Source organism: Streptomyces cinerochromogenes, from assembly GCF_014648635.1.
Taxonomy (GTDB): domain Bacteria; phylum Actinomycetota; class Actinomycetes; order Streptomycetales; family Streptomycetaceae; genus Streptomyces; species Streptomyces cinerochromogenes.
In genome coordinates this window covers 111,740-167,616 of the sequence record NZ_BMRM01000010.1, presented here as the reverse complement: position 1 = coordinate 167,616, position 55,877 = coordinate 111,740, and the positions used below count along the sequence as shown (strand labels likewise).

At 73.3% G+C, this 55,877-nt stretch carries 52 protein-coding genes and 1 pseudogene (2 of these 53 running past the window's edge); 21 read left to right on the top strand and 32 right to left on the bottom strand.

Annotated elements, in window-relative coordinates; genetic code table 11:
• On the bottom strand, positions 1–1,291 hold the 5' portion of the coding sequence (locus tag IEZ20_RS20815; protein WP_189300898.1) for an SCO1167/SCO6262 family helicase. It extends 1,577 nt beyond the left edge of the window; only the first 1,291 of its 2,868 coding nucleotides appear in the window; the start codon lies at positions 1,289–1,291; the stop codon falls past the left edge of the window.
• A gap of 815 nt (positions 1,292–2,106) precedes the next feature.
• On the opposite strand from IEZ20_RS20815, the gene IEZ20_RS20810 reads away from it, so the two are divergent.
• The gene (locus IEZ20_RS20810; RefSeq protein WP_189300896.1) at positions 2,107–2,289 is read left to right on the top strand and encodes a tail-anchor membrane protein; all 183 of its coding nucleotides are present in this window, start codon (positions 2,107–2,109) and stop codon (positions 2,287–2,289) included.
• Between the two features lie 127 nt (positions 2,290–2,416).
• On the opposite strand, the gene IEZ20_RS20805 is transcribed toward IEZ20_RS20810, so the two are convergent.
• Positions 2,417–3,268 (bottom strand): hypothetical protein, encoded by an 852-nt coding sequence (locus IEZ20_RS20805; protein WP_189300894.1) that lies wholly within the window; start codon positions 3,266–3,268, stop codon positions 2,417–2,419.
• Positions 3,269–3,410: 142 nt separating this feature from the next.
• The gene (locus IEZ20_RS20800; RefSeq protein ID WP_189300891.1) at positions 3,411–3,707 is read right to left on the bottom strand and encodes a hypothetical protein; all 297 of its coding nucleotides are present in this window, start codon (positions 3,705–3,707) and stop codon (positions 3,411–3,413) included.
• 98 nt (positions 3,708–3,805) lie between these two features.
• Between IEZ20_RS20800 and IEZ20_RS20795 the strand changes: the two genes are divergently transcribed.
• Positions 3,806–4,711, top strand: coding sequence for an oxygenase MpaB family protein (locus IEZ20_RS20795; protein ID WP_189301189.1), 906 nt, complete (start codon positions 3,806–3,808; stop codon positions 4,709–4,711).
• Here IEZ20_RS20795 and IEZ20_RS20790 read toward each other — a convergent pair.
• Positions 4,688–5,221 (bottom strand): PadR family transcriptional regulator, encoded by a 534-nt coding sequence (locus IEZ20_RS20790; RefSeq protein ID WP_189300888.1) that lies wholly within the window; start codon positions 5,219–5,221, stop codon positions 4,688–4,690. The two genes, IEZ20_RS20795 and IEZ20_RS20790, sit on opposite strands and share 24 nt — an antisense overlap.
• A 105-nt stretch (positions 5,222–5,326) precedes the next feature.
• Between IEZ20_RS20790 and IEZ20_RS20785 the strand changes: the two genes are divergently transcribed.
• The gene (locus IEZ20_RS20785) at positions 5,327–6,082 is read left to right on the top strand and encodes an alpha/beta fold hydrolase (RefSeq protein WP_189300886.1); all 756 of its coding nucleotides are present in this window, start codon (positions 5,327–5,329) and stop codon (positions 6,080–6,082) included.
• A 71-nt stretch (positions 6,083–6,153) separates the two neighbouring features.
• On the opposite strand, the gene IEZ20_RS20780 is transcribed toward IEZ20_RS20785, so the two are convergent.
• Positions 6,154–6,753 (bottom strand): class I SAM-dependent methyltransferase, encoded by a 600-nt coding sequence (locus IEZ20_RS20780; protein ID WP_189300884.1) that lies wholly within the window; start codon positions 6,751–6,753, stop codon positions 6,154–6,156.
• Positions 6,754–6,905: 152 nt separating this feature from the next.
• On the opposite strand from IEZ20_RS20780, the gene IEZ20_RS20775 reads away from it, so the two are divergent.
• The 5 genes from IEZ20_RS20775 (at position 6,906) to IEZ20_RS20755 (ending at position 11,978) form a co-directional block, all read left to right on the top strand.
• On the top strand, positions 6,906–7,679 hold the full coding sequence (locus IEZ20_RS20775) for an MHYT domain-containing protein (RefSeq protein WP_189300882.1): 774 nt from the start codon (positions 6,906–6,908) through the stop codon (positions 7,677–7,679).
• A gap of 48 nt (positions 7,680–7,727) precedes the next feature.
• Complete coding sequence (locus tag IEZ20_RS20770) at positions 7,728–10,352, top strand: sensor histidine kinase (RefSeq protein WP_189300879.1); 2,625 nt, start codon at positions 7,728–7,730, stop codon at positions 10,350–10,352.
• Positions 10,349–10,786, top strand: a complete 438-nt coding sequence (locus IEZ20_RS20765) for a roadblock/LC7 domain-containing protein (RefSeq protein WP_189300877.1) — start codon at positions 10,349–10,351, stop codon at positions 10,784–10,786. Before IEZ20_RS20770 ends, IEZ20_RS20765 begins: the two co-directional genes overlap by 4 nt.
• Before the next feature lie 17 nt (positions 10,787–10,803).
• Positions 10,804–11,217 carry a DUF742 domain-containing protein gene (locus IEZ20_RS20760; protein ID WP_189300875.1) on the top strand — a complete coding sequence of 138 codons (414 nt, stop codon included), beginning with the start codon at positions 10,804–10,806 and terminating at the stop codon, positions 11,215–11,217.
• A 158-nt stretch (positions 11,218–11,375) separates the two neighbouring features.
• The gene (locus IEZ20_RS20755) at positions 11,376–11,978 is read left to right on the top strand and encodes a GTP-binding protein (protein WP_189300873.1); all 603 of its coding nucleotides are present in this window, start codon (positions 11,376–11,378) and stop codon (positions 11,976–11,978) included.
• A gap of 9 nt (positions 11,979–11,987) precedes the next feature.
• Here IEZ20_RS20755 and IEZ20_RS20750 read toward each other — a convergent pair whose 3' ends face one another.
• A complete protein-coding gene (locus IEZ20_RS20750) occupies positions 11,988–12,416 on the bottom strand; it encodes a PPOX class F420-dependent oxidoreductase (RefSeq protein WP_189300871.1) in 429 nt (142 codons plus the stop codon).
• Between the two features lie 91 nt (positions 12,417–12,507).
• Between IEZ20_RS20750 and IEZ20_RS20745 the strand changes: the two genes are divergently transcribed.
• Together IEZ20_RS20745 and IEZ20_RS20740 are read left to right on the top strand one after the other, a co-directional pair.
• Positions 12,508–12,924: a roadblock/LC7 domain-containing protein gene (locus tag IEZ20_RS20745; protein ID WP_189300869.1), complete on the top strand. Its 417-nt coding sequence runs from the start codon at positions 12,508–12,510 to the stop codon at positions 12,922–12,924.
• A gap of 127 nt (positions 12,925–13,051) precedes the next feature.
• Entirely contained in the window at positions 13,052–14,137 is a 1,086-nt protein-coding gene (locus IEZ20_RS20740; protein WP_189300867.1) for a DUF6397 family protein, read from the top strand.
• Positions 14,138–14,174: 37 nt separating this feature from the next.
• Here the strand turns inward: IEZ20_RS20740 and IEZ20_RS20735 are convergent, their stop codons facing one another.
• A complete protein-coding gene (locus tag IEZ20_RS20735) occupies positions 14,175–15,041 on the bottom strand; it encodes an acyl-CoA thioesterase (protein WP_189300865.1) in 867 nt (288 codons plus the stop codon).
• A gap of 40 nt (positions 15,042–15,081) precedes the next feature.
• Positions 15,082–17,595, bottom strand: a complete 2,514-nt coding sequence (locus tag IEZ20_RS20730) for a DEAD/DEAH box helicase (RefSeq protein ID WP_189300862.1) — start codon at positions 17,593–17,595, stop codon at positions 15,082–15,084.
• A 145-nt stretch (positions 17,596–17,740) separates the two neighbouring features.
• On the opposite strand from IEZ20_RS20730, the gene IEZ20_RS20725 reads away from it, so the two are divergent.
• A complete protein-coding gene (locus IEZ20_RS20725) occupies positions 17,741–18,535 on the top strand; it encodes a metal-dependent hydrolase (protein ID WP_189300860.1) in 795 nt (264 codons plus the stop codon).
• 14 nt (positions 18,536–18,549) lie between these two features.
• Here the strand turns inward: IEZ20_RS20725 and IEZ20_RS20720 are convergent, their stop codons facing one another.
• From IEZ20_RS20720 to IEZ20_RS20705, 4 genes are all read right to left on the bottom strand, one after another.
• Complete coding sequence (locus IEZ20_RS20720; protein WP_189300858.1) at positions 18,550–18,813, bottom strand: type B 50S ribosomal protein L31; 264 nt, start codon at positions 18,811–18,813, stop codon at positions 18,550–18,552.
• 63 nt (positions 18,814–18,876) lie between these two features.
• Entirely contained in the window at positions 18,877–19,347 is a 471-nt protein-coding gene (locus IEZ20_RS20715) for a DUF5709 domain-containing protein (protein WP_189300856.1), read from the bottom strand.
• A gap of 384 nt (positions 19,348–19,731) precedes the next feature.
• Positions 19,732–21,513, bottom strand: a complete 1,782-nt coding sequence (locus IEZ20_RS20710; protein WP_189300854.1) for an ABC transporter ATP-binding protein — start codon at positions 21,511–21,513, stop codon at positions 19,732–19,734.
• Complete coding sequence (locus IEZ20_RS20705) at positions 21,510–23,315, bottom strand: ABC transporter ATP-binding protein (RefSeq protein WP_189300852.1); 1,806 nt, start codon at positions 23,313–23,315, stop codon at positions 21,510–21,512. The genes IEZ20_RS20710 and IEZ20_RS20705 overlap by 4 nt, the downstream gene beginning before the upstream one ends.
• A gap of 275 nt (positions 23,316–23,590) precedes the next feature.
• Here IEZ20_RS20705 and IEZ20_RS20700 point away from each other — a divergent pair, with 275 nt between their 5' ends.
• Positions 23,591–24,337, top strand: a complete 747-nt coding sequence (locus IEZ20_RS20700) for a L,D-transpeptidase family protein (RefSeq protein WP_229896164.1) — start codon at positions 23,591–23,593, stop codon at positions 24,335–24,337.
• A 337-nt stretch (positions 24,338–24,674) separates the two neighbouring features.
• Here IEZ20_RS20700 and IEZ20_RS20695 read toward each other — a convergent pair whose 3' ends face one another.
• Complete coding sequence (locus IEZ20_RS20695) at positions 24,675–26,567, bottom strand: peptidoglycan recognition protein family protein (protein ID WP_229896163.1); 1,893 nt, start codon at positions 26,565–26,567, stop codon at positions 24,675–24,677.
• 306 nt (positions 26,568–26,873) lie between these two features.
• Positions 26,874–28,403: a M1 family metallopeptidase gene (locus IEZ20_RS20690; RefSeq protein WP_229896162.1), complete on the bottom strand. Its 1,530-nt coding sequence runs from the start codon at positions 28,401–28,403 to the stop codon at positions 26,874–26,876.
• 147 nt (positions 28,404–28,550) lie between these two features.
• Here IEZ20_RS20690 and IEZ20_RS20685 point away from each other — a divergent pair, with 147 nt between their 5' ends.
• Entirely contained in the window at positions 28,551–30,161 is a 1,611-nt protein-coding gene (locus tag IEZ20_RS20685) for a peptide-N4-asparagine amidase (protein ID WP_308434674.1), read from the top strand.
• A 153-nt stretch (positions 30,162–30,314) separates the two neighbouring features.
• Here IEZ20_RS20685 and IEZ20_RS20680 read toward each other — a convergent pair whose 3' ends face one another.
• A complete protein-coding gene (locus IEZ20_RS20680) occupies positions 30,315–30,764 on the bottom strand; it encodes a MarR family winged helix-turn-helix transcriptional regulator (RefSeq protein ID WP_189300846.1) in 450 nt (149 codons plus the stop codon).
• A 115-nt stretch (positions 30,765–30,879) separates the two neighbouring features.
• Here IEZ20_RS20680 and IEZ20_RS20675 point away from each other — a divergent pair, with 115 nt between their 5' ends.
• Positions 30,880–32,682, top strand: a complete 1,803-nt coding sequence (locus IEZ20_RS20675; RefSeq protein ID WP_189300844.1) for an ABC transporter ATP-binding protein — start codon at positions 30,880–30,882, stop codon at positions 32,680–32,682.
• A gap of 43 nt (positions 32,683–32,725) precedes the next feature.
• Positions 32,726–33,622, top strand: coding sequence for an endolytic transglycosylase MltG (gene mltG / locus IEZ20_RS20670; protein ID WP_189300842.1), 897 nt, complete (start codon positions 32,726–32,728; stop codon positions 33,620–33,622).
• Positions 33,623–33,634: 12 nt separating this feature from the next.
• On the opposite strand, the gene IEZ20_RS20665 is transcribed toward mltG, so the two are convergent.
• From IEZ20_RS20665 to IEZ20_RS40735, 5 genes are all read right to left on the bottom strand, one after another.
• On the bottom strand, positions 33,635–34,711 hold the full coding sequence (locus tag IEZ20_RS20665; protein ID WP_189300840.1) for an NAD(P)-binding domain-containing protein: 1,077 nt from the start codon (positions 34,709–34,711) through the stop codon (positions 33,635–33,637).
• Between the two features lie 42 nt (positions 34,712–34,753).
• Positions 34,754–35,761 (bottom strand): ABC transporter substrate-binding protein, encoded by a 1,008-nt coding sequence (locus tag IEZ20_RS20660; protein ID WP_189300838.1) that lies wholly within the window; start codon positions 35,759–35,761, stop codon positions 34,754–34,756.
• Positions 35,762–35,791: 30 nt separating this feature from the next.
• The gene (locus IEZ20_RS20655; protein WP_189300836.1) at positions 35,792–36,529 is read right to left on the bottom strand and encodes an ABC transporter ATP-binding protein; all 738 of its coding nucleotides are present in this window, start codon (positions 36,527–36,529) and stop codon (positions 35,792–35,794) included.
• Positions 36,502–37,404, bottom strand: a complete 903-nt coding sequence (locus IEZ20_RS20650; protein WP_189300834.1) for an ABC transporter permease — start codon at positions 37,402–37,404, stop codon at positions 36,502–36,504. Before IEZ20_RS20650 ends, IEZ20_RS20655 begins: the two co-directional genes overlap by 28 nt.
• A 162-nt stretch (positions 37,405–37,566) precedes the next feature.
• Positions 37,567–37,650, bottom strand: a complete 84-nt coding sequence (locus tag IEZ20_RS40735) for a putative leader peptide (protein ID WP_311737185.1) — start codon at positions 37,648–37,650, stop codon at positions 37,567–37,569.
• Positions 37,651–37,772: 122 nt separating this feature from the next.
• On the opposite strand from IEZ20_RS40735, the gene IEZ20_RS20645 reads away from it, so the two are divergent.
• Positions 37,773–38,195 (top strand): secondary thiamine-phosphate synthase enzyme YjbQ, encoded by a 423-nt coding sequence (locus IEZ20_RS20645; protein ID WP_189300831.1) that lies wholly within the window; start codon positions 37,773–37,775, stop codon positions 38,193–38,195.
• An 87-nt stretch (positions 38,196–38,282) separates the two neighbouring features.
• Here IEZ20_RS20645 and IEZ20_RS20640 read toward each other — a convergent pair whose 3' ends face one another.
• On the bottom strand, positions 38,283–39,098 hold the full coding sequence (locus tag IEZ20_RS20640; RefSeq protein WP_229896161.1) for a helix-turn-helix transcriptional regulator: 816 nt from the start codon (positions 39,096–39,098) through the stop codon (positions 38,283–38,285).
• 420 nt (positions 39,099–39,518) lie between these two features.
• Positions 39,519–39,917: a DUF5997 family protein gene (locus tag IEZ20_RS20635; RefSeq protein WP_189300829.1), complete on the bottom strand. Its 399-nt coding sequence runs from the start codon at positions 39,915–39,917 to the stop codon at positions 39,519–39,521.
• Between the two features lie 84 nt (positions 39,918–40,001).
• Between IEZ20_RS20635 and IEZ20_RS20630 the strand changes: the two genes are divergently transcribed.
• Positions 40,002–40,796, top strand: coding sequence for a LysR family transcriptional regulator substrate-binding protein (locus tag IEZ20_RS20630; protein WP_189300827.1), 795 nt, complete (start codon positions 40,002–40,004; stop codon positions 40,794–40,796).
• A gap of 43 nt (positions 40,797–40,839) precedes the next feature.
• On the opposite strand, the gene IEZ20_RS20625 is transcribed toward IEZ20_RS20630, so the two are convergent.
• The 4 genes and pseudogenes from IEZ20_RS20625 to IEZ20_RS20610 form a co-directional block, all read right to left on the bottom strand.
• Positions 40,840–42,339, bottom strand: coding sequence for an MFS transporter (locus tag IEZ20_RS20625; protein ID WP_189300825.1), 1,500 nt, complete (start codon positions 42,337–42,339; stop codon positions 40,840–40,842).
• Between the two features lie 117 nt (positions 42,340–42,456).
• A pseudogene (locus tag IEZ20_RS20620) lies at positions 42,457–42,693 on the bottom strand (hypothetical protein); the annotation flags it as partial.
• Between the two features lie 53 nt (positions 42,694–42,746).
• Complete coding sequence (locus IEZ20_RS20615) at positions 42,747–43,436, bottom strand: HAD family hydrolase (RefSeq protein WP_189300823.1); 690 nt, start codon at positions 43,434–43,436, stop codon at positions 42,747–42,749.
• Between the two features lie 20 nt (positions 43,437–43,456).
• On the bottom strand, positions 43,457–43,933 hold the full coding sequence (locus tag IEZ20_RS20610; protein WP_189300821.1) for an Lrp/AsnC family transcriptional regulator: 477 nt from the start codon (positions 43,931–43,933) through the stop codon (positions 43,457–43,459).
• A gap of 238 nt (positions 43,934–44,171) precedes the next feature.
• On the opposite strand from IEZ20_RS20610, the gene IEZ20_RS20605 reads away from it, so the two are divergent.
• Complete coding sequence (locus IEZ20_RS20605; protein WP_189300819.1) at positions 44,172–45,662, top strand: FUSC family protein; 1,491 nt, start codon at positions 44,172–44,174, stop codon at positions 45,660–45,662.
• A gap of 164 nt (positions 45,663–45,826) precedes the next feature.
• Complete coding sequence (locus IEZ20_RS20600; protein ID WP_189300817.1) at positions 45,827–46,864, top strand: lactonase family protein; 1,038 nt, start codon at positions 45,827–45,829, stop codon at positions 46,862–46,864.
• A gap of 244 nt (positions 46,865–47,108) precedes the next feature.
• Here the strand turns inward: IEZ20_RS20600 and IEZ20_RS20595 are convergent, their stop codons facing one another.
• The 4 genes from IEZ20_RS20595 to IEZ20_RS20580 form a co-directional block, all read right to left on the bottom strand.
• The gene (locus IEZ20_RS20595) at positions 47,109–48,035 is read right to left on the bottom strand and encodes a sirohydrochlorin chelatase (protein ID WP_189300814.1); all 927 of its coding nucleotides are present in this window, start codon (positions 48,033–48,035) and stop codon (positions 47,109–47,111) included.
• A 332-nt stretch (positions 48,036–48,367) separates the two neighbouring features.
• Entirely contained in the window at positions 48,368–49,045 is a 678-nt protein-coding gene (locus IEZ20_RS20590) for a uracil-DNA glycosylase (RefSeq protein ID WP_189300812.1), read from the bottom strand.
• 87 nt (positions 49,046–49,132) lie between these two features.
• Positions 49,133–50,221 carry a WD40/YVTN/BNR-like repeat-containing protein gene (locus IEZ20_RS20585; protein WP_229896160.1) on the bottom strand — a complete coding sequence of 363 codons (1,089 nt, stop codon included), beginning with the start codon at positions 50,219–50,221 and terminating at the stop codon, positions 49,133–49,135.
• Between the two features lie 5 nt (positions 50,222–50,226).
• Positions 50,227–50,382, bottom strand: coding sequence for a hypothetical protein (locus IEZ20_RS20580; RefSeq protein WP_189300808.1), 156 nt, complete (start codon positions 50,380–50,382; stop codon positions 50,227–50,229).
• 174 nt (positions 50,383–50,556) lie between these two features.
• Here IEZ20_RS20580 and IEZ20_RS20575 point away from each other — a divergent pair, with 174 nt between their 5' ends.
• The gene (locus tag IEZ20_RS20575) at positions 50,557–51,144 is read left to right on the top strand and encodes an Rv1733c family protein (protein WP_444545259.1); all 588 of its coding nucleotides are present in this window, start codon (positions 50,557–50,559) and stop codon (positions 51,142–51,144) included.
• Positions 51,145–51,287: 143 nt separating this feature from the next.
• On the opposite strand, the gene IEZ20_RS20570 is transcribed toward IEZ20_RS20575, so the two are convergent.
• Both IEZ20_RS20570 and IEZ20_RS20565 read right to left on the bottom strand, forming a co-directional pair.
• Positions 51,288–53,372 carry a HEAT repeat domain-containing protein gene (locus IEZ20_RS20570; protein ID WP_189300804.1) on the bottom strand — a complete coding sequence of 695 codons (2,085 nt, stop codon included), beginning with the start codon at positions 53,370–53,372 and terminating at the stop codon, positions 51,288–51,290.
• Positions 53,373–53,517: 145 nt separating this feature from the next.
• Positions 53,518–55,194, bottom strand: a complete 1,677-nt coding sequence (locus IEZ20_RS20565; RefSeq protein WP_189300802.1) for a DNA alkylation response protein — start codon at positions 55,192–55,194, stop codon at positions 53,518–53,520.
• 70 nt (positions 55,195–55,264) lie between these two features.
• Between IEZ20_RS20565 and IEZ20_RS20560 the strand changes: the two genes are divergently transcribed.
• Positions 55,265–55,877 carry the 5' portion of a PaaX family transcriptional regulator C-terminal domain-containing protein gene (locus IEZ20_RS20560; protein ID WP_189300799.1) on the top strand. The gene runs 155 nt beyond the window's last position, so the window shows 613 of its 768 coding nt (coding positions 1–613); its start codon is at positions 55,265–55,267; its stop codon lies beyond the right edge, outside the window.

Here is a 55,877-nt window from a genome sequence, read left to right as displayed (position 1 = left end):
CCCGCTCCGACCGGGCGCGGTCCGCCTCCTGCGGATCGACCAGCACCCACCCGTCGCGCAGCCGCACCAGGGGACGCTTGGCCTCCGCGAGCCGGTCCAGCTCGTCCCTGGACAACTCCCGCCCGCCCAGGTCGAACCACCAGCGGAACGCGACCCCCGTGTCCGCGGAGAGGTACGACGGTGCGGATGCCGCACCGGGCGGGGCGGCGCCGTCGTCCGGTGGGCCGACGGCCACGTGCGCGGTGAGGCCGCGCGCCAGGTGCTTCGGCCAGTGCACGTCGACTCCCGCGGCGGCGAGCGCCCGCGCGCCCTGCCCCAGCAGGTCGGCTATGTCCTCGTCGGCCACGTCCATGGCGTCGGGCACGGCGGCGGAGAGCAGAGGTGCCAACGGCGGCCAGGCCCGGGCGGCGCGGCGCAGCGCCAGCAACGCGTCGGCACGCGCGCGCGGAGCGGACGCCAGGCTGCCGGCATCCGCACCGGTCCACAGGCCGGCGGCATCCATGACGTCCCCCGAACCGCTCTGGCCGTGCACCTGGAGCACAGCGCGGAAGCGGACCGGGGCGCCGTCCGGGGATACGACGTCGTCGTGACCGGGCGCCTCCACACGCAGCGACAGCCGCACCCCCGCGTCATGCCCGGCGGCGATGTCGTCGGCCCACGCCCGCAGCGCCGGCAGACGCTGCGGCTCGGGTGCCGCGTACGCGGGGCCGCCGGTCAGCAGAGGGGCGGCGGGGGAGCGCGGGAGCACGTCGGCGACCGCGTCGAGGAAGGCACACAGCAGCCGCTCCGGGTCGGGCAGCGAGAGCGGCCCGTCCCCCGGGAGCGGCACTGCGTGTGCCTCCGGAGGCATGGCGGCGGCGAGTTCCCTGACCAGTTCCGCGTCGCCGGCGGACAGCGGGCCCACGCGCCAGGTGTCGTGGTCGGCCGGGGACAGCCCCGGCAGGAGCAGACCGCGCGCCAGGAAGGCCAGGGCGAGTTCGTACGCGGTCCGCCAGAAGGCCGCGGCCCGGTGCTCTCCCGGCAGTGCACGCGCGCGGGTGAGCAGCGGAAGGGCACTGCGGACCGGAAGCAGCAGGACGGGCAGCGGGACGCGTTCGACGCCGCCGTCCGCTGCGGGCACCGCTAACTCCAGATCGGCCAGTGAACCCTCCGCGCATGCGGGCGGAGTCCCGCCGTCCGGTCTCCAGAAACCGATCCGGCCCGTCCGCGCGGGGTCGGACGGCAGGAAAACGACGGAGCAGCTGTCCAGTTCGGGTGGGTCGCAGGGTGGTGCCGTGGGGATGGTCTGCACTGCTCTGCCGCACTCCTCAAATTTGACTACTCGACCGGAGTCGCCGAGGGTACAGCACAATGCCCGCTGCCGCTGCCGCTGCCGCTGCCGCTGCCGCTGCCGCTGCCGCTGCCGCTGCCGCTGCCGCTGCCGCTGCCGCTGCCGCGTCCGAGCGCTGTGGCCCTGCTGACACGCGTGACCGCCGCCGGCCTCGCCCCTCGGTGGAGCAGCTGGGGCGGAGGTGCGGGCGAGGCGCAGCAAGAATGCGTCCAGTGCGCTTTGTGCGGCTGCTGGTCTAATCTTCGGCGTCGAGCACCACGAGGGCGTCCTGGTGACGTACGAGCGTGAGCTGCCCGGAGCCCCGATGCGGATCGACTCCGCGCACGCGGCCTATGAGCGCGAACTGCCCACCCGGTGTACGGGCCGCACGCCGAGGGGCACACCGCGGAACTCACCAGGCTCTTCGCCCGTGAACTCGGGTACCCGCCGGCGACCTCACCGTCTATCAGGCCGCGTACGCCCTCACGACCTACGACCTCTTCGGCCTGGACGACCGGGACGGGCACTTCCGGTGGTGCGCGGAACAGCTACGACGCAACGCCGTGTTCAGCGCCTGAAGCGGGTGTCCGTCACGGCCACTCGATGATGGCAGCGGCTTCGTACTGCGGCGAGTCCCCGCGCTGCCCGGCCGTCACTACGGTCGACAACGGCCTCCGGCCCTGTACGACCTAGGGGCAGACCTCAGGGATGTCTCAGGGTGGGGACGCGGAACCGCGGCCGACGCGAGGTCGTTCTCAGATCAGGGAGCGGCGGTGGCCGCGGAGGAGGCGACGCTCATGTCCATGAATAACAAGATCGCCGCAGGGGGTGCGGCGGTCGGACTGATCCTGCTGATATGGCTGACCGGGTGGGTGGCGTTCCTGCTCGTCGTGGGAGTCCCGCTGGTGGCGTACCTCGCACTGGACCCCTCACAGCGGCGCCGGCTGCGCAGGGTGGGACGCAAGCAGATCGGCCGCTGAGGCGCCGGTCCCAGGGCATGCGGGCCAGCCGTGCGGGGGGCATGGACCGTGCCCCGCCCTGGGGCGGGACACCGCGGGCGGTAGGGCCCTGGGAGCGGCGAGGAAGGCTCCGTCCGCTCGCTCCGGCTCACAGGGGCCGTACGGCCATCTTGTCGAGCGCGTCCAGCAGTCCCGGCAGCTCGGGGCCCCTGCCCACCGGCAGGACCTCGCCGGGCTCCTCGTCGAGCAGGACGAACGCGATGTCGTCGGTGCGGGCCACGATCGACCAGCCGGGACCGTCGGCGCGCAGGGTGCGGGCCTCGCCCGGGGCGAACGACGAGCGCACCCGGCCGAGCGGCGGCGGGGAGTCGACGTAGGCGCGCGCCTCCGCGAGCACCCGGCGGACACCCCTGTGGCCGCCGGACGAAGCGCGCTCCGCACCCTCCGGTGCGGACTCCGCGACCTGCGCGACCTCCGCCGGCTCACCCGGCGCGGGGAAGTCGGCGTCGTCGATCTGCTCCCGCCAGGCCGCCCACTGCAACGCGATCTCGTCGGCACCCAGCCGGCGCTGGGCGGGCCCCCACGTTCCGGTGTCCGGAGGGCTCAGCGCCGGCCGGTCCGCCGCCTCGGCAGGGGGGTCGTGCGGGGCGGGCACGCCCGGTGCCGCCACGGCGACGGCCAGGGGCCACCCCGGCAGGGCGGTCACGACCGCGCTCTCGTCCGGCGACAGCTCGTACTCCATGCCGCAGTCCCAGGAAGCGATCGCCACGGCGACCAGCGAGACGTCGTCGATGACGACCGTCCAGCGAGCACCGTCCCCGTCCTGGCCCAGCACCAGGCCGTACCCGTCGGCGCGCGGCGCGAGGTCCAGCGCCGCACACGCCTCCGGGTAGTCGTCGCCCAGCACGCTCGGAAACTGCGCCGGCGTCAGCAGCACCGCCGTCAGCACGTACAGCGCATCGTCCGCGGCGGCGACGGCCTCATCGTCCGTCCCGGCCATCCCTGCCTCCCCAGTGGTCGTCCATCGGCGCGCACCCTAGTGCGAGCGGAAGCAGCTTGTCACGACTCCGCGCACCACGCGGAGCTGCAGGTTTCCACCTGGACAGGGGCGAAACGGCCACATCTGGAGAGGGAAGTTCCGCTCATGCGGCGGGCAGTCCGAGAAGGGCACGGGCGACCTCGTCGGGCGACTCGTCCCGCTCCCGGGCCAGCGCCACCACCGCCCGGCAGGCCAGCTCGCTCACGCCGAAGGAGAGCGCCTCCGGCGACACCCAGGCCGCCGCTTCCTCGATCCGGTCCTGGTCGTCCTCCGCACGGGCCGCCACATAGACCGCGGCGGCCTCGAACAGGTTGTGCGCGCGCCGCTCCGGGGCACCCTCGGCCCGCGCGGGCGTGGCGGTGCGGAGCCTGCCTGCGTACCTGCGGATCGTGTCGAACACACGGATCACCCTTTCCCCGGACGAAGTCACCACTGATCGCCCATCTGCTGCTTCACAACGTAGAGTTGGAGATCCGGTATCAGAAGGGGGACGACGCGGTGAAGCGGTTCGAGCAGCTGGACCGGATCCGCCGGCTGGACCCGGTGGCGGACGCGCTGGAGATCTACCGGATCAGTGTGGCGTACGAGTTCCCCTGGGACTACACCCGCGCCCTGGAACTGGCCCTGTACCGCACCTACGCGGTGCCCAGCATCGGCCGGCTGCTCGCGCGGACGGCGGAGCTGACCGAGCGTACGCAGAAGCGGTACGACGACACCGTGCTGCTCCTCGACACCATCGTGGAACACGGCTTCGCCGCGGAGCAGGGACGCACCGCCGTCCGCCGCATCAACCAGATGCACCGCAGCTACGACATCAGCGACGACGACATGCGGTACGTGCTGAGCACGTTCGTGGTGATGCCCCGGCGCTGGATCGACGCCTACGGCTGGCGTCGGCTGTCCCGGCACGAGATCGTGGCCACCACCGAGTACTACCGCACCCTGGGCCGGCACATGGGCATCCCGGACATTCCCCGCACCTACGAGGAGTTCGAAGCCCTGCTCGACAGCTACGAGGAAGCCCACTTCGGCTGGGACGAGGAGGCTCGGCGGGTCTCCGACGCCACCCTGGACCTGATGGCGTCCTGGTATCCGCGTCCGCTCGCACCGGTGCTGCGCACGGCGACGCTCGCCCTGCTCGACGAGCCGTTGCTGCGCGCGTTCCGCTATCCGAGCCCGGGCGCCGCGACCTCCGCACTGGTGCGCCGCGCCGTACGGACGCGCGGCCGGCTCGTCCGGCTGCTGCCGCCGCGCCGCAGCCCGCACTTCGCCCGCCAGAACTGGGAGATCAAGGGCTATCCGAACGGCTACCGCGTGGCCGACCTGGGCACCCGCCCCGTCCCCGGGCTGCGCGGCTGCCCGGTGCGGCACCGGGACGGCTCAGCGGCCGGCCCTGTCGAGTGACGCGAGGGTGTCGCGCAGCCAGGCCAGTTCCGCCCGGCTCGTGGCACGGGCGATGGTGAGGACACCCCGCCGGAACGGATCGTCCAGTTCCTCGGCGGAGAGCGGCCGGTCACCGTCGTAGAAGAAGCTCGCCGGCTCCTGAAGGAAGGCCAGCCGGCGCCGCAGCACGGCCGCCTGTGCGGCGGGGTCCTCCAGGTGCCGCAGGAACGCCAGCAGTGTGAACCAGTGGTTCTCGTCGGTGATCTCGCGCTGCGCGGGCTCGGCCAGCCTGCGCTTCAGCTCGCGTCCGCCCTCCTCGGTCAGCCGCAGCACATGCCGTGGCGCGGCCACGGCACCGGGCTCGGTCGCCCGAGCCAGCAGACCGGCCTTCTCCAGGCGCTTGATCGCCGGATACAGCGTGCTCTCGGCGACAGGGCGCACATGCCCCGTGAGCGCCGCGATGTGGCGCCGCAGGACGTAACCGTGCAGCGGGGCGTCGTACAGGAAACCGAGGATGGCCAGTTCGAGCATGCCCGCATTCTTTCGCAGGGGTACCTCGTCACGCCAATACCGCCTTGACGGAATACCTCGATGGCGAGGTATTGTGCGGCGTCGCCGAACAGAGGGAGGGGCACGGTGCAGCAGGCCGCGTTCGACAGCAGGGGAAGTCACATCCGGTGGACCGAGGTGCCCGGGGCGGAGCCTGCCCGGGTGTACCTGCACGGACTGGGGTCGATGTCCGCCGTGTACCACGCGCACATCGCGGCCCGGCCCGAACTCGCGGGCCGCCGCAGCCTCTTCGTGGATCTGCCCGGACACGGCACGAGCGACCGGCCCCGGGACTTCGGCTACACGCTGGAGGACCACGCCGACGCGGTCGCGGCCGCGCTGGACGCGGCCGGAGTCGCCGGTGCCGAACTGATCGCGCACAGCATGGGCGGCGCGGTGGCGGTCGTCCTCGCCCACCGCCGGCCCGGCCTCGTCTCCCGGCTGGTGCTGACGGAGGCCAACCTGGACGCCTTTCCGCCGTCGACCGCCGCCAGCAGCGGAATCGCCGCCCATGGAGAGGACGAGTTCGTCGCGAAGGAGTACGCGCGCGTGCTGGAGGCGGTCGGCCCGCTGTGGGCGGCGACCATGCGTCTGGCCGACCCGCTCGCGCTGCACCGCAGCGCCGTCGGTCTGCGCAAGGGCTCGGACCCGGTGATGCGCACGCTCCTGGAGGGGCTGCCCGTCGACCGCGTCTTCCTCCAGGGCGAGCACAGCGGCGAACTCGCGGGCCGGGAGCGCCTTGAAGCCGCCGGGGTGCGCGTGGTGACGGTGCCCGGCGCCGGGCACAACGTCATGTTCGACAACCCCGGCGCCTTCGCGGCAGCCGTCGCCGGAACGCACTGACCGGGCCCCCTCGTCGGCCCTCGCGCACCGCGAGCGCAGGGAAGCGGGCGTCCTGGTCGCCGTAGGACGCGTCAGGCCTCGCGCACCGCGAGCGCGAGGAAGCGGGCGTCCTCGTCGACGTACGACGTCATGCGCCAGCCCGAACGGGCCAGCAGCGGGTCCAGGTTGGCCTCCGCCCGCAGGTCGTCGGGGGTGATACGGCGGCCCTGACGCGCTGCCAGCGCCGCGCGGCCGATGGGGTGGAAGAGCGCGAGCGTACCGCCCGGCCGTACCACGCGGGCCAGTTCCCGCAGGTTGTCCACCGGGCGCGGCAGGTGGGCGATCAGGCCGGCTGCGAACACGGCGTCCAGACACCCCGAGCGCAGCGGCAGCGCGGAGACGTCCGCGAGCAGCAGCCGGCCGTGGCGGTCCCTGCCCGCCCGTACGGCGGCCTGCAGCATGGCCGGGGTCAGATCGGCGCCGAGCACCACCCCGGAAGGCCCCACAGCGGCTCGCAGCGGTGGCAGGGCGCGCCCCGTGCCGCAGCCGGCGTCCAGCACGCGGTCCCCCTTCCGCAGCCGTAGGTCGGCCACGGCGGCCGCGTAAGCCGGGCCGTCGTCCGGGAACCGGGTGTCCCAGTCGGCGGCGCGGGCGGTGAAGAACTCCTGGACGTGTGTGTGGTCGTCGCTCATGCTCCGCATGATTCCTCACCGTCACGAGGGATGCCTCTGTGCGCATGTTCGAACGGGACGCGATCGTTCCGTCGCAACTGTGCGCCACATTCCGGCACTTTTCGAAATGCGCCCCCTTTGTGCGCCCGTGCCACCGCTAGCGTCCCGGGGCCATGGGACACCTGGACCACGCCGCCTTCGGCTGGCTGACCCCCGTGCTGTCATACGTGATGGCCTGCACAGGCGCCGCACTCGGACTGCGCTGCACCGTCCGCGCGCTCGCCACCACCGGCCGCTCGCGCCGCAACTGGCTCGTCACCGCCGCCTCCGCGATCGGGACGGGCATCTGGACCATGCACTTCGTGGCCATGCTCGGCTTCCGCGTCAGCGGCAGCGACATCCGCTACAACGTGCCGCTGACCATCCTCAGCCTCCTCGTCGCCATGGTCGTCGTCTGCGCCGGCGTCTTCGCCGTCGGCTACGGCCGCGACCGGCGCCGGGCGCTCTTCCTCGGTGGGCTCACCACCGGACTGGGCGTCGCCAGCATGCACTACCTCGGCATGGCGGCGGTCCGGCTGCACGGCGACGTCGGATACGACCCCGTTCTCGTCGGACTGTCGGTACTGATCGCCGTGGTCGCGGCGACCGCGGCCCTGTGGGCGGGACTCAACATCACGTCACCCCTCGCGGTCACCGTCGCCTCCCTCGTCATGGGAGCGGCCGTCAGCAGCATGCACTACACCGGGATGTTCGCGGTGAGCGTGCGTGTGGACCCTTCCGGCGACACCCTGCCCGGGGCCACGGCGATGCAGTTCATCTTCCCCCTCGCCGTCGGCCTCGGGTCCTACCTGTTCATCACCTCGGCCTTCGTCGCCCTCTCGCCCACCGCCGACGAGCGCGAGGCGTCCGCCTCCGCCCAGCGGCCCGTCGAGAGCATCGCCCGCTAGCGGGGCCCCGGCCGCCCACGCACCGACCCCGTCCCGAGCGAGGAGTCCATGCGCCCACCCCGTACCCCCGAGCGAGCCGCCGCCCCGGAGCACCGCCCCCGCGGCCGCCGCGCACACGCCGGACCACCCGCCGACGAGGGCACCGGCCACCCGCTCCGCACACCGCCCGCCGCGGCACGCGCGCGTGGAGGCCGCCGGCGCCTGCGACCGCGGACCGTGCGCGCCAAGGTGGTCAGCCTGCTGATGGTGCCCGTGGTCTCCCTCCTCGCCCTCTGGGCGTACGCCACCGTCAGCACCGCCCAGGACGTCGCCCGGCTGCGCCAGTCACAGCGGGTCGACGCCGAACTGCGCACCCCGGTGGCCACCGCCGTCACCGCGCTGCAGGCCGAGCGCACCGCGGCCGTGCGCTACGCCACCGGCCCGCGCACCGGGAACGACGGCGACCTCGAAGCCCTGGCGTCCCGCACCGACCGCGCCGTGGCCGCGCTCCGGCTGGGCCGCCACAGCACGGTCGCCGACAGCCAGGAACTGCCCGCCGGCGTCTCCGGCCGCCTCGACGCCTTCGTCACCGGTGCCGAACGCCTCCGCACCCTGCGGGCAGCCGTGCGCGACCACAGGGCAGGCTGGGACGACACGTTCACGCGCTACACGAAGACCATCGCCGCGGCCTTCGCCGTGGACGGCGCCCTCACCGGCGTGCAGCAGGCGGACGTCGGCTCCGACGCGCGCGTGCTGCTCGAGTTCTCCCGCGCCGCCGAGGCCCTGGCCCAGGAGGACGCGCTGCTGGGCAGCGCCCGCAGCGCAGGAGCCCTGCAGGGGCAGCGGCTACGGCTCTTCGGCGCCGCCGTGGCCGCGCGCCGTGCCCTCACCGACACCGCCGTCGCCGATCTGCCCGCCGCTCAGCGCGCCGCCTGGCAGGACCTGGCGCGCGGCGGGGACTCCGCCGACCTGGGTGCCGCCGAGGACAGGCTGCTCGCCGCCGGACCGGGTGCCCGACCGGCCACCGTGGCACCGGAGGCCGTCTGGAACACCGCGCACGCGCGCGTACAGGACGGCATGCGGACCATCGCCGCGGCCACCGGCCGTGCCGTCGCCGGCCGTGCCGACCCGGTCGCTCGCGGCCTGCTCAGCCCGGCGGGCGCCGCCGTTCTCCTCGGGCTCGCCGCCGTCGCCGCCTCCCTCGTCATCTCCGTCCGCATCGGGCGGGCCCTGGTGGTCGAACTCGTGAGCCTGCGCAACGACGCGCTGGAGATCGCCCGCCGCAAACTCCCGGAAGCGATGCGGAGACTGCGCGCGGGCGAGGAGATCGACATCGAGGCCGAGGCGCCCGCCGGACCACCCGCCGAGGACGAGACCGCTCAGGTCGGGGAAGCCCTGACCACCGTGCACCGGGCGGCGCTCAGCGCGGCCGTGGAGCGTGCCGAGCTGGCCAGCGGCATCTCCGGGGTCTTCGTGAACCTGGCCCGCCGCAGCCAGGTCCTGGTCCATCGCCAGCTCAGCCTCCTGGACAGCATGGAGCGGCGCTCCGACGACCCGGACGAGCTGAGCGATCTGTTCCGCCTGGACCACCTCACCACCCGGATGCGCCGCCATGCCGAGAGCCTGATCATCCTCTCCGGTGCCGCACCCGGCCGGGCCTGGCGCATGCCGGTGTCACTGACGAACGTCGTACGCGCCGCCGTCTCGGAAGTCGAGGACTACGCACGCGTGGAGGTGCGCCAGTTCCCCGAGGCCCACGTCATCGGTGTGGCCGTCGCCGACCTCACCCACCTGCTCGCCGAACTCGTGGAGAACGCCGCACAGTTCTCGCCGCCCCACACGCGTGTGCGGGTCACCGGCGAACCGGTCGGCAACGGCTACGCCCTGGAGATCGAGGACCGGGGACTCGGCATGGGCGCCGATACCCTCGCCGAGGCCAACCGGCGCATCGAACAGTCCGAGGCACTCGACCTCTTCGACAGCGACCGGCTCGGACTCTTCGTGGTCAGCAGGCTCGCCTCCCGGCACGACATCAAGGTGCACCTGCGGACGTCCCCCTACGGCGGCACCACCGCCGTGGTCCTGGTGCCGACCGCCCTGCTGCACAGCGGCTCGGGAGAACGTTGCTCCCGCGAGGACGCCCAAGCCCGGCACGACCGGCAACACGCCCACGCGCGCATGCCCGGCACACCCGCGCCCCAGGAGGCCGCCGTCCCCGCACGGCCGGACCGGCCGGCCCTGGCGGCCAGCGCACCCGGCGCGCACGGCTCCACCCAGACCCCCGGCCCGCGCGGCACCGGCACGGCAGCGGGCCCCCGGAGCACCCGGCCGGCTTCCGTCCCGGACGACACGGTTTCGGCGGACGGCCGCCACGCCTCCGCCCACGAACCCCCGCCGCCCGGCGTCACCGCCTTGCGCCTGCACCGCCCGCCCGACGACTCCGACTCCTCCGACGACCTTCCGCGCCGGGTGCGTCAGGCGAGCCTCGCCCCCCAACTGCGCCAGCAGCGTCCCCAGGAGCCGGCTCCGCAGGCGGTCGGGCGCGGCGACGACCGGCGCACCCCCGAACTCGTCCGGGACCGCATGGCGGCATACCGCGACGGCTGGGCGCGCGGCGGTGGCAGACAGCCCGGCCGCGGGTCCGCCCTCGAACCCGAAACGGGCAGGCACAGCACCGAAGGAGACCCGGCATGATCCAGGACCCGAACCGGAGGGCCGGCCAGCGATCCGGCGAACTGGACTGGCTGCTCGACGACCTGGTCACGCGCGTGCGTGAGGTACGGCACGCCGTCGTGCTGTCCAACGACGGGCTGGCGGTCGGTGCCTCGACCGGCCTCGCACGGGAGGACGCCGAGCATCTCGCCGCCGTGGCCTCCGGCTTCAACAGCCTCGCCAAGGGTGCCGGACGGCACTTCGGAGCGGGCGGAGTCCGCCAGACCATGGTCGAGATGGACGACGCGTTCCTCTTCGTGGCCGCCGCCGGTGACGGCTCGTGCCTCGCCCTGCTCACCGCGGTCACGGCCGACATCGGGCTGGTCGCGTATGAGATGGCCCGGCTGGTCAAACGCGTCGGTGAGCACCTCTACACGCCGCCGCGCGTCGCTGCGCAGCCACCCGCCGCCGGATGAGCCGGAAGGCCGTACCGATGACCGAGAACCCGCCCGGCGGCCTCCGCGAGCCGGGCAGCCAGTGGTACGACGGCGAGGCCGGGCCCCTGGTCCGCCCGTACGCCATGACCGGCGGCCGCACCCAGGCGGGGCCCCTGGGCGTGCGCTTCGATCTGATCGCGCTCGTCACCCTGGACCCCGCCGCGCCGGCGCTGGACGACGACACCACGCTCGGCCCCGAACACCGCACCCTGATCGACCTGTGCCGCCCGGAGACCCAGTCCGTCGCCGAACTCGCCGCGGACGCGGATCTACCGGTCGGCGTGGTCAGGGTGCTCCTCGGAGACCTCCTGGAACTCGGCTGCGTGACCATCAGCCGCCCCGTACCCCCGGCGCACCTGCCGGACGAACGGATACTGCGCGAGGTCATCGAGGGATTGCGGGCGCTGTAGATGAACGTTCAGAAACCGCCATCCCATGTGCGCAAACCGGTCGCGTCCGACGCACTTCGGTCCGACCGCCCCGGCGCGCCTGCCTGTTGTCATGCTGCTGGTTTCCCCCCGGAGCACGCGGACGCCGGCCGCAACCGGCCCTCCCGAGAGAAGTGATCATGGTCTCCGAGCACTCCGACGCCGCCGGCGACGCCTCCGCCTTGGCGCTGAAGATACTGGTCGCCGGTGGCTTCGGCGTCGGCAAGACGACCCTGGTGGGCGCCGTCAGCGAGATCCGGCCACTGCGCACCGAGGAACTCCTGAGCGAAGCGGGCCAGTTGGTGGACGACACCGACGGCGTGGACCAGAAGGTCACCACCACCGTGGCCATGGACTTCGGCCGCATCACGATCCGCTCCGGCCTGTCGCTCTACCTCTTCGGCACCCCCGGACAGGACCGCTTCTGGTTCCTGTGGGACGAACTCGCCCAGGGAGCCCTCGGCGCCGTGGTCCTCGCGGACACCCGACGGCTGGAGGACTGCTTCCCCGCCGTCGACTACTTCGAGCACCGGCGCATCCCGTTCGTGGTGGCCGTCAACTGCTTCGCGGGAGCCCGCGGGTACGGCGCCCCCGACGTCTCCCGGGCACTCGACCTCGACCGCGGCACCCCCGTGGTGCTGTGCGACGCGCGCGACCGCGACTCCGGCAAGGAAGTGCTGATCCAACTGGTCGAGTACGCCGGAAGGATGCACACGGCCCGGCTCCTGGACTCGGTCGGCTGAGCCCGCCGCTCAGGCCGCGACGTCCCGCATGGCCTGCACGTGGTCGACGGTGACGCGGACGAGGAGTTCCCCCGGTACGCCGTTGCGGGCGCCGTACTCCTCGGCGCGGTCCTCGCCCATGTACCGGGCGGCGATGCGGGTCGCCCACAGCCGCACCTCGGCCAGGTCCTCCGACAGCCGGGCGCGACCGTTCAGCACGGTGAAGCGGAACGGCGGACGGTCGTCGTCCACGCACAGCGCGACCCGCCCGTCCCGGGCCAGATTGCGCCCCTTCACGGTCTCCTTGCCGGTGGTGAACACCAGGTCGTCCCCGTCCAGCAGGAACCAGATCGGCGCCACGTGCGGGCTCCCGTCGGTGCGGACGGTGCACAGCTTGCCGGTGCGGGTGCCCTCCGAGACGAACGCCCGCCACTCCTCATCGGTCATCTTCTCTGCCATGGGCCCATCCTGCTTGCCCGCACAGCGGTCGTGGGGAAGGCTGGCGGGGAGTTCCTCCAGCCAGGGGGAGACACCACACGGGGAGACGGAGATGGCGCAGAACCAGGGTCTCGGCTGGCTCCTGGACGAACTGACCGAGCGGGTGGACCACGTACGCCACGCACTGGTCCTGTCGAACGACGGGCTGGTCACCGCCGCGAGCACGGGCCTACGCCGGGAGGACGCCGAGCATCTGGCCGCCGTGGCGTCCGGACTGCACAGCCTGGCCAAGGGCTCGGGACGCCACTTCGGCGCCGGCCGCGTGCGCCAGACGATGGTCGAGTACGACGACGCCGTGCTCTTCGTGACCGCGGCCGGCACCGGCAGCTGTCTGTGCGTGCTCAGCGGGGCGCAGGCCGACATCGGCCGGATCGCCTACGAGATGACCCTGCTCGTCAACCGGGTCGGCGAGCACCTCGGCGTCGACGTCAGGCAACCCGAGCGAAGTCGCTTGTCAGACGACATCTGACCTGCGTCTTTGCCTTCTCCTGTCGAGTTATCCACAGGCCTGCCACGACTGAGGACGGAGCGGCTACGGTGTGTGCACGGCGAGCGCACAAGGCGTGAGCCACGCCACTCCACGGGGGAGTACGACCATGTCGGCAAGCACCTTCGACCCATCCCGCCCCAGCACCTGCACGCCGAGCCGTGCCGCTCGCGAACTGGGACTCAGGCGCAGCGAGTTCGACCTCGCCGTCCACCTCGGCCGCATCCGGACCGTGCCCGACGAAGGCGGGGGAGGAGGCCGGCGCGTGGAGCGCGCGGAGATCGACCGCCTCCGCGCCCAGGACGGCTTCGCCGAATCCCTGCGCGAGCGGGTGCAGGTCGTCGGAACGGCCGAGGGCGCCGCCCTGATGGGCATCCCGGCCGGCCGGTTCAGCCGGCTCGCCCGCCTGGGCCTGCTCGTGCCCGTCATGTTCCACCTCAACCGCTACCGTGCGGTGGTCTGGCTCTATCTGGCGGAGGAGCTGCGCCAGTTCGCGGCCGCGGCGGAGAACGCGCACCTGCTGAAGGGGCGTACGCCCGAGACCCTGCGGAGCCAGCTGGAGGCGGGAGTGGATCTGCGGGCCCGCAACTGGCGCGGCCGCCATCTCGGATTCCTGCTGCGGCAGGCCGAGGACCCGTGGGCCCGCGCGGGCGCCGTGGCCGCCCTCCTCGCGCCCGTCGAGGTCGCCGACATCGTCGACGACCCCTACGAACGCGCCCACCTGAACCGGTTCCGGCCCGCGCCACCCGGACACGGCGTACCCGGTTCCCCCGCCGCACACCTTGCCGAGCAGATCATGACGGCACAGGACGCCGACGAGATCGGCTGGCTGCGCAGCGACCTGGCGCGCTCGGTGAAGGAGGCCCGCGAGGTGTCGCCCGCCCCGCGTCCGCCCGCCCACCGCGTACCACCGGCGATCCGCACGCCCGCACGACCCATCCCGCCGATGGCACGGACGGTCACCGGACTGCTGGAAGAACCGCCGGTCAGCCGGCCGTCTGGGCGGCATCCCGGGCTGGCTGTGCGGCCTTCGGAGACGCGCCTGCGGCCCCCCGAGTTCGTGACGCGACCGGTGGTGCGACCCGTCCCCCGGCAGCACGTTCCGGCACAGCCCGCCCCGCCGCGCTCGTCCCGCGGTCTGCGGGCCTGGCTGCGGCGGAGAGGCCCACGCTCGGCAGGGCCGGTGGAGGTCTGAGCCCCCCACTACCGGCCGCGGTCGCCGGCCGCGGGCACTACAGGGCCCGGAACAGGCCTTCCTGGACGACCGAGACGAGCAGCCGCCCCTGCAGGTCGTAGATGCGCCCGCGGGCCAGCCCGCGACCGCCGGTGGCGATCGGCGACTCCTGGTCGTACAGGAACCACTCATCCGCGCGGAACGGCCGGTGGAACCACATGGCGTGGTCCAGGGAGGCCATGTCGAAGTTCCGCGGTCCCCACAGCGGCTCCACCGGGATGCGCACCGCGTCCAGGAGGGTCATGTCACTGGCGTAGGTCAGCGCGCAGGTGTGGACCAGCGGGTCGTCACCGAGCGGCCCGACCGCGCGCATCCACACGGCGCTGCGCGGATCGGCCCCCTCGATCTCCTCGGCGTTCCAGCGCAGCCGGTCGACGTACCGGATGTCGAACGGCTGGCGGCGCGCCATCCGCTCCAACTGCTCCGGAAGCGCCCCCAGGTGTTTGCGGATCTCCTCGGTGACCGTCGGCAGCGCCTCGGGGTCCGGCACCTCGCGGGCCGGCGGCAACTGGTGCTCGAACGGTCCTTCCTCAGGCTTGTGAAAGGAGGCGGTCAGATTGAAGATCGTGCGGCCCTGCTGGACCGCCGTGACCCGGCGCGTCGTGAAGGAGCGTCCGTCACGGACCCGTTCCACCTGGTACACGATCGGCACGCCCGGCCGGCCCGGGCGCAGGAAGTACGCGTGCAGCGAGTGCACAGGGCGCTCGCCGTCCGTGGTGCGGCCGGCCGCGACCAGCGCCTGGCCGGCCACCTGGCCGCCGAAAACCCGCTGCAGGGACTCCTGCGGGCTGCGGCCACGGAAGATGTTGACCTCGATCTGCTCCAGGTCGAGCAGGTCGACCAGTCTCTCGGCCGGATTCGTCATCGGCGGGGTTCTCCTTGGCTCACCACTGGTCGCGAACGGCTCACAGCTGGCCCACATCGGTCACGCGGACGACGGCGCGGCCCTCGGCGTCGGAGGCCGCGAGGTCGATCTCCGCGCTGATGCCCCAGTCATGGTCGCCGTTCGGGTCGTCGAAGATCTGGCGGACCCGCCACAGGCCGTTCTCCGGCTCCTGATGGATGACCAGCAGCTTGGGGCCGCGGGCGTCGGGGCCGGTGCCGAGGTCGTCGTACTCGTCCCAGTACTTGTCCATGGCCTCGCCCCAGGCCTCGGCGTCCCAGCCGGACTCGGCGTCCAGCTCGCCCAGCTCCTCGACCTGGTCCAGGGCGGCCAGCTCCACGCGGCGGAACATGGCGTTGCGGACCAGGACGCGGAAGGCGCGGGCGTTGGTGGTGACCGGCTTGACCTCGTCGGCCTTCTCCTGGGCCTCCTCGGCGGTCATCTCCTCCGGGTTGGCGAGCTGCTCCCACTCGTCCAGCAGGCTGGAGTCCACCTGGCGCACCATCTCGCCCAGCCACTCGATCAGGTCCTGCAGGTCCTCGGACTTCAGGTCGTCCGGGATGGTGTGGTCCAGGGTCTTGTACGCGCTGGCGAGGTAGCGCAGCACGATGCCCTCGGTGCGGGCCAGCTCGTAGAAGGACACCAGCTCCGTGAAGGACAGTGCCCGCTCGTACATGTCCCGGATCACCGACTTCGGCGACAGCGGGTGGTCGCCGACCCACGGGTGGCTCTTGCGGTAGGTGTTGTACGCGTGGAAGAGCAGCTCTTCCAGTGGCTTCGGGTACGTGATGTCCTGGAGGCGCTCCATGCGCTCCTCGTACTCGACGCCGTCCGCCTTCATCGCGGCGACGGCCTCGCCGCGTGCCTTGTTCTGCTGGGCGACGAGGATCTGCCGCGGGTCGTCCAGGGTGGACTCGACCACGGAGACCATGTCGAGGGCGTAGGACGGCGACTCGGGGTCGAGGAGTTCGAACGCGGCGAGGGCGAACGTGGACAGCGGCTGGTTCAGCGCGAAGTCCTGCTGGAGGTCGACCGTGAGCCGGACGATGCGGCCCTCGGCGTCCGGCTTGTCGAGCTTCTCCACGATCCCGCCGTCCAGGAGGGAGCGGTAGATCGCGATCGCCCGGCGGATGTGCCTCAGCTGCTGCCTGCGCGGCTCGTGGTTGTCCTCCAGGAGGTGGCGCATCGCCTCGAACGCGTTGCCCGGGCGGGCGATCACCGACAGCAGCATCGTGTGCGTCACCCGGAACCGCGAGGTCAGCGGCTCCGGCTCCGACTCGATCAGCTTCTGGAAGGTGTTCTCCGTCCAGCCGACAAAGCCCTCCGGCGCCTTCTTGCGGACCACCTTGCGCCGCTTCTTGGGATCGTCGCCCGCCTTCGCCAGCGCCTTCTCGTTCTCGATGACGTGCTCCGGCGCCTGCGCGACCACGAGCCCCGCGGTGTCGAAACCGGCCCGGCCGGCCCGGCCCGCGATCTGGTGGAACTCCCGGGCCCGCAGGGTGCGCACCCGGCTGCCGTCGTACTTGGTGAGCGCCGTGAACAGCACCGTGCGAATGGGCACGTTGACACCCACGCCGAGCGTGTCCGTGCCGCAGATGACCTTCAGCAGACCGGCCTGGGCGAGCTTCTCCACCAGGCGCCGGTACTTGGGCAGCATGCCGGCGTGGTGCACGCCGATGCCGTGCCGGACGTAGCGGGAGAGGTTCCGGCCGAACTTGGTGGTGAAACGGAAGTTGCCGATCAGCTCGGCGATCTGGTCCTTCTCCTCACGCGTGCACATGTTGATGCTCATCAGCGCCTGCGCCCGTTCCACGGCCTGCGCCTGCGTGAAGTGCACGATGTACACCGGGGCCTGCTTGGTTGCCAGCAGGTCGGTGAGGGTCTCGGTGAGCGGGGTCAGCTTGTACTCGTAGGAGAGGGGTACCGGGCGGGTGGCCGAGCGGACCACCGAGGTGGGGCGGCCGGTGCGACGGGTGAGGTCCTTCTCGAAGAAGGACACATCGCCCAGAGTGGCAGACATCAGGATGAACTGCGCCTGCGGCAGCTCCAGCAACGGGATCTGCCAGGCCCACCCGCGGTCGCCCTCGGCGTAGAAGTGGAACTCGTCCATGACGACCTGGCCGACGTCGGCGTGCTTGCCGTCGCGCAGCGCGATGGAGGCCAGCACCTCGGCGGTGCAGCAGATCACGGGCGCGTCGGCGTTGACCGAGGCGTCACCGGTGAGCATGCCGACGTTCTCCGTGCCGAAGAGCTTGCACAGCTCGAAGAACTTCTCCGACACCAGGGCCTTGATCGGCGCCGTGTAGAAGGTGACCTCGTCCCGTGCCAGCGCGGCGAAGTGCGCGCCCGCGGCGATCATGCTCTTGCCGGAGCCGGTGGGCGTCGAGACGATCACGTTCGCCCCCGAGACCACCTCGATCAGCGCCTCCTCCTGATGCGGATAGAGGGTGAGGCCGCGCTCCTGTGCCCAGGACTCGAAGGCCTCGTACAGGGCGTCGGGGTCGGCGGTCGGCGGCAGCTGATCGATGAGGGTCACGCCCCCATCTTGCCTGGCCTTCGGCCCGAGAGGGGAATCGGCTACGGGTACGAAGATCACGACCGCTACGCTGTGTCGCCGACGCGGCGTCAGCGCACCAGGACAACTGGACAGCGGCACACGAGGAATGGGGCGGGAAGCGGCCATGATGGGACCAGCACACTCACTGTCGGGGGCCGCGGCCTGGCTCGGCGTCGGAGCCGCCGCCGCGGCGGCCGGGCACCCGATGCCCTGGCCGGTCCTCCTCTCCGGTGCGCTGATCTGCGCCGGCGCCGCGCTCGCCCCGGACCTCGACCACAAGGCCGCCACCATCTCCCGGGCCTTCGGGCCGGTCTCCCGCTGGATCTGCGAGATCGTGGACAAGCTGTCGTACGCCGTCTACAAGGCGACCAGGAAGCAGGGCGACCCGCGCCGCTCCGGCGGGCACCGCACGCTGACGCACACCTGGGTGTGGGCGGTCCTGATCGGCGCCGGCTGCTCCGCCGCGGCGATCACCGGGGGCCGCTGGGCGGTGCTGGCGATCCTGTTCGTGCACATGGTGCTCGCGATCGAAGGTCTGCTGTGGCGGGCTGCGCGGGGCTCCAGCAGCGATGTGCTGGTCTGGTTGCTGGCGGCGACCAGCGCCTGGATCCTCGCCGGGGTGCTGGACAAGCCGGGCCACGGTTCGGACTGGCTGTTCACCGCGCCGGGCCAGGAGTACCTGTGGTTGGGGCTGCCCATCGTGCTGGGCGCGCTGGTGCACGACATCGGGGACGCGCTGACCGTGTCCGGCTGCCCGATCCTGTGGCCGATCCCGGTGGGCCGCAAACGCTGGTACCCGCTGGGGCCGCCGAAGGCGATGCGGTTCCGGGCGGGCAGCTGGGTCGAGCTGAAGGTACTGATGCCGGTGTTCATGCTGCTCGGGGGAGTGGGCTGCGCCGCGGCGCTCAACGTGATCTGATCAACACCTCGGAATCAGGTGGCCTCGCCCGCGTCCCCGGCGCCGTACCGGCGCTCGAAGCGGGCGATGCGGCCCTCGGTGTCGACCGTGCGGGCCTTGCCCGTGTAGAAGGGGTGGCTCTCCGAGGAGATCTCCACGTCGATCACCGGGTAGGTCTCGCCGTCGTCCCACTCGATGGTCTGCTCGCTCCGTGCGGTGGACCGGGTCAGGAAGGCGTAGCCGGCGGCGCGGTCACGGAAGACCACGGAGTGGTAGTCGGGGTGCTTGTCCTGCTGCATCGCGGCTCCTTGTACGGGGTGGTCGGGACGAGGCACGGCGGGCGCGGGTCCGCTCGGCCCGGTTCAGCCGGGGAGGGTGTCCTCGTCGACGATGTGCATCGCTGCCTCCTCTGCGGAGGCGGCGGCACCGTCGATACCGACGTCGGTGGCGACGAGGGCGGCCTCCTCGTCCTCGTGCGCGCCCTCGTCGGGGGCCACCAGCCGGCCGGAGCGGAAGTGGCCGACCTCGTTGTCGAGGGGTTCCCCGTCGGTGCCCTCGCAGTCGCCGATGCCGTCACCGTCGGGTGCGTCGAGATCCGGCAGCTCCTCGGCGAGCCGCTGGTCGAGGGTCTCGCCCGCCTGGCGTTCGGCCGCCGTCACGCCGTTGTGTTCGACCGCCCAGGGCCGCTCGGGAGGGGACCAGCCACGGTCGAGGGGGTCGGCGACGCCGTCGAAGTCCAGAGTGTCCTCGACGTCGAGCACCCCCGAGTCCTCCCGGATCTCCGAGGGATCGGGCTGGTAGACGTCGTCCCCCCAACCGTCGGCGCTGTCCACGACTACCTCCAGGTGGTGAGGACGGCCGGGTACCGCCCCAGCGGGCGGCGGGCCGTCGGCACCCAGGGCACCGGGGAACTCGCCGGGAATCGCCGACTCCCGGCCGCACCCCGAGCTGGTGCCGTTCTCCAGCCTTCCACCCCAGCTCGCCACCGCGCAACGCCACGGGTCCCGGCCGGCCGGCGGGCCGCCGCCCCCGGCTGGGACCCAGGCAGCGCAGTCCTCCCGGCCCGGGCAGCGCGAGCCCCCGGCTACCGTGCCACGGAACCGCCCCCGCCCGGCGCCGGCCCGCGGCCCTCCGCAGCACCGGCACCGGACCCATGGCCGGCGCGGGCCCTTCACCGCGCCGCCGTAGTCACCCTCCCCGGCTCCCCCGAGGTGCCCTCACCCGTGCCAGGACCGCCACAGTGCCGCGTACGCGCCCTCCGCCGCGACCAGCTCCTCATGGCTGCCCAGCTCGCTGATCTGCCCGTTCTCCACGACGGCGATCACATCGGCGTCGTGGGCGGTGTGCAGGCGGTGGGCGATGGCGACCACGGTCCGGCCGTCGAGGACACGTGCCAGGGAGCGTTCCAGGTGGCGGGCCGCGCGCGGGTCCAGCAGCGAGGTCGCCTCGTCCAGGACCAGCGTGTGCGGATCGGCCAGCACCAGCCGGGCCAGCGCGATCTGCTGTGCCTGCGCCGGGGTCAGCGCCACACCGCCGGAGCCCACCTCCGTGTCCAGGCCGTCGTCCAGTGCCCGCGCCCACCCGTCCGCGTCGACCGCGCCCAGAGCGGCCCACAGCTCGGCGTCCGTGGCGGCGGCGCGGGCGAGCCGGAGGTTGTCGCGCAGGGAGCCGACGAAGACGTGGTGCTCCTGGTTGACGAGGGCGACGTGCGCGCGGACGCGCTCCGCGGGCATCCGGGACAGCTCCGCCCCGCCCAGGGTGACCCGGCCGTCCCGGGGCGCGTAGATCCCGGCGAGCAGCCGGCCCAGGGTGGACTTGCCCGCACCGGACGGACCGACCAGGGCCAGCCGGGTGCCCGGCGCGACCTCCAGGGAGACCTTGCGCAGCACGTCGACGCCCTCGCGGTAGCCGAAGTGCACCCGGTCGGCGTGCACGTCCCGCCCGTCGGGGGCGAGCGAGTCGTCCCCGGCGTCCGGCTCGATGTCCCGCACACCGACCAGGCGGCCCAGCGACACCTGGGCGACCTGCACCTCGTCGTACCAGCGCAGGATCAGGTTCACCGGATCGACCAGCATCTGCGCGATGAGCGCACCGGTGGTCAGCTGGCCCACTCCGAGCCAGCCGTGGAGGACGAGGACCCCGCCGACCATCAGGACCGAACCCAGCACGAGGAGGTGGACGGCGCTGATGACGGGGAAGAGCACGGAGCGGAGCCAGAGGGTGTACCGCTCCCACGCGACCCACTGCGCGATCCGTCGTTCCGACAGGGCCACGCGGCGGGCGCCGAGGCGGTGCGCCTCGATGGTGTGGCCCGCGTCCACGGTCTCGGCGAGCGCGGCGGCGACGGCGGCGTAGCCGGCGGCCTCGGAGCGGTAGCCGGACGGTGCCCGCTTGAAGTACCAGCGGCAGCCGATGACCAGGACCGGTACGGCGAGCAGCACGGCGGCGGCCAGCGGCGGTGCCGTCACGACCAGTCCGCCGAGCAGCAGCACGGCCCACACCACACCGATGGCCAGCTGCGGCACGGCCTCGCGCATGGCGTTGGCCAGGCGGTCGATGTCGGTGGTGATGCGGGAGAGCAGGTCGCCGGTGCCCGCCCGCTCCAGCACGCCCGGCGGCAGTCCGACGGACCGCACCAGGAAGTCCTCGCGCAGGTCGGCCAGCATCCGCTCGCCGAGCGTCGCGCCGCGCAGCCGCACCTGCCGCACGAAGACGGCCTGCACGGCCAGCGCGAGCACGAACAACCCGGCGGTCAGGCCCAGGTGGAGCTCCCGGGCCTCGTCCGTCACCCGTTCGACCAGGCCGCCGAGCAGGTACGGGCCCACCATGGAGGCGACCACGGCCACCGTGTTGACGGTGATGAGCAGCAGGAAGGCCCGCCGGTGCCGCCGGAACAACTCGGTGACGTAGGCGCGTACGGTCGCGGTGGCGCCGACGGGCAGGGTGGTGGCGGTCGTCGGGGCCGCCGGGTCGTAGGCCGGCGGCGCAACGCCGATCATGCGCTCTCCTCGATCTCTTCCAGCCCCTGGAGCGCGTCCAGCAGCATGTCCTCGTCGGCCGCGGTCAGTTCCTCGTCGGTCTCCCGGGTCACCACGGCCCGGTACCGCGGCTCGCTGCCGACCAGTTCGCGGTGCACGCCGACCGCCACGACCTCGCCCTCGTGCACCAGCGCCACCTGGTCCGCGCGGTCGAGCAGCAGCGGAGAGGAGGTGAACACCACGGTCGTCCGCCCCGACCGCAGCCGGCGCAACCCCACCGCGATCCGGGCCTCGGTGTGCGAGTCGACGGCGGAGGTCGGCTCGTCCAGGACCAGCACCTCCGGATCGGTGATCAAGGACCTGGCCAGGGCGAGCCGCTGGCGCTGGCCGCCGGACAGGGACCGCCCGCGCTCGGTGATGCGGGCATCCATCGGGTCGGCGGCGTCCAGCGAACCCTGCACGAGCGCGTCCAGAACGTCCTCGCACTGTGCCGCCGCCAGCGCGTCCGCGGGCCGCACGGCTCCGGAGGCGGGCACGTCGAGCAGTTCGCGCAGTGTGCCGGAGAGCAGCACCGGGTCCTTGTCCTGGACGAGGACGGCGGTGCGGGCACTGTCGAGGGGGAGTTCGTCCAGCGGAACCCCGCCGAGCAGCACCGACCGGTCCGGCTCGGCGGGGTGGCCGCCCAGCCGCTCGGCGAGCCTGCCCGCCGCGTCCGGGTCGCCGCACACCACGGCGGTGAGCCGGCCGGCAGGGGCGAGCAGACCGGTCGCGGGGTCGTACAGGTCGCCGGCCGGGACGTCGGCCCCGCGGGTGCCGTCGGTGGCCGTGGACCGCTCCAGCGACAGCACCCGTGCGGCGCGCTTGGCCGAGGGGCGGGAGAAGGAGTACGCCATGGCGATCTCCTCGAAGTGCCGCAGCGGGTAGTTGAGGACCATGACCGCGCTGTAGACGGTGACGAGTTCACCGACCGTGATCCGGCCCTGGCGGGCCAGGCCGATGCCGTGCCAGACGACGGCGATCAGCAGCAGTCCGGGCAGCAGCACCTGAACGGCGGAGATCAGCGACCACATCCGGGCGCTGCGCACGGCGGCGTGCCGCACCTCCTGCGAGGCCTGGCGGTAGCGGTCCAGGAAAAGCTCCTCGCCCCCGATGCCGCGCAGCACCCGCAGTCCGGCGACGGTGTCGGAGGCCAGCTCGGTGGCCCGGCCCGCCTTCTCGCGCTGCACGTCGGCGCGGCGCGTCGCCCGGGGCAGCAGCGGCAGGACCGCGAGGGCCACGACGGGCAGGCCCACGGCGACGATCACGCCGAGCGCGGGCTGGTACACGAGCAGCCCGACGCAGACGACCACCACGGTCAGCGCGGCGGCCGTGAAACGGGAGACGGCCTCGACGAACCAGCCGATCTTCTCCACGTCACCGGTGGAGACGGCCACCACCTCACCGGCCGCCACCCGCCGGGTCAGTGCGGAGCCCAGGTGGGCGGCCTTACGGGCCAGCAGTTGCTGGACGCGGGCGGCCGCGGTGATCCAGTTGGTGATGGCGGACCGGTGCAGGAAGGTGTCGCCGAGCGCGGTACCCGTTCCGCAGACCAGCATCAGACCGCCCGTCAGGGCGAGCCGGCCGCCGGAGCGGTCGACGGCCGCCTGCACGGCGAGACCGACACAGAAGGGCAGTGCGGTGACGGACACGAAGTGCAGCAGGCCCCAGGCGAGCGACTTCAGCTGTCCGCCCAGCTGGTTGCGCCAGAGCCACCACAGGAATCGGGGACCCGAACGTACGTCGGGTACGCCCGGATCGGGATACGGAAGGTCTTGAATCTGCATGACGTCCCAGTGGCTCGTGTCAAGGGGAGGGAGAAGGACCGGGAAGCCGCGGTGAGCGGCAGCAAGCCGTGAAAGGTTCGCGTCGCAGAGTGGTGAATTTCAAACGGTTTTCCTTGACGGCCCGCGAAATCCGCCGACTTCCGGCCAAGGCCCCGCTCACCCGGCTCGTCCCGCTCTCCGCCCTGCCCGTCAAGGCGGGGCAAGTGCGTCACTCGACAAGGTGATTGCCCGAACATTCACCCAATCAGCCGGTTTGGTGGTGGCAGCATGGAGGTGTGCAGATCGACAGTGTGCGGCGCCGGACGGTCGCCGGGGTGGCGGCCCTCGGTGCCCTCCTCGCGACGCTCTCCGCCTGCGGCACCCCCGCCCCCGCTCCCGCTCACGGTGCGCGCGGTGCCGAGCGGAGCACCACCGTGCCGTCCGCTCCCACGGCCGACCCGACCCGCATCCCGGGCGTCGGCGACCGCCTGTACCGACGGATACCAGCCGGCTCCCGCCAGGTCGTGGCCGTGTACGGCGAGGGCCGGGACTCGGCGGACTCCCTGGTCGTGCTGTACGCCCGACAGGGCGCGCACTGGCGCCGGATGGCGAGTTGGCCCGCCCACAACGGGCGCCGCGGCTGGACCGCGCACCACCACGAGGGCGACGCGCGCAGCCCGGTCGGCGTGTTCACCCTCACCGACGCCGGCGGTGTGCTCGCCGACCCGGGCACCCGGCTGCCCTACGACCAGAACGAGGGGGCCTACGCACCGCCGGCCGAGTGGGACGAGGCACACCAGCACGACTTCGACTACGTCATCGCCATCGACTACAACCGCGTCAAGGGCACCCCGCCACGCGACGCCACCCGCCCCTGGGGCACGGAGAAGGGCGGTGGCATCTGGTTGCACCTGGACCACGGCAGCGGCACCTCGGCCTGCGTCAGCGTCTCCCGCAAGGCCATGGAGTTCCTGCTGCGCACGCTGGACCCGGCGCGCGACCCTGTCGTGGTGATGGGGGACAGAACGAGCCTGAGGGCTTAGCGAGGACGCCGGGCCGCCCCCGCCCGCTGCCCCGCACCCGGCCACCGCGAGCTCTCCCCCCGGCCACCCCGGCCCGCGCGAGGCCGCCGCCAGGCCGGTCCGGCATCGTGTCCCGGAATTCCGCGGAAGTCCCGGCCCTGCTCCCGGCCCCGCTCCCGGCCCCCGCGAGCTCTTCGCTCGGCTGGTCCGGCTTGAAGCCCGGCCCCGCGAGGCCCCCCGGGCCACCCGGTCTGGGGCCCCCGGTCCCCGCGAGGTCACTGCCGGACCGTCCCCGCAGGGTGTCCCGGCGTTCCGCGGAAGTCCCCGTTCCGCCCGGTGGGCGAGTGTTCCGTGGCGGTCACGGCTCGGTCTGGAGTCCCGGCGCCCCCGCGGTGGCGGACGAGCCGACCACGTCCACGTCGCTGGCCCGGACGTACGCGAGCCGGTGGCCGAACTGGATCTCGTAGTACCGCTCCCGGCCCCACACCACCGGGTTGGGCGTGTCGCTGAAGGACTTGGCGGTGTAGGAGCTGCTGACGCCGGCCTGCGTCACGTACCGCTGGCCCGCCAGGAAGCTGTAGGGCAGCGGCGACTCGGTCGGCTCGTCCACGTCGTCCGGGTAGGCCTCCTCCTCCGGAAGGGCACGCCCGTACACCGGGATCTCGTCCAGACCCTGCTTCGGCGTGACCATGCGTCCGGCCGCACCGACGGCGGTCGGCTTGTTCCGGGGGTTCTTGAACCAGGCCTTCCGCCCCTGGAACCAGATCGCCGTCCAGTCGCCGCTGCGGTCGGCGACGGCGAAGGTCTGCCCGGTGGAGACGCGCGAGCCCAGGTCGTTGACGTCCTGGGTGGAGTCGTCGCCGTCCGGCTTGCGGCCCGGGTCCTGGATCAGCGGGGCCTTCTCGTCCGGTTCGGTGTACAGCCGGACGGCGCTGGAGCCGTGCGGCCGACACGGTGAACCACTGCCGCTGCAGCCCGTGAACGGCGGTTTGTGCGTGGCGTAGTCCGGCAGGATGGTCACCATGTCGCTGTCGGGTCCCGCCGTCGCGCGCAGCGGCGCGCCGAGGAGGTCGAAATAGTGCCGCCAGTCCCAGAAGGGGCCGGGATCGTCGTGCATGTCGGGGATGGTGTCGGCGGTCGGGGCCGGCACGTTGTCGTGGCCGAAGATGTGCTGCCGGTCGAGCGGAATGGAGTACTTCTTCGCCAGGTACTTCACCAGGCGCGCCGAGGCCTGGTACATCCGTTCCGTGTACCAGGTCCCCGGGTGGGTGAGGAACCCCTCGTGCTCGATGCCGATCGAGCGGGCGTTCACGAACTGGCTGCCGGAGTGCCAGGCCTCGTCCTTGGTCTTGATGTGCTGGGTGACGTGGCCGTCGCTGGAGCGGATCGAGTAGTGCCACGAGGACTCCGTAGGATCCTGCACCGTCTGGAACATGCTCTGCAGTTCCGCCTCGGTGTCGTGGATGACGATGTACTCGATCGGCTGGTCCCTGGGCCGGTCGGCGAGGTCGTGGTTGCCGTAGGAGCTGTCGTCGATCTCCTCGTACGGCGCGCCGAGCCAGTCACAGGCCAGTTCCGCGGGGCACTCCGCCTGTTTCGACCGTTGCGGGTTCTGCTGGCCGGCGGTGCGGGGGTGCGGTCGCAGCCGGGGGTTGGCGGGCAGGGAGACGTCCTGTCCCTCGGCGGTGGTGCGGTGCGCTCCCCGGCGGATCAGGGCGAAGACGTCGTCGGCGTACGAGGCGGCTGACGTGACGTCACGGGTGCCGGGGAAGCGCGCCACCGCCTCCCACCAGTCCGCCGGATCGGCGCTGAGGGGCTTGCCGAGCCGGCGTTGGGTCTCGGCCAGGATCGCCGCTCCGCCGCGTACGTTGGCGACGGCGTCCGTGCGCAGGCGGCCGGCCGGGGCCGCGATCAGGTGGGCCGCGTGCTGCAGGTCCGCCGGTTGTACGGCGCGGCGGGCCGGGGTGCCCGTGGCGGCGGGGCCTCCCGCCGTGCCCGTGAGCGGCTGGTCGTGGGCGCCGAGCGGAGGCTGTGGGGCGGACGGCGGGGTCGCGGTCTTGACGCGGTCGGTGTCCACCAGGTGCATCGGCCCGAAGCCGCCCGACACGCTGGGCGCGCCGGGGTGGGTGTCCCAGCGTGACTGCATGTAGGAGACGCTCATGAGCACACTGCGCGGCACGTGGAACTCGCGTGCGGCGTCCGTGAAGGCGTCCTGCAGACGCCGGTCCGCCGCCTCGTCGGCGCCGGACATCGGGAGGATCAGCAGGGGCGGCAGGAGAGCCGCCCCCGCGATCACACAAGCCGTGCGGCGGCACCTCCGGATGGCACCGGGACCATGTGCAGAAACATTTCTTCTCATCGCAGAGGCTCTCCCAACCACGCTCGATCGCAACCAGGGCAAAGGAGTTGCCCGTAGTGCCACCCCTTGTACGTTTCCGTGCCCCGAGCGCCGTGTCGTGGCGAGCGTCACCGGGGTGGACCAGCGGTCCGGCAGAGGCCACCCGGTCGGCGGCAGTGGCTCGGCTGCCCGGGGCAACCACGCGTGACCGGGTGCGGCTCAGTCCTCCACCGGGTCCACCTGCCAGTCGGGGTGGCCCGGCATGGGCGGGGTGTGCGGGCCGTGGAGCCACGGTTGCAGAAACGGCGTCAGGTCCTCGCCGGCGACCCGGGACGCCAGCGCGACGAAGTCCCGGGTGCCGGCCGTGCGCCCCCGGTACTCGGTCACCCAGGCGCGCTCGATCCGCTCGAAGGCCTCCTCGCCGACCTTCTCCCGCAGCGCGAAGAGCACCAGCGCCGAACCGTCGTACCGCATGACCTTGAAGAGCGTCTCCGCGGTGGGTTCGGCGGGTGCTCCCTCGTCGTGCCGCCACTGGTCGTGCTGCTCGTACGCGTCCCGCATCGCGGACTCCATGCTCACGCCGCCGTGCTCGGAGGAGTACAGCCGTTCGTAGAAGCGGGCGTGACCCTCGCTCAGCCACAGGTCGGACCAGCGGCGGATGGCCACGCTGTCACCCGTCCAATGGTGCGTCAGCTCGTGGACGAGATTGCGTTCGGCGTCGACCCGGTCGCCCAGCAGGTCGTCGCGCGGTACGACGGACAGCGACTGGGTCTCCAGGGCCACCGGCAGGTCGGTGTCGCCGACCAGCACCCCGTAACGGGGGAAGGGGTACGGACCGAGCCGCCGTTCCAGCCAGGCCAGGTGCTCCGGGGTCAGGGAGCGGTACTCCTCGGTGCCGGTGACCAGGCCGTCCGCCACCACGTCCCGGACGGGCAGCCCGCGCGGGCCCCTGCTGTCGACGAACGTGAACCTCCCGATCGCCAGCTGGACCAGCTGTGCTGCGATCGGCTGCTCGGAGTCGTACGTCCACCGGGTGCGGCCGTCGGGCCGCCGGACGGTGGAGACGAGCCGCCCGTTGGCCACCGCGCTGAGCCCCGGCGGGGTGGTGATGTGGAAGGTGACCGGTGCGCGCAGGCTCGGGTGGTCGTCGGCGGGGAAGATCATCTTGGCCCCGTCGGGCTGTGCGCAGACCATGGTGCCGTCGGCGGTGGGGACCCAGCCGTAGTCCTGGATCGCGTCGTCGCGGTGCCGGCCCTGTGCCGGGTCGGCGGTGTAGGCGATGCGGACGGTGAAGGCGCTGCCGCGGGGGATCGGCCGTGCGGGAGTGACGACGAGTTCGTCCCCCTCGCGCCGGGCGGCGGCCGGCGCGCCGTCCACGGTGACACGGTGCAGCGTGTTGCCCGCGAAGTCGAGGTCGAAGCGGGACAGGGCCTGTGTGGCGGTGGCGCTGAGGGTGGCGGAGGCCTCGAAGGGCGTCCGCGGCGCCCGCCAGTCGAAGTCCAGTGTGTAACGGCGGACGGTGTAGCCGCCGTTGCCGGCGAGCGGCATCAGCGGGTCGCCGATGCCGGGTGCGCCGGGGGCCGGCGCCGGGCCCGACGAGGCGGAGGGACCGGGTGCCGGCGGGCCGCCGGTCCCGTGCGGCAGCAGGCCGGCGACGAGGGCGGCACCGGTGACCGCGCCCGTGCCGGCGACGGCCAGGGCGAGGGTGCGGGCCGTGCGGCGGGAGAGTGACCCCTTTGCGATCTCCATGTGCGCACTATGCCAGTAAGGTCTGTTTATAACACTAAATGTTCCTTCCGTGGGTGAGTGCCGGGCGGCGGGCGGCGGCCGTACGCATCGCGCCGATCTGTCGAGGCGTCATTGCGGGGTGGCCCGTCTCCCCGTAGAACACCGGCCATGAGAAGACGGATGGTCATGTCCATGCTTGCGGGAGCGACCCTCCTGGCGAGCGCGCTCTTCGGTACGGGTACCTCCGCGGCCGAAGGTGCCGAGGTACCCGTCGAGTTCGGCACCGACTGGCACGACCCGGTGACCGCGGCCCCGCCCGTCGACCGGCCGGACACCAGGTCCTGCCGGGTCACCCTCGCCGACGTGCAGTTCCGCGACTTCACGCCCTACCGGGGCGCGTACGCACCGCCCGAGAACTGCGGCGAGCGCTGGAGCAAGGTCGTCCTGCGCCTCGACGGCAAGGTGAAGGGCCGTCAGTACGACCGGCTCGGCTATCTGCACGTCGGCGGGGTGGAGATCCTGCGCACCTCCACGCCGGAGCCCTCACCCGACGGCATCGAGTGGCACGTCGAGAAGGACGTCACCCGCTACAGCGACACCTTCCGCCACGCCCAGGACGTCGAGATGCTGATCGGCAACGTGGTGGACGACACGTACACCGGTGTCATCGACGTCCACGTCACCCTCACCTTCTACGCGGGCCGTCCCGCGACCCCCGCGCCCGACCGGGTGCTCACGCTCGCCGACTCGCCCGCCGGTACGACGCTGACCACCCCGCGCAACAGCGAACGGATCGTCGCCGAGGTGTACGCGACCGGGTCGGGCGGCGGCTGCGAGGAGTTCTGGTACCTGACCGTGGCGGACCCGGCGCCGTACTCCTGCAAGGCCGACCGCGGCCCCTACCGCGAAGTGCAGATCAGCGTCGACGGCCGGCTCGCCGGCATCGCCGCGCCGTTCCCGAACGTGTGGACGGGCGGCTGGTCGAACCCCTTCCTGTGGTACGTCGTCCCGGCCCCGCGCGCCTTCGACGTCCGGCCCGTCGAGTACGACCTCACCCCCTTCGCGGGCCTCCTCAACGACGGGCGCCCGCACCGCGTGGAGGTGTCCGTCGCCGGGGTCCCCGCGGGGCAGTCGGGCTGGAGCGCCCCGGTGAACGTCCTGGTCTGGCGGGACCCGCACCGCGCCCACGTCCCCGGCGCGCTCACCGGGGACAAGGCGACCGATCTCGCCAACTCCTCCACCTTCACGCCCGGCGCGGAGAACCGGGTGCGGACCGAGGCGGGGCACCGGCTCGCCGTCTCCGGCTACCTCGACACCTCGCACGGGCGCGTGACCACCACCGTCACCCGCACGCTCGCCAACACCTCCGACCACCGCTGGACCGACGGCGAGAACACGGACGGACTCGACGCGCGCTGGACCGACGACGAGACGGTCAGGACCGCCGGCCACGGCCCCGCGCGGACGACGCGGACGCACCGGACGTACACCGTGAACGGCACCGTCACCCTCGGCTCCGACAACCGGCTGCGCACCGTGCTGACGCTCGGCGACCGGGCGCAGTCGGTGACCCGCGAGGGCGGCCGGCGCACCGTGTGGTCGCGGCTGGACGACACCTACAGCGGCGACGCCGCGTACACGGCCGATGTCCCGCGCGACCAGCGGCACGCGGTCGGCACCTCGACCGAGCGCTACCGCCTCCTCGGCCCGGACGGCTGCTACGACCGTTCTCTGACCACGGTTCAGGGAATGCTGACGGAGGACCGCCGCCGCTGCTGAGCGGGACGGAACGGGGCGCGCCACCTGCGGTGTGGTGGACAGGGGATGGACAGGGGTGGGGCGAGGGCGTCCTCGCAAGGGGACGACGGCGCTGCGAGCGGTGCCGGGACGCGTCTTCGTCGGCCGGCGGCGCCGGGGACGCGTCCCCGTCGGTCAGCAGCGCTGGGCCGTGTCCCCGTCGATCAGTGTGTCCAGGAGGACGCCGAGCACCTCGCGTTCCTTCTCCGTCAGGGGCGCCAGTATCTCCTCGGCCGCGGAGCGGCGGGCGCCGCGCAGTTCGCGCAGGGCCGCGCGTCCCTCGTCCGTCAGCTCGATCCGGGTCACGCGCCGGTTCGCCGGATCGGCCACCCGCCGCACCTTTCCGTTCGCCTCCAACCCGTCGACCAGCGTCGTCACCGCCCGGGGCACGACCTCCAGGCGCTCGGCCAGGTCGGCCATGCGCGGGGGCGAGGCGTAGTGCGCGAGGGTGCGCAGCAGCCGGGACTGGGCCGGGGTGACGCCCAGGTCGCGCTCTTCCAGATGACGCTTCTGGATGCGGTGCACCCGGCGGGTGAGCCGTAGCAACTGCTCGGCGAGCAGGCCGTCGGGATCGGGGGTGGTCATGCGGGAACAATATCAGGATGCCGTTCATTGTGAGTATAGGTAACAATGAGCTGTGATCCGTTCCGTCATCGCCGGCCGCCCCCCTGGCCCGCGCTCGTCCCTCCCGTAGGAGCCCATGCACCCCGACCGTGAACCCTCCTGGACCCCACCTGCCGACGCCGGCGAGCAGCCCCGGCAGGTGCGCCGCATCCTGCGGCTCTTCCGTCCCTACCGCGGCCGTCTGGCCGTCGTCGGCCTGCTCGTCGGCGCCTCGTCGCTGGTCTCGGTGGCCACGCCGTTCCTGCTCAAGGAGACGCTCGACGTCGCGATCCCGCAGGGTCGCACCGGTCTGCTGAGCATGCTCGCGCTCGGCATGATCCTCAGCGCCGTCCTGTCGAGCGTCTTCGGCGTGCTGCAGACCCTGATCTCGACCACGGTCGGCCAGCGGGTCATGCACGACCTGCGCACGGCGGTCTACGGCCGGCTGCAGCGCATGTCCCTGGCCTTCTTCACCCGCACCCGCACCGGCGAGGTCCAGTCCCGCATCGCCAACGACATCGGCGGCATGCAGGCCACCGTCACCTCCACCGCCACCTCGCTGGTCTCCAACGCCACCAGCGTGGTCGCCACCGTCGTCGCGATGATCGCCCTGGACTGGCGGCTGACGATCGTCTCGCTGCTCCTGCTGCCCGTGTTCGTCTGGATCAGCCGCCGCGTCGGCAACGAACGCAAGAAGATCACCACCCAGCGGCAGAAACAGATGGCCGCGATGGCGGCCACGGTCACCGAGTCGCTCTCGGTCAGCGGCATCCTCCTCGGCCGCACCATGGGCCGTGCCGACTCGCTGACCGCGTCCTTCGCCCAGGAGTCCGAGCGCCTGGTGGACCTGGAGGTCAGATCGAACATGGCCGGGCGCTGGCGCATGGCCGTGATCACGATCGTCATGGCCGCGATGCCCGCCGTCATCTACTGGACGGCCGGCCTCGCCCTCCGGTTCGGCGGCCCGCAGGTCTCCCTCGGCACCATCGTCGCCTTCGTCTCGCTCCAGCAGGGCCTGTTCCGCCCGGCCGTGAGCCTGCTCGCGACCGGTGTCCAGATCCAGACCTCGCTGGCGCTCTTCCAGCGCATCTTCGAATACCTGGACCTGCCCGTTGACATCACCGAGCGTGAGCGGCCGGTCCGCCTCGACCGGATCAAGGGCGAAGTCCGCTTCGAGGACGTCGAGTTCCGCTACGACGACAAGGGCGGCCCCGTCCTCGACGGCGTCGACCTCACCGTGCCCGCCGGCGGCAGCCTCGCCGTCGTCGGCCCGACCGGCGCCGGAAAGTCCACGCTCGGCTATCTGGTGCCCCGGCTGTACGACGTCACCGGCGGCCGGGTCACGCTGGACGGAGTCGACGTGCGCGACCTCGACTTCGACACCCTCGCGCGCGCGGTCGGCGTCGTCTCCCAGGAGACGTACCTCTTCCACGCCTCGGTCGCCGACAACCTGCGCTTCGCCAAGCCGGACGCCACCGACGACGAACTGCACGCGGCGGCCAAGGCCGCGCAGATCCACGACCACATAGCCGCCCTGCCCGACGGCTACGACACGGTCGTGGGCGAGCGCGGCCACCGCTTCTCCGGAGGCGAGAAGCAGCGGCTGGCGATAGCCCGCACCATCCTGCGGGACCCGCCCGTCCTCATCCTGGACGAGGCGACCAGTGCCCTGGACACCCGCACGGAAGCCGCCGTCCAGGCGGCCATCGACGCGCTGTCGGCCGACCGTACGACGATCACCATCGCCCACCGCCTGTCCACCGTCCGCGGTGCCGACCAGATCGTGGTGCTGGACTCCGGACGGGTCGCTGAACGCGGCACGCACGAGGAACTCCTGGAGCGGGACGGCCGGTACGCGGCCCTGGTGCGCCGGGACGCGCAACTGCAACCGACAAACTGAACATATGCCGGGTTTATGACGATACGCGTATTACCGTGCCCGCATGCAGACGAACACTCCGTCACGGAGCAGAATCCGACTGACGCGCCGGGGCAGGCTTGCCGTCCTCGTGGCCGGCGCCGTCGTGGCCGGCACCGCCGTGGCGGTGCCGCTGCTGACGCTGGGGGACAGCCGCGAGCAGGCGAAGCCCGCCCTGCTGGTCATCCCGGAGGGCTGGCGGGCGAACCAGATCTACGACGCCATCGACAAGGCCCTCGCACTGCCACCGGGCAGCACCCGCAAGTCCCTCGACAAGGCCGGTCTGAAACTGCCGAATGAGGCCGGGGGCAACCCGGAGGGCTATCTCTTCCCGGCGACGTATCCCGTCCGTAAAGGAGCGACCCCCCAGTCCCTGCTGCAGCTCATGGTCGACACCGCGGACAGGAAGTTCAACGGCGCGCCCGTCGCGGCCGGTGCCCAGCGCAACGCGATGAACGTCTACCAGGCCGTCACCATCGCCAGCATCGTCCAGGCCGAGGCCTCGACGAAGGCGGACATGGGGAAGGTCGCCCGGGTCATCCACAACCGGTTGAACAGCGGAATGCCGCTGCAGATGGACTCGACGCTCCACTACGCGCTGAACCGCACCACCGTCGACACCAGCCAGAACGACACCCAGACGGAGAGCCCGTACAACTCCTACCAGCGCATGGGCCTGCCACCGACGCCGATCGACAGCCCCGGCGAGGACGCGATGCGCGCCGCGCTCAACCCGACACCGGGCGACTGGCTGTACTTCGTCACGGTCGCGCCCGGGGACACCCGTTTCACCGCCAGCTACAACGAGCACCTGCGGAACGTGGCCGAGTTCAACGCCCTGCACCAGGGTGCGTCGGCCGCCCAGCCGAGCGGTGGCCCGCTGGGCTCGTCCCCGGCCTCCCCGGAGCCGTCGGGCAACTGAGCCGGCGGGACGTCACGCGGCGGCCCGCTCCCCGTCGAGCAGCCGCCTGATGTCCCGGACGGCCGCGCGCCCGGCCCGGTTGGCCCCGACGGTGCTGGCCGAAGGGCCGTAGCCGACCAGGTGGATCCGCGGATCGGCGACCGCGCGGGTGCCCTCCACCCGGATGCCGCCGCCCGGCTCGCGCAGCCGCAGCGGGGCGAGGTGGTCGAGCGCGGCCCGGAACCCGGTCGCCCACAGGATCACGTCGGCGGCCACGCGCCGGCCGTCCTCCCACTCCACGCCGTCCGGGACGATCCGGTCGAACATCGGCCGCCGGTCCAGGACCCCGTCCGCGAGACCCTGACGGACGGCGTCGTTCAGGGGCAGCCCGGTGACCGAGACCACACTGCGCGGCGGCAGCCCCTGGCGCACCCGCTCCTCCACCCGTGCGACGGCCGCACGGCCCGCCTCCTGGTCGAACGGTCCCTCGCGGAAGACCGGGGGCCGCCGGGTGACCCAGGTGGTCGCGGCGGCGTAGGGGGCCAGCTCCAGCAGGTGCTGGGTGCCCGAGGCGCCACCGCCCACGACCACGACCCGCTGCCCGGCGAACTCCTCGGGGCCGGCGTACTGCGCGGTGTGCAACTGGCGCCCGCGGAAGGTCTCCCAGCCCGGGTACCGCGGCCAGAACGGCCGGTCCCAGGTGCCGGTCGCGTTGATCAGCGCCCGTGCCGACCAGGTGCCGTCGGACGTCTCCACGAGCAGCCGCCCCGCGGCGCCCTCCCGTACCGCGCGCACGTCCACCGGGCGGCGTACCCGCAGGTCGAAGGCGCGCTCGTACCGGTCGAAGTACTCCCGGACGACCTCGGACGAGGGGCGGGCCGGGTCGGCGCCGGTCAGCTCCATGCCGGGCAGCGCGTGCATCCCGTGCACCCTGCCGAACGTCAGTGAGGGCCACCGGAACTGCCAGGCGCCGCCCGGCCCGGGGGAGTGGTCGAGGACCACGGTGTCGCGGTCCGGCTCGAAGCCGGTGCGCCGCAGGTGGTAGGCGGCGGCCAGACCTGCCTGACCGGCACCGATGACGACGACCTCGACCTCACGGACTTCGTTCACGTCTCAACCAACAAGGAGTCGTGTGCGGATCTTCCCGGCCGCTCACTCCTTGGCGGGGGTCGTCGAGGGCGGCAGGCCGCCGTTGTAGCGCCGGTCCACGAAGTCCGCGAAGTCCACCTTTCCCGGGATGAGGTCCAGCTCGCTGAACGTGTCGGCGATCTGCTGCTCCGAGGCCACCAGCGCGCTGTCGACGGCGACCGGGACACGGCTGGCGTTCGTGCGCTTCACGGAGGCCAGAGCCACCTCGTACGGCAGCCCGGTGTCCTTCGCCCACACCTTCGCCCACTCCTCCTGGTGGTCGTGGACCCAGGAGGTGGCCCGTCGCAGCCGCGCCAGGTAGTCCTTGACGGCGGCGGCCTTCTTCGGGTCCTTCAGCGCGGCGGGTGCGGCGACCTGGAAGGTGAGGCCGTTGGTGATGCCGTCGCCCGTGGTGAGCACCCGGCCCTGCCGGGCCTGGAGGATCTGCGAGGTGTACGGGTCCCAGACCGCCCACGCGTCGACCTTGCCGGAGGTGAACGCGGCGAGCGCGTCGGCCGGCTGCAGGTACCTGACCTTGACGTCGGACAGGGTCAGCCCGGCCGCCTTGAGCGAGGCGACCAGCTGGTAGTGCGCGGAGGAACCCTGTGCCACCGCCACGGACCTGCCCTTGAGCTGCTGAGGCCTGGTCAGCTTGGAGCCGTTCGGCACGAGGACGGTGTCGCCCCTGGAGGTACCGTGCCAGGCGGCCACCACGGTGATCTTCGAGCCGGCGCCGGCCGCGAAGACGGGCGGGGTGTTGCCGACCCCGCCGATGTCGACGGCGCGCGCGTTGACGGCCTCCAGCAGCGGCGGGCCGGAGGTGAAGGTCGACCACCTGATCTTGTAGTGCAGGTCCTTCAGCTCTCCGGCGGCGCGCAGGATGGCCTCCGAACCGCCCTTCTGGTCACCGACGTCGAGGGTGACCGAGCCCGTGCCGTCGGTGCCGGTGCGGGCGGAGGAACTCCCGCCGCAGGCGGTGAGCAGGAGGGCGAAGGGCAGGAGCAGCGCGGCGGGGACGAGGCGTCGTCGCATAAGGTTCCGTTCGGTTTCGAAGGCGGGTGTTCAGGCGGCTGCGGCGGCGGTGTCGACGCCGAGCCGTTCGAGCAGCCGGGCGCGCAGGGCGGCGAACCGGGGGTCGGTGATCTCGCGCGGCCGGTCCAGGCCGACGGGCTGTTCGTGGGCGATCCGGCCGCCGTCCATCACCAGGACGCGGTCGGCGAGCAGCACCGCTTCCTCGACGTCGTGCGTGACCAGCAGCACCGCGCAGCCCCGCCGCTGCCACAGCTCCCCGACCAGGCGCTGGGCCCTGATCCGGGTCAGGGCGTCGAGCGCGCCGAACGGCTCGTCCAGCAGCAGCAGATCGGGCTCGCGGACCAGCGCCCGGGCGAGGGCGGCGCGCTGGGCCTCGCCGCCGGAGAGGGTCCTCGGCCAGACGTCGACGCGGTGCCCGAGACCCACCTCCTCCAACGCCCGCTCCGCGCGGGCCCGTTCCGGCCTGCCCGGCAGCCCCAGCAGCACATTGCGCCACACCTTCTTCCACGGCATGAGCCGGGGTGCCTGGAAGGCGACGGCCCGGCGGCGCGGGACCAGGGCCGTGCCCTCGATGTCCCGGTCCAGTCCCGCGAGGATGCGCAGCAGGGTCGACTTGCCGCAGCCGCTGCGCCCGAGCAGGGCCACGAACTCGCCGGGCGCGATGTCGAGCCGGAGGTCGTCGATGACCGCCCGGCCGTCGAAGGAGCGGGTCAGCCCCTCGACACGGACCGCGGGGCCGGTCACCGGCCGGTGAACGTCGGTCGCCATTGCAGCAACAGCCTTTCGAGGGAGCGGACGATGAAATCGGCGAGCAGGCCGAGGAAGGCGTACACGATCAGGCAGACCACGATCACGTCGGTCCGCAGGAAGTCCCGCGCCTGCACCATCAGGAAGCCGATACCGGCGTCGGCGTTGACCTGCTCGGCGAAGACCAGCGCGAGCCAGGCGATGCCGAGCGAGTACCGCAGCCCGGTCAACGCCCCGGGCAGCGCGCCCGGCAGCACCACATGCCGGACCAGCCCCCACCGGGACAGCCCCAACGACTCACCGGCCTCGACGAGTTGCGCGTCCACGCCGCGGATGCCGGCGTAGACGTTGAGGTAGAGCGGGAAGGTCACTCCGAGGGTGATGATCGCGATCTTCGGGGCCTCGCCGATCCCGAACCAGATGATGAACAGCGGGATGAGTCCCACGAACGGGACGGTCCGCAGCATCTGCACCGGCGCGTCCACCAGGTCCTCGCCGACCCGGAACAGCCCCGAGAGAAGGGCGAGCCCGGTGCCGGTCAGCGTGCCGAAGAGCAGTCCGAGAGCGACGCGCCGGAGCGAGGTCCCCATGGCCGACGGCAGCGAGCCGTCGGCGATCAGATCCCAGCCGACCTGCGCGATCCGGCCCGGCGAGGCGAGGACGTCGGCCGCCAGCACGCCGGTGCCGCTGAGGAGTTGCCACAGGGCCAGGAGCAGGAGCGGGCCGGTGGTCCGGCGCAGCCAGCGGGGGATGCGGACGCGGCGGGCGGAGGCGGAGGCGGGGGTGAGGCGCTGGAGGCCGGGGGGTGTGGGCTCGGGTGAGGTGCGTGGAGCTTGCTCGGATATGCCGGAAACATCCGGTGCAGGGGGATTGGGTGGGGCATGGCTGATGCTCATGACTGCTCCCGCTATGTCATGCCTGGTTCAACGAACGGCACAGGAGAGGGCAAGAGGGGACGTACGGGTGGGCCGGAAGAACCCGCGAAGGGAAACCGGAAGAGCCCGCGAAGAGGAACCGGCGGGACCCGTGGAGGGAGGAACAGAAGGGGGAGAAGGGCGTCAGCAGCCGCGGCGACACGCGGCGGAGGTCACCCGCAGCAGGTCGATGTGACCGCGCGTGGTGAGCAGGGCTGAACGCAACATGCGGCCGAACCTAGCGAGATGGAAGCGCGCTGGTCAACGGTGTCTCGTTGGATGGACCACCGGTATCGGACAACGCGGACGCCACGGGGTGTGGAAACCGGCGTATGGGTCAGGATGGGGGCATGTCCGATGCCTTCACCACACGCATGCTGCACGTCTCCACCGGTACCCGGGAACGCGTCGTCGACCTCACCACCGACTGCGAGGACTTCCTGCGGGAGGCGGCGGCCGGCCGCGACGGTCTGCTCAACATCTTCGTCCCGCACGCCACCGCCGGCATCGCCGTCATCGAGACGGGCGCCGGCAGCGACGACGACCTCCTCGCGGCGCTGCACACGCTGCTCCCCGCCGACGACCGCTGGCAGCACCGGCACGGCAGCCCCGGGCACGGCCGCGACCACGTCCTGCCCGCCATCGTCCCGCCGCACGCGACCCTCCCGGTGATCGGCGGACGCCTGGAGCTGGGCACCTGGCAGTCGGTGTGCCTGGTGGACACCAACAAGGACAATCCCGACCGCCGGGTGCGGCTGAGCTTCCTGGGCTGATCCGCGCGGGCCGGGACGGCCGCCGAAGGGTTCACGCAGTGCGGTCCACGCCGTCTCGACCGGACCCGGCTACGGCCATCGAAGGGTTCACGCAGAACCGGCCCACGCCGCCTCGACCGGACCCGGGGTCGGCACCAGGCCGAGGCGCTGGGCGCGCAGCACCGTACCGACGCGGTCGCGGGTGCCCAGCTTGCGGTAGATGTTCTCGACGTGCTTGTGCACCGTGCGGACCGAGATGCCGAGGCGGCGGCCGATCGCGTCGGCGGTGAGCGCGTCGGTGAGCAGCAGCAGGACGGCGGTCTCGCGCGGGGTCAGCGCGCAGTCCGCCGCCCGCTGGTCCGCGGCCCCGGCCGGACCGAGCGCCCGCCGCCACTCCTCCAGCAGGCGGCGCTGCCGCTCGACCGCGGCCAGCAGCGGCTGGGCGCGCTCGGCCGTCACCACCTGGTCGTCGGTGAAGTCCGCACCGGCGCGGTACACCAGACATCCGGTGATCGGTTCGGCGCTCCCCGGAAGCGGCACGCCCAGCGCGTGGTCGACGTCCAGCACCTCGCGGAGCAGGCGGGCCGTCGGGCTGCCCGGCCAGGTACGGCCCACCGCCCGGAGCGCGGTGACCGGCGTGCGATCGGTCCCGGGCCCGTAGTGACCGGCGAAGGGATACCCCGCGCGCAGCAGGCCCAGGTCGGCGTCCCCGAGGTGGCCCAGCTCCGCGGCGGCCGCGTCGGGCACCGTGCCCAGTGTGCCCCGGCTCTCGCTCCAGTCGTCCAGCTTGTGGATGACCGCCTCACCGCCGCACACCTCGGCCAGCGTGCCGGCCAGCAGCGGCCACAGCCGCTCGGGCTCCCGTTCGTGCAGCGCCGCCACGGCGACGGCCGTCATGCGCTCGTAGGCCTTGTCCAGCCGCACGAGTTCCTCCGGTTGCCTCGCGTACCCGTCCTCCCCCGTCGGCGTACGTACTTGTACGCATACCCCCGCGGTCCCCCGCTGCCGCACACTTCAACCGGCGACACCGGCCTGCCGGGACGCACCGCGCCCGACGGGCCGCCGGCACGGGGGAACGGCGGCCCGCCGGGCGTCGCCGGACACGCCTCCGCCCGGATCACCGCTGGGGCGTCTCCATGGACGCACTGGATCCGCTCCCGCTCCACGGACGTCCGCTGGACCCTTTCCACGGATCATCGAGTGGACCCTCTCCATGGTTCACCACTCGGCCATCTCCACGGATCCCCGCTCGGCCTCGCCGCGGACCACCGCTCGGCGGAGCCGCCGGAGAAGCGACGACGCCCCCCGGGCGGAGCCGGAGGGCGTGGGGAGAGCGCCGAAGGATCAGCCGCGCTCGGCGCCGCTCTCCTTCTCCTTCTTCAGGTTCTTCAGCCGCACGGCCTCCTTGCGGACCTCGGCCTGGGTGGCGCGCTCCTTCTCCAGCCACTCGGGCTGTTCCTGCTTGAGCGCCTCGATCTGCTCGGTGGTCAGCGCCTCGGTGACCCCCGCCCGGGCGAGGCCGGCGATGGACACGCCCAGCTTGGCGGCCACCACCGGACGCGGGTGGGGACCGTTGGCCCGCAGCTCGCGCAGCCACTCCGGCGGGTTGGACTGCAGCTCGTTCAGCTCGGCGCGCGAAACCACACCCTCCTGGAAGGAGGCGGGAGTGGCGGGGAGGTACACACCCAGCTTCTTCGCCGCGGTCGCGGGCTTCATCGTCTGGGTGCTCTGCTGCGACTTCATGACGTCAAGGGTATCGGCCGTGTGCCGCGGGACCGACCACGGCCGGTGGCGGAGGGCCCCGGCGGCGGCCGGTAACCTGGCCTGGTGACAGGCTCGGAGGATTCACCGTCGTTCCGGCTCGCGTACGTTCCCGGGGTGACGCCCGCCAAGTGGGTGAAGACCTGGAACGAGCGCCTGCCCGGCATCCCGCTCACCCTCGTCCAGGTCCCAGCCGCCGAGGCGCCCGAGGTGCTGCGCGCGGGGGAGGCCGACGCGGGCCTCGTGCGGCTGCCGGTCGACCGTACGGTCTTCAGCGCGATCCCGCTGTACACCGAGACCACCGTGGTGGTCGTCCCCAAGGACCACCTGATCACGGCGGCGGAGGAGGTCACGCTGGCCGACCTCGCCGACGAGGTGCTCTTCCACCCCCTGGACGACGTCTTCGACTGGGAGGCCCCGCCGGGCGAACCGGCCTTCGAGCGGCCCGCCACCACCGCGGACGCCGTCGAGCTGGTGGCGGCGAACGTCGGCCTGCTGATCGTCCCGCAGTCCCTGGCCCGCCTGCACCACCGCCGGGACCTCACCTACCGCCCGGTCGTCGACGCGCCCCAGTCGAGCGTCGCCCTGTCCTGGCCGGAGGAGGCCACCACCGATCTGGTGGAGGACTTCATCGGCATCGTCCGCGGACGCACGGTCAACAGCACCCGGGGGCGTACCGCGGCGCCCGCACCGGCCAAGCCGTCGCAGACCAAGACGCAGGGCACGTCGCAGGGCAAGCCGGCGGCGAAGTCGCAGGGCAAGGCGTCCGGGAAACCGGCCGGCCGCACGGCACGCGCCCGCACGGGCGGCGGCAAGTCCGCCAAGCCCGCCCAGCGGGGAAAACCGCGCCGGAGGTCGTGAGCCCGCCCGGCGGGGGCACGTCGGCGGACCCGCGCCCGGACCCTCAGGCTCCCGGCCGCACCGCCTCCTCGGCGCCGCCCTCTCCCGCACCGCGCCCGACCGCCTCGGCGGCCCTCTCGGGCTCCGGACGCACCTGCCGCTCCCGCAGGTCGGCGAAGGCCAGGACGAGCGCGACCACGATGATGCCCACCGCGGAGAGCAGCCCGAGCTGCATCGCCGTGTCGGTGCGGCCGTGGTTGGCGAGGTGGGCGAAGTACACCGAGCCCACCACCGCGATACCGGCCGCCGAGCCGACCCGCTGGCCGGTCTGCAGCACGCCCCCGGCCGCGCCCGCGCGGTGGACCGGTACCCGGGTGAGGGTGAGGGTGGTGTTCGGGGAGACCGTCAGGCCGGACCCGATACCGCCGACGAGCAGCGGCAGCGCCGACGCCCACCCCACGTTCGGTCCGGGGACCAGCTCCACCGCCGCCATCACCCCGAGCAGCCCCAGCGCCACCCCCGCGAGCCCGATGACGACCAGCTTGCGGCCGCAGCGCACCACCAGCCGGCCCCCGAGGGCGGCCCCGACCGCCGAGGCCGCCGCGAAGGGCAGGACGGTGAGTCCCGAGGCCAGCGCGCTGTAGCCGACGCCGTTCTGCAGGTACAGGGCGTAGAGGAAGAAGACCGTGGTGAAGCCCGCGAAGTAGGTGAGGCTGATCAGCGCGCCGAGCGTGAAGGAGCGCAGGGAGAACAGGCCCAGGTCCACCAGCGGAGCGCGCCCCAGCAGCCCCATCCGTTTCTCCCACGCCCAGAACGCGCCCAGCAGCGCCAGGGCCACCGGCACCAGCGCCCACTTCTCCCGTCCGGGCCACTGCTGCTCCTGCACCAGGGGCAGCATGAGTGCGAACACGCCCGAGCCGAGGAGCAGCACCCCGAACAGGTCGAACTCCTCGCGCCTGCCCGCCGCCGGGTACCGGGGCAGCAGCCGGATCCCCGCGACGAGCGCGGCCACGCCGATCGGCAGATTGACGAAGAACACCCAGCGCCAGCCGTCGTCGGTGCCGACGGCGTCGATCAGCAGGCCGCCCGCGAGGGGGCCCGTCGCCGTCGACACCCCGATGACCGTGCCGAGCACACCGAACGCCTTGGCCCGCTCGGCCCCCTGGAACATCTGCTGGATCAGTCCTGACGTCTGCGGCGCGACCATGCCCGCCGCCGTCCCCTGGATCAGCCGGAACACCACCAGCCAGCCGGGACCGGAGGCGAGCCCGCACGCCAGCGAGGCCACCGTGAACAGGACGAGCCCGATCAGGAAGGCCTGGCGCCGGCCGCGCATGTCGCCCAGCCGGCCCGCCGGGACCAGCGCGAGTCCGAAGGTGAGGGCGTACCCGGAGACCACCCATGACTGGACCGCCTCCGAGGCCCCCAGCCCGCGCTCCAGCGAGGGCAGCGCGACGTTCACGATCGAGGTGTCGAGGAGCGAGATGAATCCCGCCGCCAGACAGACCCCGAGCGCCTTCCACCGCCGCGCGTCGGGCGCGGGTGGGGCCTGGACTGTGCTCATGGGGTCACGCTATGCAGTCACGGCTCCCCCCGCCACGCGAGCCACCGGGCGTCACCCGCCGGAACGGTGCGGCACCGTCACCCGCCGGACCGCGCCTCCACGCCGCGGGGGCGCCGCTCACTCGGCGTAGGACGCCCGCCGTGCCGTACGCACCACCGCGTCACCCGCCGCACGCCCGAGCCGCCCCTCGGCCACCCAGGCGTCCACGATCTTCCCCACCCGGGTGACCAGCGCCCCCTTGCTCCGGAAGGGTGCACCCGCCCACACCGCGTCGAGCAGTGTCGTCCCGTCCGGGCGGGCCGGGTTGGCGACGCCGGAGTCCAGGCCGCCGAACACCACCCGGGGTTCGCTGCGGCCGCCGCGGCGCCGCCGGGGGCGGGGCCATGTGCTCCTGGTAAGGGAGTTGCTCAGCGGGACGCGTCCCGCAGCCACGCGTACGCCGACCGCGCCGTGAACTCCGCCTGCCCGCCCCGCAGCAGCAGCGACGCGGTGGTGAACTCGGGGGCGTCGGCCTGGCCGGGCACGTACGGCACCGCCACGCACCGCATGCCGGCCGCGTGGGCGGCGGCCGCGCCGGGGGCCGCGTCCTCCAGGACCACGCAGTCGGCCGGGTCCGCGCCGAGCCGGCGGGCCGCCTCCAGGAAGACGTCCGGGGCGGGCTTGCCGCGGGGCACCTCGTCGGCCGAGACCACCGTGCCGAGGTGGGCGGCCAGACCGGTACCCGTCAGAATCGCCTCGATGGCCTCCGGGGAGGAGCCCGAGGCCACCGCCATCGGAACGTTCTCGGCGGCCAGCAGCTCCACGAACGCCCGCATCTCGGGGTACGCGCGCGTGCGGGCGCGGGCCAGCTCCAGGTAGCGGCGGTTCGTCGCGGCCAGCAGCTCCGCCGCCGGGGCGCGCAGGCCGTAGCGCTCCCGCCAGATCGCCACCGCCTCCCGGGTGCTGATGCCGACGTAGCCCTCGTGGTCCTCCCAGGTGAACCCGGGCACACCGTGCTCGGCCAGGACCTGTCGGCTCGCCTCGTAGTAGTTCGGTTCGCTGTCCACCAGCGTTCCGTCGAGATCGAAGATGACCGAGAGGGTGCCGAGATCGCTCATGGCGTCCAGGATGCCAAGCGTCAGGCGCGCGCCGCCCGGCCGACCGACTCCACCAGGGGCAGCAGCCGGTACGGGACGCGCTCGCGCAGCGCCACCTCGGTGCGGGTGCGCACCACGCCCGGAAGGCTGATCAGCTTCTGGATCACGTCCTCCAGGTGCGCGTTGTCCCGGCCCACCACCCGCGCGAGCAGGTCCCCGCCGCCGGTGATCGAGAAGGCCTCCACGATCTCCGGTACGGCGGCCAGCGCGTCCCCCACGTCGTCCAGGTGGCCCTGGGTGACCTCGATGTGCACGAACGCCAGTACCGGATGTCCCAGCGCGGCGGGGGAGAGGGAGGGGCCCGTGCCGGTGATCACGCCGTCCCGCTCCATCCGGTCCAGCCGGGCCTGGAGCGTGCCGCGGGCCACCCCGAGGATGCGCGCGTACTCGCGCACGCTGGTGCGCGGCTGCTCCAGGAGCAGTCGCAGGATGCGGGTGTCGAGTTCGTCCACGGCCATGATGGACGACTGTACCAATGGCTCAGCCACTCCCGAGGGGGGTCGGCCGTCCGACCTGGTCCGTTGGCATTCCGGCGACTGTCGGTGTCCCGTCGACGCTGTGCCAATGGACCAGTGATTCCGGGCACACTTGAGCCAGTGACCTCGGTGATGCTCTCATGGACGTGTCGATGGCGCTGCGGATCCCCGCGGCGCCTTTTCTGTGCCGGTGCACCCGTGTACCCAGGGGAGGGCAGCAGTGCTGAAGAGGATGTTCGTGGCTCCGGACCCAGGGCGGGCGCGGTTGCGTTTCGCCGCGCGGGCCGTCCTCGGCATCGGGCTGGCGGTCGTGGTCTGCGCACTCGCCGGACACTCCCTAGCCGGTGCGGTCACCGGCGGCCTCGCCGCGCTGCTCGCCCTGTTCACCGTCACCGACCCGACCGTGCGCGGGCAGGCGGTCACCACCGCCCTGCTGCCCGCGGTGGGCCTGCCCGTGCTGGCCGTCGCGGCCGAGCTGCACGCCCACCCCGTCGCCCGCGACCTCACCTTCCTGGCCGTCGTCGGCGCCGGTGTCTACGCCCGCCGATGGGGCCCGCGCGGGCACAGCCTCGGCGTCTTCGCCTTCATGACCTTCTTCGTGGCCCAGTTCCTGCACGCCACCGCGGACCGACTGCCCGAGCTGTACGCCGCCGTGCTGCTCTCCGTGCTCACCGCGGCTGTCGTCCGGTTCGGCCTGTGGTGCTACGAGCGCCGGCTGCCCCCGCCCGCCGCGCCCGCCCCGCCCGCCGGGACCGGGCTGCTGCGCGTGACCACCCGGCAGGCGGTCCAGGCCACCGCGGGCGCAGGGTTCGCGCTCGTCGTGGGCCAGCTGGTGTCGGGACAGCGCTGGTACTGGGCCGTCGGCGCCACCTGGTGGATCTTCGTCAACACCGCCTCGCGCGGCGAGACGCTGGTCCGCGGCTTCCGCCGGGTCCTCGGCACCGTGATCGGCATCTGCCTGGGCTTCCTCGTCGCCGTCCCCGTCCACGGCGCGCCCGTGCCGACGGCCGTCCTCGTCGCGGTCGCCGTCTTCGGCATCTTCTACACGGCCGCCGTCTCCTACACCTGGATGATGCTCTGCGTCACCCTGCTCGCCGAACTGCTCTACGGCCTCCTCGGCGTCCTCAGTCCCGGACTGCTCGCGCTGCGGCTCGCCGAGACCGGCGTCGGGGCGCTCGGCGCCGCCCTCGCCGTCCTCTTCGTGCTGCCGGTCACCACGCACGCCACCACCGACGCCTGGATCCAGCGAGCCCTGCGCTGCGTGCACGCCTGCACGGCCGAGGCCGCCGCCCGCCTGGCCGGCTCCGCCACCGCCGACCCGGCGCCGCGCGTGGCCGAACTGGAGCAGCTGCTCGGCCGGGTCCGGCTGTCGGTGGCCCCGCTGGTGCACCCGCTGAACCCCATGCCGGCGCGCAAGGCGCGGGCCCGCCGGGTCCTGGAGCTGCTCGACGAGTGCGCCCGCGAGGTCCGCGGCCTGGTCGCGGTCGCCGCCGACCCCGAGGCCTCCCACGACGCCCGCCTCGCCGCCGCCTGCTGGCGCGTGGAGACCGCCGTCGAGGCCCTCACCGCGGGCCGCGCGGAACCCTTCCAGCGCCCCGCGGAACCGCCCGCCGAACCCGCGCTCGCCCATCTGCACGGCTTGGAACGCGCCCTCGCCGACCTCGCGGAACCGCTCCGGACGCCGTCGGGCTCGCGGCTGGTGGGCGCCTGAGCGGAGGGGCGGACGGGAGCGGCACACGCCGGGAAGGAAACGCGCCCGTTCCCTGACGAACCGTCCGAGCCGTCCCCCTCTTGGTCTAGACCGCCGCCGTCGGCCGACTGCTACCGTCGGCCCCGGACCGGCTCCACGGGCGGCTCGACCGAGAGGGGACAGCGGTGGCACAGGACGGCAGGGCAGGCAGGCGCCGGGCCTTCATCGGATCGTTCACGGCGGCGGGCGGCCCCGGACTGGTGACCGCGGAGGTCGCCCCGGACACCGGCGCCCTCACCCTCCGCACCGCCGTGCAGGACTTACCCGACCCCTCCTACCTGGCCCTCTCGCCGGACGGCCACACCCTCTACGCGGTCAGCGAGACCGCCGAGGGCGCCGTGGCCGCCTACCGCGTCACCGGTGACCGGCCCGAACCCGCCGGTGCGCCCGTCCCGGTGGCCGGCAGCAGCCCCACCCACCTCGGCCTGTACGCCGGACATGTACTGACCGCCAACTACGGCTGCGGCAGCGTCACCGCCGTCCCCCTACGGCCGGACGGCCGCCTCGCCGGCGCGCCCTCCGGACGGCTCCAGCACACCGGCTCCGGCCCGCACGACCGGCGACAGCGCGGCCCGCACGCCCACCAGGTGCAGGCCGACCCCAGCGGCCGGTGGGCGGTCAGCGTGGACCTGGGCACGGACTCGGTGCGGGTGTGCACCCTCGAGGGCGGCGGCCCCGCCCTGCACCGCGAGATCGCCCTGCGCCCCGGCTCCGGCCCGCGCCACCTGGCCTTCCACCCCGATGGCGCCCACGCCTACGTGGTCAACGAGCTGACCCCCACGGTCACGGTGTGCCGCTGGGACGCCGCGGGCGGCTCGCTCAAGCCGCTCACCGAGGTTCCCGTGCTGCCCGGCGCACCGGCCGGCGACGCCTACCCCTCGGGGATCGTCGTCTCACCCGACGGCCGCTTCGTGTGGACCGCCACCCGTGGCGAGGACGTGCTCTCGGTTCTCGCCGTCGAGGCGGGCGGGCTCCGGCTCACCGGCACCGTGCCCTGCGGCGGGCACTGGCCGCGCGCGCTGGCCCACCACGACGGCTTCCTCTACGCGGCCAACGAACGCTCCGGCGACGTGACCTGGTTCGCCGTGGACGAGACGACGGGCATGCCCCGCTACGACGGTTCCGTACGGGTCGCCGCGGCCTCCTGCGTCGTCTTCGGCTGACCGCGGAAGGGGGGGCTGCCCCGGTGCGGCCGCCTGGGAACGGCAGCTCTGGGGAGGCTTGCCGGGGGCTCCGCCGGGCGCGGCTGCCGGGCCGGGTGCGGCTTCCCGCGGAAGACTCCCCGGGGGCTGCGCGGTGCGGCCCCCGGACAAGGCGAAGGGCCCGCCCCGGGACGGGAGCGGGCCCTGTGTCGTGCGGACGCCGGACGCCGGACGCCGGAGGTCGGACGCCGGGCGGCTGCGGGCGTCAGCGGACCGGTGCGCCCTGCGGCTGCTGCGGGGAGATGCCCAGCGCCGTCGTGTACTTGGCGAGCGCGAGCTTGCCGATCGCCGGGTACGCGCCGAGCGCCTCGGCCGTGGAGCAGCCCGCCTCCTCCGCCGCCGCGGCCAGCAGCGCCGGGTCGATCTCCGGGCCGATCAGGTACGGCGCCAGGGCCAGCTGCTGCGAGCCCGAGGACCGCAGCTGCTCGGCCACGGAGGCGATGGATCCCTCCTGGTCCAGGGCCGCGGCCATCACCGGCACGGCCAGGCGGGCGGCGAGCAGCATGCCGGTGATCCCGGCCGCCTGCACGGCCTCCTCGCCGCCCACGGAGGCCAGGATGATGCCGTCCGCGGCCGTGGCCACGGTGAACAGCCGCGCGCGGTCGGCGCGGGCCAGGCCCGCCTCGGACAGCCGCACGTGCAGCGCCTCGGCGAGCAGCGGGTGCGGGCCGAGGACGTCGGTCAGCTCGGCGGCGACCCGGCTGTCCATCACGGACTGACGGATCTGACGCAGCAGCGAGCTGTCCGGACCGGCCAGCAGCGGGACGACGACCGCGACCGGGCCGTCGGGCTCCTTGATCCCCTCGACCCCGGCGGCGACGGCCTGCTCGTACCGGGCGGTGCGCTCCTCGGCGGCACGGGCCAGCACGGAACGGAGCGCCGGGAACTCGGAGTCGTCCCCGTCCAGGTACCCGATCCGGGCGTCGAGACCGGGCAGCTCGGAGCGGGCGATGCTCACGACCTCCTCGGCGAGGCTGCGCGTGGTGGTGCTGGGCACACCGGGCACCGCGAGGACGAGCGCGGGCGCGCCCTCGGGAGCCACCAGCGGTTCCGGGCGGCGGTGCCGTCCGGGCTGGCGGGGTCGCGGCATTCGTACGGGCAGGCCGGACTCGGGTCCAGTGGGGGAGCTCATGGCGCCGCATGTTACTGGCTTCCCCGCCTCCGCCGTTCGGGGAGGGTGCAGGTGAGCGGTATCCGTCCGCTTTTGTCTATGAGTTGCGCGGTGGAAACACATGATCCGGGCACGTGCCGGGAACATGGGATGACAAAGGGGACGCAAGGGTGAACAATCCGCTTTTGAGGGTCTCGATCGCCGCCCGCCGGAACAGGGCAGGGAGCGCCGCCGGTTCACCCGGCAGGGTGAGCGGGCAGCGGTCCTCCGTCCGGCGGGAGACCGGCCCGGCATGCCGGCGGTTCTCCGGAGACCGGAGCCTCAGGAGTCCACCGCCGGACAGCCGGTGACGGTCACGGCAGTCGCCAGTCCACCGGCTGCCCGCCCTGCTGGACCAGCAGGTCGTTGGCCCGGCTGAAGGGGCGCGAGCCGAAGAAGCCGTAGTCGGCCGACCTGGGCGAGGGATGCGAGGACTCCACCACCGGCAGGCGGCCGAGCAGCGGACGCAGATTGCGGGCCTCCCGGCCCCAGAGGATGGAGACCAGCGGCTTGCCGCGCGCCGCCAGGGCCCGGATCGCCTGCTCGGTCACCTCCTCCCAGCCCTTGTCGCGGTGGGCGCCCGGGCGGCGCGGGGCCACGGTCAGCGCCCTGTTGAGCAGCAGCACCCCCTGCTTCGTCCACGGCGTGAGGTCGCCGTTGGACGGCTGGGGCAGTCCCAGGTCGGTGTTCAGCTCACGGAAGATGTTGATCAGGCTGGGCGGCAGCGGGCGCACCTCGGGCGCCACCGAGAACGACAGGCCCACCGCGTGCCCCGGGGTGGGATACGGGTCCTGACCGACGATCAGGACCCTCACCTCGTCGAAGGGTTGCTGGAAGGCCCGCAGGACGTGGGGTCCGGCAGGGAGGTACGTGCGTCCGGCGGCGATCTCCGCGCGCAGGAAGTCGCCCATCTCGGCGATCCGTCCGGCCACCGGTTCCAGGGCCTTCGCCCAGCCCGGTTCGACGATTTCATGCAAGGGTCGTGGTGCCACGGCCGTCACCCTACTGCCGTACACGGCCCGGTGATCAACCGATGGCCCGAGCCCGGCGCGGACGCCCCGCGCCCCCCCAGGCGTCTCTCAGCCGACCACCGCCGCGCGCACGCACAGCACGTCCGGCAGATGCGCGGCCAGCTGCTGCCAGCTGTCGCCGTCGTCGGCCGACGCGAACACCTCGCCGTTGCGGTTGCCGAAGTACACGCCGGCCGGGTCGCGGTCGTCGGTGCACAGCGCGTCCCGCAGGACCGTGCCGTAGTGGTCCTCCCCGGGCAGCCCCGCCGACAGCGGCTCCCAGGTGCGGCCCGCGTCCGTGGTGCGGAAGACCCGGCAGCGGTGCCCGGCGGGCACCCGGTCGGCGTCGGCGTTGATCGGGAAGGTGTACGCCGTGCCGCCCCGGTGCGGGTGCGCGGCCACCGCGAAGCCGAACGTGGTCGGCAGGTCCGCTCCGATGTCGGTCCAGTGCGCGCCCGCGTCGTCGCTGCGGTACACCCCCCAGTGGTTCTGCAGATACAGCCGGTCCGGGTCGGCCGCGTCCCTGGCGACCTTGTGCACGCACTGGCCGAACTCCGGGTTCGGATCCGGCAGGAACACCGCGGACACCCCGGAGTTGGACGGCGACCAGCTCGCCCCGCCGTCCCTCGTGCGGAACACGCCCGCCGTGGAGACGGCCACCGTCACCGCCCGCGGATCGCGCCCGTCGGTGAGCACCGTGTGCAGGCCCTCGCCGCCCCCGCCGGGCACCCACTGCGAACGGGTCGGGTGCTCCCACAACGGGCGGACCAGCTCGAAGCTCTCACCGCGGTCCTCCGAGCGGTACAGCGCGGCCGGTTCTGTGCCCGCGTACACCACGTCGGGCTCGGCCTCGGCCGGATGCAGCTGCCAGACGCGCTCCAGGGAGGCGCCGGTGTCCTTCGGGAACTTCACGGCGGGCCGGGCCGGTTCGGTCCAGGTGCGGCCGAGGTCGTCGGAGTGGAACACCGACGGCCCCCAGTGCGTGCTGTCGCCGCCCGCCAGCAGCCGGGGGCGGACACCACGGGTGTCGATCGCGACCGAGTAGACGGCCTGCGCGTTGAAATACGGGCTCTCGTCGAACTCCCAGGGGCCGTCGCCCCGCCGCCGCGCGATGAACAGGCCTTTGCGCGTGCCCACCGCCAGCAGAACCTCGGTCATGCCGATCACCTCCGGACGCCGTTGTCCAGGTAGTCGTCGTAGTCGTCGTGGCTGTCGCAGCCGTCTTGGCCGTCGTGGCTGTCGTCGCCGTCGTCGGATACCGGCCAGTCTGCACCCCACCACTGACACTCACCCTCGGAGTGCGTGTCCGTGCAGGTCACGGCCTGTGTCGTGGGTCCGCTGGGAAGCCGGGCCGGTCGCGTTCCGGGATGCGCCTGCGCGAGAGGGGCGTCTCGTGCGACCGTCGGGGAGACGGCTCGTCGTGAGCAACGGAGCGATCTCCCCCGTATGGGAGGGCGGTCCGGCCGGTCGGTGCGCTCGTGAGGAGGATGCCTTTGAAGGCGTTCCGTGGTCCGAAGGTGTGGCTGTGGCGCTGGCGGCGCAACCCGCTCAAACGCCGGGCCGACGTGCTGGAGGCCTGGGTGGTGCTCGGTGCCTGTCTGCTGACCGTCCTGGCCGGAGTGCTGGCCGGCCTCGCGGCGGCCGGCTCGGTGGAGCAGGGACTCGCCCGGGAGCGGGCCACCTGGCGGCCCGCCGTGGCCCGGGTCGTCGACCAGGTGGCAGGGTCGTCACCCGCCTACGGCAGCCATGCCTCCGCCGGCGAGCGGGTCTGGGCCGAGGTCCGCTGGACGGCACCCGACGGCTCCACCCACACCGGCCAGGTCCGTGTGGAGCCCGGCAGCAAGCCGGGTACGCCGGTCACCGTCTGGACCGACCCGCAGGGGCACCTCGTCTCCCGCCCCACCACCGCCTCCGAGGCCGCCTTCCGGGCCACCCTCATAGGCCTCCTGGTCGGCGTGAGCGCCGGCTCCGTCCCCTGCGTCGCCGGCCTGGCCGTACGCGGCCGACTGGAACGCCGCCGCCTGGCCGCCTGGGACACCGAGTGGTCACGGCTCGGCCCGCAGTGGGGGCGGATGGTCTGACCTGACCTGACCTGACCTGACCTGCCCCGGCCCGACCGGGGCGGGGCACCCCGGGCGGGCGGTCGTGGTTCGGAGCGTCGGCGGGCCGCTCCCGCCCCGACCCGCCCCGCGCCCCAAGCCCTCCCCTCCCGCCCACCCCCTGCCTACATTCCCGCCAACACCTCCCGGCACATCCGCAGAAGCTCCTCGTCGTCCGGGATGTCATGCGGGCCGTAGGCGCTCTGCCGGGCCGTGTGGCGGCGGGGCTGGGTCAGTTCGGTGGTGAGCAGGTCGTGCAGGGGCGCGGCGGCGGGGCCCATGTCGGTCAGGCAGCGGGCGACGGGGACGCGGGTGCGGGGGTCCGAGGCCCACGCCGTCCGGAAGACGGGCAGGACCGGGTCCGGGTCCCCGGCGATGTGCCACAGCGCGCACGCGGCCGGTACGCGCTCCCGCACCGGGCCCTCCCCGGCGAGCCGGCGCAGCTCGGGCAGCGCCGCACGCGCGGCAGGGCCCAGCCGCGCCAGGTGCCGTACGGCGTCGCGCCGGGCGTCCGGCTCCGGCCGGCCCAACTCCCGCAGCAGCACGGGCAGTACGGTGGAGGCGTCCCCGTCGGCCGACCACAGCGCGCCCGCCGCCGCGGCCGCGTGCCGGGTGCGGAGCAGGGCGCGCAGCAGGGGTGCCGCCTGTGCCGCGGCGCCCAGCTCCGCGAGCGTCTCGATCACCTGGTCCGCGACCGCGTCCCGCGCCCCCAGGCCGTCGGGAGCACCCGAGAGCAGCCGGAGCAGTTCCGGTACGGCGTCCCGGTCTCCGACGGCCCTGACCGCCGTCAGCAGCGGGGCGGCGAGCCGGGCGGCGGCCGGGGAGGCGAGCGGGACGCGGCCGAGGTGGTGGCGCAGCGCGGGTGCCAGCGGTGCCGCGGCCCGGCCCAGGTGCGCGACTTCGCAGCCCAGTCCCACAGGTGCCGCCGGGCCGGCCAGCAGCTGGGCCAGCGGCGGGACCGCGCGCGGATCACCGGTCCTGGCCAGTGCCTTCAGCGGGCCGCCCAGCGTGGGCGAGCAGCGCTCCCAGCGGTGGGTCCACAGGTCGGGCCGGGCGGTCACCAGCGCGTGCAGGTCGTCCGCGGCGGGCGCGGCCGGCGCGAACAGTTCCGCCAGGACCGACACCGCCGCGTCCCGCAACCGGTCCTGCTCGCTGCCCAGCTGTGCGCCGAGCAGCCGCACCGGCCCGTCGTACCCACCCCGCCAGCCGCGGAACAGCCCCGCCGACATCCACACCGCATTGCACCGGTCCACCGGATCGGGGCTGGTCAACTGACCGGTGAGGAGGGCGATCCGGTCGTCCACCCGGTCACCGAGCGCACTGTGCAGGGTGCGCAGCAGCATGGCGCCCTGCTCGTCGGACGGGCGCAGCCGCCGTATCCGGCGCACCAGGGTGTCCGGGCCCGCGTGCTCCCGGAGCCGCAGGCGCTGCGCGGACCGCTCCTGCAGCAGCCGTACCGCGGCCGGCACCAGGTCGGCGGGGAGCCGGCCGGGGGCGCGGAGCGCGAGCTGGCCGAGCGCCGCGAGCCGCAGCACCGGCGCGTAGGGCGGCGCGCTCTGTTCGGCGAGGAGGTCCACCGCGCCGTCGGCGTGCGCCGGGTACCGGTGCGCGAACACACCGCAGGCCTCTATGAGGGCCAGCAGGACGCGGTCCTCCCGCTCGACCCGCAACCGCCGCCGCAGCAGCTCCAGCACCCGCGGGGGCTCCTCCAGGAAGCGCACCAGGGCCCCGGCCGCCGCCTGCCGCACCGCGGGGTCCGGGTCCCCGGAGAGCGCGGCGAAGGTCTCGGCGCCCGCGCGCACCGCCTCCCGCGCCCGCCGGTCCCGTCCCGCAGCCGCCGAGCCCTGCCGGCCCGCCGCGGCCGCCGTGCTCCCCGGGTTCTTCCCGGAGTTCTCGGAGTTCCAAGAGTTCCAAGAGTTCCCGGAGTTCTCCGTGTACTCCCCACCGATGCTGACCAGCAGTTCCACGATGCAGCTCCGGTCCGGCACCTCCTCGCGGGCCAGCAGCGCGAACAGGAAGGGCACGCACGCCAGCGTCGAGTCGTACACCCTCCCCTGGTGGTGCACGGCGCCGAACATCCCGTCGAGCGCGGTCGCCCGCTCGGCGGAGTCCGCGGAGGCCAGCGCCCACAACCACCCGGGCACGTCCTCCGCGCTGCCGTACGCGTGCCGCAGCGAGGCCCAGTCGACCTCGTCGATCCCCGTGAACACGTTGTCCTCCCCAGACGAGTGCCACCTGGTCGCGAGTGTGCACCACCGCACTGACAACGGTCCGGAAGCATCTGCTGACTGTGTGCGATCCGTCGGCGCTCACCGGCCACGGGAGAGAACTGCGCGCACGCGTGCGTGCAGGGGTTCAGTTCAGGCCGGGCAGGGCGCGCTCCAGGACGGCGTCGAGACCGGTTCCTGCGGGCAGGGTGCCGAACGCGTGGCCCCAGTCCCCGCCCAGCCGGCTCGCGCAGAAGGCGTCCGCGACCGGGTGCGGAGCGTGCCGGACCAGCAGGGAGGCCTGCAGGGCGAGCGCCATCCGCTCCACCAGCCGCCGGGCGCCCGCCTGATCCGTTCCGGCCAATTGGTCCTTGAGCGCCGCCACGGCCGTGTCGAGGCGGGCGTCCGCCCCGCGCGCGAGGGCGAGTTCGGCGAAGAACGCCTCCACGGTGTCCGGTTCGCGGCCGAGGGCACGCAGCACGTCGAGCGCGTTGACGTTCCCGGAGCCCTCCCAGATCGACAGCAGCGGCGCCTCCCGGTAGTGCCGGGGCATGCCGGAGTCCTCGACGTACCCGTTGCCGCCCAGGCACTCCAGGGCCTCGGCGGTGAAGGCCGGCCCCCGCTTGGTGACCCAGTACTTGCCGACGGCGGTGGCGAGGCGCCGGAAGGCCCGCTCCCCGGCGTCGCCGCGCACCGCCCGGTCGGCCGCGCCGGCCAGCCGCAGCGTGAGCGTCGTCGCCGCCTCCGACTCCAGCGCGAGATCGGCCAGGACGTTGCGCATCAGCGGCTGCTCGATCAGCCGGGCCCCGAACGCGCTGCGGTGCCGCGCGTGGTGCCCCGCCTCGACCAGCGTCTTGCGCATCAGCGTCGCCGAGGACATCACGCAGTCCAGCCGGGTGCAGTTGACCATCTCGATGATGGTCTTCACTCCCCGCCCCTCCGGCCCCACCAGCCACGCCACGGTCCGGTCGAACTCCGGCTCCGAGGAGGCGTTGGACCGGTTGCCGAGCTTGTCCTTCAGCCGCTGGATGCGGAACGTGTTGCGGGTGCCGTCCGGCAGGACGCGCGGCACCAGGAAGCACGACAGCCCGCCCGGGGCCTGCGCGAGCACCAGGAAGACGTCGCACATCGGCGCCGACGTGAACCACTTGTGCCCGCGCAGCGTGTACACACCCGCCTCGCCGGTGGGCGTGGCCGTGGTGGTGTTGGTGCGGACGTCGGAGCCGCCCTGCTTCTCGGTCATGCCCATTCCGGCGAGCAGCCCGGGCTTCTCGGTGGGGACGCGCAGCCCGGGGTCGTACTCCCGGCTGGTGAGCAGCGGCTCGTACACCTTGGCGAGATCCGGCTGCGCGCGCAGGGCCGGTACCGCGGCGTACGTCATGGACGTCGGGCACCCGTGTCCCGCCTCCGTGTGCCCCCACACCAGGCCGCCGGCGGTCCGGGCGACGTGCGCGCCCGGCCGGTCGTCGGCCCACGGGGCGCCGGCCAGACCCTCGGCGACCGCGGTCCGCATCAGGTGGTGCCAGCTGGGGTGGAACTCCACCTCGTCGACGCGGTGGCCGTAGCGGTCGTGGGTGCGCAGCACCGGCTCGTACCGGTTCGCCAGCTCGCCCCACTCCTGCGCCTCGGCGCTCCCGGCGCGCGCCCCCAGCCGCCGGATGTCGTCCTCGGCCCACCCGGCGCCCTCCCGGCGCAGCCCCTCCAGCAGGGCCGGGTCGGCGGAGGCGTCGTACGGCGCGAGGGGCGGCGCCTGGTTGGTGACGTCGTGCGTGGCGTACGGCTGCTCGGACGGCGACGGCGGCGACTGCGCGGGAATCGAGACCATACGAGCATGTTGCACTCATCCTGCGGCTGTAGCAATGACGCAACAAGGAGGCGCACGTACAGTCGGGGCCATGCGCGTGAACGTCCCGGCGGAGCCGGAGCAGGAGGAGGACCCGGCCGGTCTGCGGCCGCTGTCCGCCCGGTCGGTCGTACTGAGCCTGCTGCTCGGCGTGCACCCGCCCCAGCTGCCGGTCAGGGACCTGGTCCGGCTCGTGGAGCCCTTCGGCGTCGGCGGCTCCACGCTGCGGGCCGCGCTGAGCCGGATGGTGGCCGCCGGCGACCTGCGGCGCACGGACGCCGTGTACCGGCTCAGCGACCGGCTGCTGGCCCGCCAGCGCCGCCAGGACGAGGCCGTGCACCCTCGCACGCGCGCGTGGGACGGCGACTGGGAGATGGTGGTGGTCACGGCGACCGGCCGCGGCCCCGCCGAACGCGCCGAGCTGCGCGCCCGGCTCACCGCCCTGCGTCTGGCCGAACTCCGCGAGGGCGTCTGGCTGCGCCCGGCCAACCTGGACCGCCCCCTGCCCGCCGGTCTGCGCCAGGTGGCCCTGACATGCACCGCGCGCCCCGACGAGCCCCCGCGTGCCCTTGCCGCCCGGCTGTGGCCGCTGGCCGACTGGGCGGCCGGCGCGCGCTCCCTGCTCGCCCGTGCGGGCCGGGCCGGCCACCCGGCCGACCGGTTCA

What these genes read in the sequence shown, in the direction of transcription:
- IEZ20_RS20810 (WP_189300896.1), top strand. Translation starts at nt 2,107, where the DNA reads ATGTCCATGAATAACAAGATCGCCGCAGGGGGTGCGGCGGTCGGACTG.
- IEZ20_RS20805 (WP_189300894.1), bottom strand. Translation starts at nt 3,268, where the DNA reads ATGGCCGGGACGGACGATGAGGCCGTCGCCGCCGCGGACGATGCGCTG.
- IEZ20_RS20790 (WP_189300888.1), bottom strand. Translation starts at nt 5,221, where the DNA reads ATGCTCGAACTGGCCATCCTCGGTTTCCTGTACGACGCCCCGCTGCAC.
- IEZ20_RS20780 (WP_189300884.1), bottom strand. Translation starts at nt 6,753, where the DNA reads ATGAGCGACGACCACACACACGTCCAGGAGTTCTTCACCGCCCGCGCC.
- IEZ20_RS20775 (WP_189300882.1), top strand. Translation starts at nt 6,906, where the DNA reads ATGGGACACCTGGACCACGCCGCCTTCGGCTGGCTGACCCCCGTGCTG.
- IEZ20_RS20770 (WP_189300879.1), top strand. Translation starts at nt 7,728, where the DNA reads ATGCGCCCACCCCGTACCCCCGAGCGAGCCGCCGCCCCGGAGCACCGC.
- IEZ20_RS20765 (WP_189300877.1), top strand. Translation starts at nt 10,349, where the DNA reads ATGATCCAGGACCCGAACCGGAGGGCCGGCCAGCGATCCGGCGAACTG.
- IEZ20_RS20760 (WP_189300875.1), top strand. Translation starts at nt 10,804, where the DNA reads ATGACCGAGAACCCGCCCGGCGGCCTCCGCGAGCCGGGCAGCCAGTGG.
- IEZ20_RS20755 (WP_189300873.1), top strand. Translation starts at nt 11,376, where the DNA reads ATGGTCTCCGAGCACTCCGACGCCGCCGGCGACGCCTCCGCCTTGGCG.
- IEZ20_RS20750 (WP_189300871.1), bottom strand. Translation starts at nt 12,416, where the DNA reads ATGGCAGAGAAGATGACCGATGAGGAGTGGCGGGCGTTCGTCTCGGAG.
- IEZ20_RS20745 (WP_189300869.1), top strand. Translation starts at nt 12,508, where the DNA reads ATGGCGCAGAACCAGGGTCTCGGCTGGCTCCTGGACGAACTGACCGAG.
- IEZ20_RS20740 (WP_189300867.1), top strand. Translation starts at nt 13,052, where the DNA reads ATGTCGGCAAGCACCTTCGACCCATCCCGCCCCAGCACCTGCACGCCG.
- IEZ20_RS20735 (WP_189300865.1), bottom strand. Translation starts at nt 15,041, where the DNA reads ATGACGAATCCGGCCGAGAGACTGGTCGACCTGCTCGACCTGGAGCAG.
- IEZ20_RS20725 (WP_189300860.1), top strand. Translation starts at nt 17,741, where the DNA reads ATGATGGGACCAGCACACTCACTGTCGGGGGCCGCGGCCTGGCTCGGC.
- IEZ20_RS20720 (WP_189300858.1), bottom strand. Translation starts at nt 18,813, where the DNA reads ATGCAGCAGGACAAGCACCCCGACTACCACTCCGTGGTCTTCCGTGAC.
- IEZ20_RS20710 (WP_189300854.1), bottom strand. Translation starts at nt 21,513, where the DNA reads ATGATCGGCGTTGCGCCGCCGGCCTACGACCCGGCGGCCCCGACGACC.
- IEZ20_RS20705 (WP_189300852.1), bottom strand. Translation starts at nt 23,315, where the DNA reads ATGCAGATTCAAGACCTTCCGTATCCCGATCCGGGCGTACCCGACGTA.
- IEZ20_RS20695 (WP_229896163.1), bottom strand. Translation starts at nt 26,567, where the DNA reads ATGTCCGGCGCCGACGAGGCGGCGGACCGGCGTCTGCAGGACGCCTTC.
- IEZ20_RS20690 (WP_229896162.1), bottom strand. Translation starts at nt 28,403, where the DNA reads ATGGAGATCGCAAAGGGGTCACTCTCCCGCCGCACGGCCCGCACCCTC.
- IEZ20_RS20685 (WP_308434674.1), top strand. Translation starts at nt 28,551, where the DNA reads ATGAGAAGACGGATGGTCATGTCCATGCTTGCGGGAGCGACCCTCCTG.
- IEZ20_RS20680 (WP_189300846.1), bottom strand. Translation starts at nt 30,764, where the DNA reads ATGACCACCCCCGATCCCGACGGCCTGCTCGCCGAGCAGTTGCTACGG.
- IEZ20_RS20675 (WP_189300844.1), top strand. Translation starts at nt 30,880, where the DNA reads ATGCACCCCGACCGTGAACCCTCCTGGACCCCACCTGCCGACGCCGGC.
- mltG (WP_189300842.1), top strand. Translation starts at nt 32,726, where the DNA reads ATGCAGACGAACACTCCGTCACGGAGCAGAATCCGACTGACGCGCCGG.
- IEZ20_RS20660 (WP_189300838.1), bottom strand. Translation starts at nt 35,761, where the DNA reads ATGCGACGACGCCTCGTCCCCGCCGCGCTGCTCCTGCCCTTCGCCCTC.
- IEZ20_RS20655 (WP_189300836.1), bottom strand. Translation starts at nt 36,529, where the DNA reads ATGGCGACCGACGTTCACCGGCCGGTGACCGGCCCCGCGGTCCGTGTC.
- IEZ20_RS20650 (WP_189300834.1), bottom strand. Translation starts at nt 37,404, where the DNA reads ATGAGCATCAGCCATGCCCCACCCAATCCCCCTGCACCGGATGTTTCC.
- IEZ20_RS40735 (WP_311737185.1), bottom strand. Translation starts at nt 37,650, where the DNA reads ATGTTGCGTTCAGCCCTGCTCACCACGCGCGGTCACATCGACCTGCTG.
- IEZ20_RS20645 (WP_189300831.1), top strand. Translation starts at nt 37,773, where the DNA reads ATGTCCGATGCCTTCACCACACGCATGCTGCACGTCTCCACCGGTACC.
- IEZ20_RS20635 (WP_189300829.1), bottom strand. Translation starts at nt 39,917, where the DNA reads ATGAAGTCGCAGCAGAGCACCCAGACGATGAAGCCCGCGACCGCGGCG.
- IEZ20_RS20625 (WP_189300825.1), bottom strand. Translation starts at nt 42,339, where the DNA reads ATGAGCACAGTCCAGGCCCCACCCGCGCCCGACGCGCGGCGGTGGAAG.
- IEZ20_RS20615 (WP_189300823.1), bottom strand. Translation starts at nt 43,436, where the DNA reads ATGAGCGATCTCGGCACCCTCTCGGTCATCTTCGATCTCGACGGAACG.
- IEZ20_RS20610 (WP_189300821.1), bottom strand. Translation starts at nt 43,933, where the DNA reads ATGGCCGTGGACGAACTCGACACCCGCATCCTGCGACTGCTCCTGGAG.
- IEZ20_RS20595 (WP_189300814.1), bottom strand. Translation starts at nt 48,035, where the DNA reads ATGAGCTCCCCCACTGGACCCGAGTCCGGCCTGCCCGTACGAATGCCG.
- IEZ20_RS20585 (WP_229896160.1), bottom strand. Translation starts at nt 50,221, where the DNA reads ATGACCGAGGTTCTGCTGGCGGTGGGCACGCGCAAAGGCCTGTTCATC.
- IEZ20_RS20565 (WP_189300802.1), bottom strand. Translation starts at nt 55,194, where the DNA reads ATGGTCTCGATTCCCGCGCAGTCGCCGCCGTCGCCGTCCGAGCAGCCG.